Origin of the sequence: Psychromonas ossibalaenae ATCC BAA-1528, from assembly GCF_000381745.1 — a bacterium.
Lineage (GTDB): Bacteria > Pseudomonadota > Gammaproteobacteria > Enterobacterales > Psychromonadaceae > Psychromonas > Psychromonas ossibalaenae.
This window is the reverse complement of sequence record NZ_KB906973.1, coordinates 1-56,616: the sequence shown is the minus strand read 5'-3', so window position 1 is coordinate 56,616 and position 56,616 is coordinate 1. Positions and strand designations below refer to the sequence as shown.

Below are 56,616 nucleotides of genomic sequence, written 5' to 3'. Positions count from 1 at the left end.
CGGTCAGTGCGACTTTCATTAAATTAGCTGAATAGTACTCCGCAAAAAACTGTTCCAGCTCCTGCTGTAGTTTACTGCCCGGTTTATCGATCAGCGTGGTTAAATCTCCGGTACTGAAGCGTGCCGCTGGATAATCAGGATTCAAGGTATAACGCTGCAGAGCGTAAAGTTTACGCATATCGTTATCAAAATAGGTTTTATGTTCTGCATTTACCGTATGTCTTTCTTTTTCAGCATATTTTTCATCGAGCAATGGCGCACGCATAACATCACCAAGACGATCTAAAGCTTCATCAAAGGAGCTGTCATTAACTTCAAAACCGTAAACAGTGCTCTCCTGAGATGTATAAGCATTAGTATAACCGCCATGTTGACTCATAAACTTACTGTATTCATTGATAACAGGGTAACGCTCTGAGCCCAGAAACAACATGTGCTCTAAATAATGTGCAAGACCAAGCTGACTGTCCGGATTATGCATGCTGCCTACCGGTACCGATAACGACGCAGAGCTATTTTCTAAATCAGGATCGGATACCAGCAGCACTTCAAGATCGTTACTCAAACGAATCTTCTGATAACGGCGATTATCATTTGGACTCTGCATAATCGACTCATTGATAATTTCAAAAGATTTCATAGTAGACTCAGTTTTATTTTTGTCGGCGGCAGATAACAGCGAAGAAAAGCACAAAGTAAAACCGCAGAATATCAGGGTAAAGTAGTTAACACGTAACATGTATAAATCTCATATTAAGAAATGAACCGTATAGACAGCGTACTATGCGATAAGTTTAACAAAAAATAAACAAAGCTGTGCTCATACCTGCAGCCAGAATGTTACCGGTCCGTCATTAGTTGATGAAACCTGCATATCAGCGGCAAACTCGCCGCTCTCTACCTTGATGCCCGTATCTGCACAATTTTTATTAAACAACTCATAAAGGCGCTCTGCTTCCTGCGGCTCGGCACCATAAGAAAACCCCGGACGGTTTCCTTTTTTTGTATCGGCCGCCAGCGTAAACTGCGAGATAACTAATAAACTGCCTTCGGCCTGGCGCACATTAAGATTCATTTTATCTTCACTGTCGGCAAATATCCGATAAGCCAATACGCGCTCAGCCAGACGTTTACATTTTTTTTCATCGTCATCTTTTTCAACACCTAACAAAATTAATAAACCGCCGTCAATTTTTCCAACTGTTTTACCGGCGACATCCACATTTGCATGGCTGACACGCTGAATAAGGGCAATCATATTTCCGCTCCAGGATCTGTTTGTATTGCTTTTCTATTTGAAAATTCATCTAATGTCGCTGTTACTTCCGCTCCGACTAAAACAATTAACCAGCTGAAATAAATCCACACAAAGAGAATAGGAATCACAGCGAGTGCACCGTATATTATCTGCTGTGATGGGAAGTTAGTGATATATAAGGTGAACAGGTCGGTGGCTAAAGAGAATAAAACAGCAGCCGCAAAACCGCCTGTTAAAGCATAACGGAAACTAACCCGCTGATGAGGCACTAAATTATACACACCGGCAAAAGCTAACCAGGAAAAAATAAAAGGCATAAAACTAAGCAGCCTTTGCCCGATCGAAAGAAAACCATCATCCTGAACAATCGCAAAAAGATAAGAACTTAAAGCAATACTGCCGCCGATAATAATCGGCCCAAGACTAAGAATCGTCCAGTAGATAGTGAAAGCCTGTATCCGAGGACGCTTATTGGTACAGCGCCAGATACGGTTAATAGTCTGGTCAATAGTAGAAATAAGCAGCAGAGCAATCACAATCAGTGATGCAATCCCCATCATGCTCATCTTTTTGGTATTTTCTATAAATCCGCTCATATGTACTTTGATGGCATCACCGGATGTCGGCACAAAGTTATTATAAATAAGATCTTCAATAATCTTATTTAGCTCAGAGAACATCGGGAAAGCTGAAAGCATATAAAAAACAACAGCTAAACAAGGCACAATTGATAATAGAGTGACATAGGCAAGGTGCCCTGCCGGTACCTTAATATTATCCTGCTGACAGCGCTGTAGTAGAAATATTAAGTACGAATATACCATCTTAGCTTTATCGAAAATAAACTGCTTATCCATCTGCTTTGTCCTTACTCGTTGGCATGATCTCACTATACCTTTAAATTATAGATAAAAAAAAGGCCTTACCGAAGTAAGACCTTATTAATCAGTTATTTCTAACTAATTAAGATTTAGCTGGACGTGCCGCACGTTTACGTTCGTTTTCAGTAAGTAGTTTCTTACGAATACGAATGCTTTCCGGTGTCACTTCTACCAGCTCATCAACATCAATAAACTCAAGCGCCTGCTCAAGTGTTAATTTGATTGCAGGAGAAAGTACTTGCGCTTCATCGGTACCAGATGCACGTACGTTAGTTAACTGTTTACCACGTACACAGTTAACTGTTAAATCGTTAGCACGGTTATGAATACCGATAATCTGACCTTCATATACTTCAACACCATGACCAAGGAACAGACGGCCGCGATCTTGTAAGAAGAATAAAGAGTAAGTAACCGCTTTGCCAGTCGCGTTAGAAACTAATACACCATTTTGACGCTGACCAATTGTACCGCCTTTATGCGGACCGTAATGATCAAAGCTATGGTATAGAAGACCAGAACCAGACGTTAATGTCATGAATTCAGTCTGGAAACCGATTAAACCACGACTTGGAATCATAAAGTCTAAACGTACACGGCCTTTGCCATCTGGCGTCATATTAGTTAGTTCCGCTTTACGGATACCTAACTGCTCCATTACAGAACCCTGGTGTTGATCTTCACAGTCAATGGTCAATGTTTCCATCGGCTCATGCAGTTGACCGTCAATCATACGCTCGATAACTTCAGGACGAGATACAGCCAGCTCGTAACCTTCACGACGCATGTTCTCGATTAAGATACCTAAGTGTAATTCTCCACGACCAGATACTTTGAATTTGTCCGGATCAGAAGTTTCTTCAACTTTAAGTGCAACATTATGTACCAGCTCTTTCTGTAAACGGTCAAGGATATTACGTGATGTAACGTATTTACCTTCTTTACCACAGAATGGTGAAGTGTTTACCTGGAAAGTCATGGTTACCGTTGGTTCATCAACGCTTAAAGGAGGCATTGCTTCAACATTATTCTGCGCACAGATAGTATCAGAGATTTTAAGTTCGCCTAAACCACTGATTGCAATAATGTCACCCGCTTGTGCAAGCTCAACATCATGACGCTCAAGACCTAAGTAACCTAATACCTGACCCACTTTTCCTTTACGCTCTTTACCATCAGAACCAACAATAGTTACCTGCTGGTTAACTTTAACGCTACCGCGAGTAACACGTCCAACACCGATAACACCTACGTATGAGTTGTAATCAAGCTGCGAAATCTGCATCTGGAAATCACCGTCACGATCAGCTTCTGGTGCAGCAACACCGTCTACGATAGCCTGGAATAGTGATTCCATGTTTTCTGTCGGCTCTTCAGACTCAGCATTTGCCCAGCCGTTTAACGCAGACGCGTAAACCACTTTAAAGTCTAACTGTTCATCAGTTGCACCAAGATTATCAAACAGATCAAATACCTGATCCATAACCCATTCAGGGCGAGCACCTGGTTTGTCGATTTTGTTAATTACAACAATCGGCTTAAGTCCGTATGCGAATGCTTTTTGTGTTACAAAACGCGTTTGCGGCATTGGGCCGTCAACTGCATCAACGATAAGACAAACACTGTCTACCATAGACATGATACGCTCTACTTCACCACCGAAATCGGCGTGTCCAGGAGTATCTACGATATTGATATGGTAATCATTCCACTCAATAGCAGTGTTTTTAGCCAGGATTGTAATACCACGTTCTTTCTCTAAATCGTTAGAGTCCATTACGCGCTCTTCAGAGCCGCCGCGTGAATCTAATGTTCCAGACTGCTCTAACAGTTTATCAACAAGGGTAGTTTTACCATGGTCAACGTGAGCAATAATGGCAATATTTCTTAATTTATCTAACGACATGATGCGCCTCAAAAGTAACTATTAATAAAAATACCAATTAGATGAATCTAGCGGCAGAAGTAATTTCCAGCGCTGAACTTATCTAATTGGTATAAACGCGCACATTGTAACCATAATTTCAAAAATAGAAAGTTTTAACTCGGTCACAATTAGGATATCTGCTTCATTTAGGTGTTTTTCTCTTGCTAAAGGGAGCAGAACAACACAAAGCACCAACCAGGGGCACTGGCGCACCAACATGGTGCGCCATTTGGCGGGTAATTAGCTAATAATCACAATAAATACCGATAAAATAAGAGTTTCCCAAGTTGGCACGATTTTAGCTTACTTGTGTCATAGATTATTTTTGTTATGGTTATTCATCATTTTGATGTCAATTGAGGTTCTAAACATGTCAGTACAAACAGCACAAGATGTTCTTGATTTAATTAAAGAGCAAGACGTAAAATTCGTTGATTTACGCTTTACTGATACACACGGTAAAGAGCAACACGTATCTGTTCCATTCCATCAGATTACTGAAGACTTCTTCGACGAAGGTAAAATGTTCGATGGTTCTTCAATCGCCGGCTGGAAAGGCATTCAAGATTCAGACATGGTATTAATGCCGGTTCCTGCAACAGCTGTTATCGACCCGTTCACGGATGATTTAACGCTTAACTTACGTTGTGACATTTTAGAACCAAAAACAATGCAGGGTTACGATCGTGATCCGCGTTCAGTTGCTAAACGTGCTGAAGCGTACATGCGTTCAACCGGTATTGCAGACACAGTTTTATTTGGTCCTGAACCAGAATTCTTCCTATTTGATGATGTTAAATACGGTAACTCAATGCAGGGTTCATTCTTCTCAATTGATGCTAAAGAAGCAGCATGGAACTCAGGCACTGCATACGAAGATGGTAATACAGGTCACCGTCCTGGTGTTAAAGGCGGTTACTTCCCGGTAGCACCTGTTGACTCTGCTCAAAACATCCGCAGCGCTATGTGTTTAATCATGGAAGAGATGGGTCTTGTTGTTGAAGCGCATCACCATGAGGTAGCAACAGCCGGCCAGAATGAGATCGCTTGTCGTTTCAACACTATGGTTGAAAAAGCCGATGAAATCCAAATTTACAAATATGTAGTACATAATGTGGCGCACGCATTCGGTCAGACAGCTACATTTATGCCTAAACCAATTATTGGTGATAACGGCTCAGGTAATCACTGTCACCAGTCTCTTGGTAAAGACGGCGTTAACCTGTTCTCTGGTGATTCGTACGGCGGCCTTTCTGAAATGGCGCTTTACTACGTCGGCGGTATCATTAAACATGCTAAAGCACTTAATGCTTACACAAATGCGTCAACTAACTCGTACAAACGTCTAGTGCCGCATTTTGAAGCACCTGTAATGCTGGCTTACTCTGCCGGTAACCGTTCTGCTTCAATCCGAATTCCTGTAGTACCATCACCAAAAGCGGCACGTATTGAAGTACGTTTCCCAGATCCGACAATGAACCCTTACCTAGGTTTCGCTGCAATGTTAATGGCAGGTCTTGACGGTATCAAAAACAAGATTCACCCTGGTGACTCACTAGATAAAGATCTTTACGATCTTCCGAAAGAAGAAGCTGATGCAATCCCGCAGGTAGCTGTTTCTTTTGAAGAAGCTCTTGCAGCTCTTGATGCAGACCGTGAATTCTTAACGGCAGGCGGTGTCTTCTCTGATGACTCAATCGATGCATACATTGCGCTTAAAACTGCTGAATGTGAAGCCGTTTCTCGTGCAACACATCCAAAAGAATTCGACCTGTACTACAGCGTATAATCAATTCGGCTGCAGTGTCTGCTTGATATTCACCTCAAGCAGACGGTAAATGCACCACAACTTGATTACAGCTGAGCTGTATAGTTAGACTTTTTAAGTTAATTCAAAGTGTTTGATAGACAAATTCGGCGCTTCGAGTGATAAAACCCGCAGCAAAGCGGGTTTTTTATTGCCTAAAATACAATGATGGCTCACAATTAAATCAATTGTATTTGGGGTTTTTATTATGAAATATTCAATTTTTTGCACGGCAGTTTTAATTTTTCTTTGTTCTAGTTTTGCTACAGTGGCAGAGACTAAAATTTATCACTGGATTGATGAAGACGGTAACAGCCATTTTTCAGATACGGCGGTCCCCGGTACTGAAGAAGTTAAAGTTAAAAATGAAAATTTATTCTCCAGTGATCCGGCGCTCAAAACGGATACTGAAAATGAATTATCACTGGATGATGAGTTTGAAGACAGTGAGCCGGCTATTGAGTATCAGGCAACCATAACATCACCGCAGGATGATATGGCTTTACGCAGTAACGACGGCACAATCAACGTGCACGTGAAAACAACGCCGGAAAAAGAAAATACGCAGAAACTGCAGCTGTACCTAGACGGAAAAGCCTTAGGTGGTCCGCAGATATCTCCGACAATGAGTGCTAGAAACATTGACCGGGGAACACATCAAGTGCAGGTTCAACTGCTTGATGAAAAAGGTAATGTGCTGGCTAAAACGCAGATAGTCACAGTTCATCTTCAACGCGCAACTGTTGGAGCCATTAAAGCCAATATTAATTAATGACAGGTAATAATGTTAAGCAGCCAGGCAGTAGGTTTTCCTTTAGCAATACTCGAAGAAGCAAATACTGCTTTTGTTGTTATCAGCTCAGATCTGAAGCTGATTTATGCCAATCCGGCCAGTGAACTATTATTATCACAAAGTACTCAGCGCCTCTACCAGCAGAGCCTGCAGCAGCTGGCAGCACATTATCATTTTAATCCGGCTTCAATTGAAAAGCTCTTTATCAGCAAAAGCGCCTTTACTGAAAATGAAGTCACTTTAGTCATTGACGGTTTACCTACTTTAACTGCTTTAAGCGCAACCCATCTGAACTTTGACAATAATCAGTATGCCATTATTGAAATACGCTGTATTGAACAGCAGCGAAAATTCAGTCAGGTCTATTATCAGGAACACCAGCAGAAAGCGGCTCAGGAGCTGGTACGCGGACTTGCCCATGAAATAAAAAACCCGTTAGGCGGATTACGCGGCGCAGCACAGCTATTAGAGACTGAATTAGCGGATCCTGAACTTAAAGAATTTACTCAGATTATTATTGAGCAGGCAGACCGTTTAAGTGCGCTGGTAAACCGTCTGTTAGGTCCGCAGAAAATGGGCCTGCGCGCAGCAGATAATATTCATTCGGTACTCGAAAAAGTACGAAAATTAGTGCAGCTGGATCTGCCGGAGCATATTACAATCCATCTGGATTACGATCCAAGCATTCCCGACTTTGAAATACAGTCCGATCAGCTGCAGCAGGCATTTTTGAATATTATTCAGAACGCTGTACAGGCGCTGATACCGGATAACAAACACGGAGCTGAAATAACCCTGCGAACGCGCACTGCACATCAGATCACCATCAACGGGTTACCGCAGCGCCTGGCGACAGAAATCAAAATTATCGACAACGGACCGGGGATTCCCAATCACTTAAAAGACACACTTTTTTACCCTATGGTAACTGGAAGAAGTGACGGCACAGGACTTGGCCTGTCTATTGCGCAGGAGCTGATTAAGCAGCATAACGGACGTATTGAATGCCAGAGTACACCAGGGCATACCGAATTCCTTATCTATTTACCCATGACACTTTAAAAGAGAACTAACAGATGGCAACAGCCTGGATAGTAGATGATGACCATGCAATTCGCTGGGTTTTAGAACGCACATTAAAGAGTGAAAATATTGAACACGCCAGTTTTCCTGACGGTGAATGTTTATGGCGCCAGCTGCAGATAGAGCAGCCGGAAGTGATCATCTCTGATGTACGCATGCCGGGTATTGACGGCTTAGCGTTAATGGAGCGTATTCACGAACGCTTTCCGTTAATCCCGATTATTATCATGACCGCCCATAGTGATTTAGACAGTGCAGTCAATGCCTACCAAAGCGGTGCATTTGAGTATCTTCCTAAACCCTTTGATATTCACGAAGCAACGGCTCTTATTCAGCGTGCAATCAGTCACAGCATTGAATTAAAGCAGAAGAAGAAACCTGAAGTAATGGTTTCAACACCGGAAATTATCGGTGAAGCACCGGCTATGCAGGAAGTTTTTCGCATAATCGGACGTTTATCCCGATCCAGCATGAGTGTATTAATTAACGGCCAGTCCGGTACCGGCAAAGAGCTGGTTGCACATGCTCTACATAAACACAGCCCGCGTAAAGAAAATACTTTTATCGCTCTGAATATGGCGGCCATTCCCAAGGAGCTGATTGAAGCAGAACTGTTCGGCCATGAAAAAGGCGCTTTTACCGGCGCAGCTGCTAATCGACAAGGCCGTTTTGAACAGGCTGACGGCGGCACGCTTTTCTTAGATGAAATCGGTGATATGCCCTTAGATGTGCAGACCCGTTTATTACGCGTACTAGCAGACGGTCAGTTCTACCGAGTCGGCGGCCACCATGCCATTAAAGTGGATGTGCGGATTATTGCAGCCACCCATCAGAATTTAGAGAAAAAAGTACAAAGTGGTGATTTCCGTGAAGATCTTTTCCACCGTCTTAATGTGATTCGTCTGCAGCTGCCTTCACTGAAAGAGCGTAGAGAAGATATCAGTCTGCTCGCATTACATTTTTTAAATAATATCGCCACAGAATTAAATGTTAAAAGCAAACAGCTTACACCGGAAACAAAAGAATATTTGAGTCAGCTTCCGTGGCCGGGCAACGTGCGTCAGCTGGAGAATATCTGCCGCTGGTTAACCGTAATGGCAAGCAGCCAGGAGGTACATATTTCCGATTTACCGCCGGAATTAAATGAGCAGGAGAGCGAAGACTCAGATCAGGAAAGCCCTGTCTGGCAGAAAAATTTACAGCAATGGACATTAACAGAATTAAAACAAGGTAAAGAAAATGTATTGGCGAATGCTTTACCGGAATTTGAGCAGATCATGTTAAAAACGGCACTGAGTTTTACTCAGGGGAAAAAACAGGAAGCAGCCAAACTGCTTGGCTGGGGAAGAAACACCTTAACCCGTAAGCTGAAAGAGTTTAATATTTCATAATATCAGACTCTTTCATTATGCCTCATTCCTATAACCTGCATAGGAGTGAGGCAAATGTCATGCACAGCATGGCGGCAGTTCTAATCAAACTCTACTAAGTTCTTTTCAAACAGTTCAAATTGATCGGTTACTGATTTTTCAGGAGCTGCCGTTGCTAAACTGGTTATTACAATAGCCGCGCCGGCAAAGATAATGCCCGGTACAATTTCATAGAGATCAAAAATACCACCGGTTAACTGCTTCCAGACAACAATAGTAATACCGCCGACAATAATTCCCGCTAATGCACCATTTCGGTTCATACGCTTCCAGTACAGGCTTAATACTAATACCGGCCCAAATGCAGCACCGAAACCGGCCCATGCATAAGAGACCAGACCAAGTACTGAACTATCCGGATCCATGGCTAAGAGCAATGCTAGAAGTGATAATCCAATCACTCCCAGACGTCCAACCATCATCACTTCAGATGACGAAGCATCGGGACGGATAAGCTGCTTGTAGAAATCCTCAGCTAAAGCTGATGATGAAACTAACAGCTGTGAATCTGCCGTACTCATAATCGCAGCCAGGATCGCGGCTAATAAAATACCAGCAATAACAGGATGGAAGATCGCGTTTACCAGCAGCATAAATATTTTTTCGCCGTCTGCTAACTGTCCCGCCATATTACCTTCAATATAAAGAAGACCGACAAGGCCTACTAAGACCGCACCAAACATAGAAAGTGCTGTCCAGAGCACTGCAATACGACGTGCTGTGGTTAAATCTTTATTGGTACGTGTTGCCTGAAAACGCGCAAGAATATGCGGCTGGCCGAAGTAACCTAACCCCCAGGCAAGCAGTGAAACAATGGCAATCCAAGATAACGGCTGACCGTCAATACCATTCCACAGCGTTAATAATTCCGGATTAATATTCGCTAAATCAGCACTTAGCTGGCCGAAACCACCCTGCATCGCGGCAATAGGTACAATTAATAGAGCCGCAGACATTAATAATCCCTGCACTAAATCAGTCCAGGAAACCGCTAAGAAACCGCCGAACAGAGTGTAGGAAACAACACAGGCGGCACCGATAACTACTGCATAGGTATAATCCAGACCAAATACCGTTTCAAATAATTTACCACCGGCAACCAGGCCTGAACTGGTGTAGAAAAGGAAGAACATTAAGATGAAAAAAGCGGCTATGGTCTGTACTAATTTAGATTTATCATTAAAACGACGCGAGATAAACTCCGGCAGTGTTAATGAATTATCGGTAGTAATACTGTAGGTACGCAGGCGTTTTGCCGACAAGAACCAGTTAGCCCAGGTGCCGATTAATAAACCTCCTGCCAGCCATAGCGATTCCATGCCCGCTGCATAAGCATAGCCCGGTAAGCCGAGTAATAACCAGCCGCTCATATCTGAAGCGCCTGCAGATAATGCAGCCGGCCATGGCCCTAATGTACGCCCGCCCAAAAAATAATCCGAAGAGTTACTGGTGCGTTTATATGCGTAATATCCGATAAATAACATTCCGGCTAAATACGTTATAAACGTCGCCGTTATGGCAAAGTTGTTTTCAATCATGGGGTCCCTATTTAGATTAAAGTTAAAAACTGGCGGGGATTATAACAAAATAGAGAATTTTATTCTGACAACTTACAAATCTGTTATTGTTCAACAAGTTACATCTTAACGCGAATGATATAATCGTTACTGAAGTCGTAAAAGCAGATACAGAGAAAGTTGATCACTTATTGACTACCTCTGCCTTTAATAACTGCTTGATCAGTAACACGGCCTGATCATTTTTAGACAGGCGGCCGGAAATTTCAAACTGCTCAATAACTGCCGTCATCCACTGCAGATAAGCAAACTGCACGGAAAATGAACCGGCATTACTCTCCTCTTCAGGTAACATCTTTACTTGATAATTATGCAGTAGAGTAAAATCAGAAACGCTGCCGCTGAAGTTTTTAACAACTAAGGGTATCTGCGGATTATTACTGCTGATATTTATATTTTTTAACAGCATCTGTTTCAGCAGCAGGTTTTCAAGCGGCAGCGGCCTGCTGTTTTGCGTACTTGACACTGTTTTTATCGGCTGCTCAGGTAAAGCAGGAATGGTCAAATCCATATCTGTTACCGCCAGATTATGCACGTTTAGTGTTTTAACAGCTAAAGCAGGCTTGGTTAATATGTTTATCGACAATAGTATATCGGCCTGCAGCTGCAGTTTTCCAGAAAACACTTCTGTGCTCAGCTCTTTTATACTGAGCTTGTCCCTGTTAAAAGCCAGCGCAAGCTGAGTATTATAGGCAGCGGCAGCCTGCTGCCCGTTCATGCTGATATCCAGCTCATCCGCCTTAATATCCAAGCCCGCCTGCATGCTCTGCAGTGCAAAAAACGCATCCAGCTCAAGATCAGAAACGCTAAGCTTTTCAGCCTTTGAAGACTGCAGAGAAAGGGCTTTTAAGGTCAGTTTTAAGTTACCTTCAAAAAAACCAGGGGCAAGCCGGCGGTTCTCAATAATCAGCAGATTTTTTGTACTTAAAGCACCACTATCAACAACCAGTCTCTGCCCGGCCTGAGTAATATCGACATTGAGATCCTCAACAGATAATTTTTCTATTGCAAACAGCTCCCAGGGTATCAGCTGCGGTTGAACCTCAGCCTCTGTCTGATGTTCATCTTTACTTTCAGAGTCAGGCTTAGCAAAAACAGCAGTATCTCCTTCAACCTTAATACCGCTGAACCGCAGCAGACCGAGCTCTAACTGACGATTCCACAAGCTTAACTTGTTTATATTAATTTCCACTGTATCAATATATACAAGTTCCCGGTTATCCCGCACTAGCGACAGCCCTGAAAAAGTGATTCGGGAATCAGAGAGTAAACGGCTGTCAACTGCAGCAAAGCTTATCTGATAACCTGCTGCCCTGCTTATCTGTTTACTGATCAGCCCGCGGTAATCGTTAAGATCAAAAAAGTAAATAAAAGCCCCTAAAGAGAAGCTCAATAAACCCACTACTAAAGTACAGCTCAGCAGGCGACGATAAGCCCTATGACTTATAAAGCGCATACTAGGCATGAGCATACTGTCCTTTATCACCTAACCAGCGTTTAGTCAGCGGTGTTATCAGCTCGGGAAAAGAGTGCACTACCGTCTGCGCCAGCTGCTGCGTCTGCGGCAGTAAACTCTGGTCGCGGAGCAGATCTGCAATTTTAAATTCCGCAACACCAGTCTGCCTTGTTCCTAAAACCTCTCCCGGGCCGCGGATAGCCAGATCCTGCTCGGCAATATAAAAACCGTCATTACTTTCGCGTAAAATCTGCAGACGTTTCTGCGCAGTTTTAGACAATGGATTTTTATAAAGTAAAACACAATGACTAGCAGTACTGCCGCGCCCGACACGTCCGCGCAGCTGATGCAGCTGCGCTAAACCCAGCCTTTCCGGGTTTTCAATAATCATCAGACTTGAATTAGGCACATCTACCCCGACTTCAATAACCGTGGTGGCCACTAACAAATCTAACTCTCCAGCTTTAAAGTGGTCCATTACATACTGTTTTTCAATGGCTTTCATACGCCCATGCACCAAACCAATGCGTAAATCAGGTAGAGACAGCTGCAGTCCATTTGCAGTTTCCTCTGCGGCCTGACACTCTAACACTTCCGACTCTTCAATCAGGGTACATACCCAGTAAGCCTGACGCCCTTCATTTTTACAGGACTGATAAACACGCTGAATAATCTCGTCCCGTCTTGAATCTGCAAGCGCAACAGTTTTAACTGCCGTTCTGCCCGGCGGTAATTCATCGATTACCGACACATTCAGATCTGCATAGGCAGTCATAGCTAATGTTCTTGGGATAGGTGTTGCAGTCATGGTTAGCTGGTGTGGAGAAAAATCTCCAAACTGCCCTTTCTCACGCAGCGCTAAACGCTGGTGCACTCCGAACCTGTGCTGCTCATCAACGATAATTAATGCCAGCTTACTAAACTGTACATTTTCAGAAAACAGCGCATGAGTTCCCACCACCATTTTCGATAAACCCAGAGTGATATTTTCTAACTGATCACGCTTTTCTTTGGCTTTCAATTTTCCAGAAAGAAAACCAACACGAATATTAAGCGGCTCGAACCACTTCTTAAAATTTAATAAATGCTGCTCAGCTAACAGCTCAGTAGGTGCCATTAAAGCAACCTGATAACCCGCTTCAATCACACTTAGGGCGGCCAGCGCAGCAACTAAGGTTTTTCCTGAACCTACATCGCCCTGTACTAAACGCATCATAGGCACAGCCTGCTGCAAGTCCTTCTGAATCTCAGCGCTGACTCTGTTTTGTGCATTCGTTGCCGAAAAAGGCAGGCTGTTTAATAACTGTTGTTGTAATAATCCTGTTTTCTGAATCGCGGCAGCTTGATGCTGCTGGGCATTCACACGCATGGTCAGCATGCTCAACTGCTGGGCTAATAATTCTTCAACAATCAGCCGCTGCTGCGCAGGATGAGTTTTTGCTTCCAGCTGCTCAATACAGGCATCCGGCGGCGGACGATGAATATACTTAAGTGCATCGGCAAGATTCATCGGATGAGGCAGCAGGTGCGTTGGTACTAATTCCGCAATTTTATTCTGCTGTAAATGGATCAAAGCCTGCTCAGTTAAATTACGCAGGCTGTTCTGCTTTAACCCTTCGGTGGTCGGATAAATCGGTGTAAGTGTTTCTTCGACATGAGTTTCCAGCTTGGCATCAAGACTCGAATAATCGGGGTGAGTTACTTCAAAGCCCTGATAACCACGACGAAACTCGCCAAAACATTTAATTAAGGTGCCCTGCTCTAAACTATTTTTTTGTGAAGCATTAAAATTAAAAAAATTCAGCGTTACACTACCGCTTCCGTCGCTTATTTTACACTTTAATATACGCCGTTTGCCAAACTGAACATTACAGCTTAACACCCGCCCCTGCACACTGACCTGCATACCGTCTTTCAGATCAGAAATTGGATAGATACGGGTGCGGTCCTGATAATGTAAGGGCAGGTGAAAAAGCAGATCAGATACATCATTCAAACCGATTTTAGCCAGCCTCTCAGCAGCTTTTATACCCACGCCTTTTAGGGCTGTTAAGGGAATTTTTTCTAATTTCATTTTGTCCCTCAAGCGGTTAGACTGTAAACAAGCTCTGGCAGTCTACTATTATAGCGTTTGCTTATCTTGTGCAGCCAAATCTACTGGTTATACGCAGGTAAATAAATTTACATTATTATTAAGGCGATGGATATGCGTTTTATTTTTTCACTATTTATTCTTTTGTACAGTTTCCCCACTCTAGCTAAGCAGTCAGCCGTTGATCAACGTCTGCAGCAGGAAAAAAACCTTGAGCAAGTTAACTTTTCAATCACGCCGCATAAGCCTACTTATATTTTACCCTTTAACTATAACGATAAAATAGACAGTTATGATGTTTACCGAAATGCCGGAGACGATCACCAGGCACAAAATATGGAGATGAAATTTCAAATCAGCTTCAAAATGCCGATAGCCCAAAATATAGCAGATCTGCCGCTCTCGGTATATTTTGCTTACACACAGCTTTCCTTCTGGCAGGCCTACAACACAGAGCAGTCATCACCGTTCAGGGAGACCAACTATGAGCCGGAGGTTTTTGCTTTATGGCAGCAGGATCAAGAACTGGGTGCCGGCTGGAAATTTAAATTAGCGACCTTAAGTTTTACCCATCAATCCAACGGACGCAGCGAACCTATCTCACGAAGCTGGAACCGTTTTGATGCAAAATTTTTATTCGAAAAAAATGATTTTATCTTTGTAGTAAACCCCTGGCATCGAATTTCTGAATCTGCAGAAGAAGATAATAACCCCGACCTGCTTGATTATTACGGACATGGAAAAATGAGCGTTATCTACAAACGCAGCAGCAGTACTTTTACCTTAACCAGTAGAAATAATCTCGAGAGTGGTTTCAGTAAAGGTTCAACCGAATTTTCCTGGAGTTTCCCGATTCACGGCAATCTGCGCGGCTATCTGCAGGTATTCAGCGGATATGGCAACAGCATGATTGAATACAATGAATATACCAATACCATTGGTTTAGGCATTTCATTAACCGACTGGTTATAAATTACAGAGTTTAAAAAGCCTGGTTACAGACAAAAAACCCTAGTTTATAGCTAGGGTTTTAATTTAAGCCGTAATATTAATTTATAACTATTTGTACGACAGACCAAAGCCAAACTCGAACTGAGTGATCTTAGCTTTTTCAGGCTCATCAAAAGACGGCACATCTTCTAAGCCGAATTCTTCAACAACATTCGTTGAGAATGGTAAACCAAACGGTAATTTACCTTCAGGCTGTGCACCATTTTTATTGGTGATTACATCTAAAAATGCTTGATCAGAGGTACCGTAGTTAGCGGTAATAACAGCAATATCATCTGCAATATTACCCAATGCGGTAGGACGAATCATAAACACATCCAGAATAACGCGTTTACCCGAATCAATAGCAGCCGAGATTAAGTCATATGCTGCGCCGCCAGTGTACTCACATCGGCCGACAGCTTTTCCTGCAAGCGGGTGTGGGTTTCCTTCGCCGTCTAATGCAGGGTATTTCTCAGAATCAGGATAACAAAGCTGTGCATCATTCTTCGAATCTTTCGCTAGTTCATAATCACGAAGTGCAAAATCATCATCAGAGATAAAGCCAAGTTCACCCATCGGCATTATAATTGCGAATGGGTTCCACGCAAATGCCTGCAGTCCCGGGGTTTGTGTGCGGATAATAATGGTATCAGCATCAGCCATCTTATCTACAACAGTCAGACCATAAGCGGCAGCGAAATCAGCACCGATGCCGCTTACAAACACCTTGCCTAACTCGGCTGTTTTTAGCGGTAAAACATCGCCTTCATTTTTCAACAGAGTTACAGAGCGGCGTTGCGAATCATCAGCAGCCGTCTGGAATTCAGCTTTACCGACAATCGTTTTGGCGGCAGCCGGATCAACCATCGGAGACTCAAATAAGCCTTGTTTAAACTTATTCACCATAATACGTTTCACAGACAGGTTAATACGCTCTATCGGTAAACGCCCGGACTCAATGCTTGCAAGCAGTGCAGACGGATCATCAATACCACCAAATGAATCAACACCGGCCTCAACAAACTGCGCGGCTCTTTCTGCTGCGTCTACGTCTTCCTTACCCCAGGGCATAGCAAGGTAAGCAAATGGATTCATCTCGCTGTCCGTCAGCGTCTGTTGACCATTTTGGCATGGCCCGTCAGCCAGACAGTCACCAGCAACCAGCCAGTCGGAGAGAACCACTCCTTCAAATTTCTCTTCACCACGTAACACATCGGTCAACAGGTACTTATTGTAGTTAAATCCAACTTCTTCAATCTTTGTTCCACTCTTATCAACAGCATCAATCGGCAGACCATAATAGGGCATAACGCCCGCTACGCCGGCTTCAAAAGCACCTTTAAAGGGAATACGGTGGTAATCGAAGTTATTACCCGGATAAACCTGCTTTCTGCCGACAAAGTAATGGGCATCAAGGCCATTTTCCTGCGGACCACCTCCGGCAAAATGTTTTACTACGCCCCAGACACCGTCTTTAACCAGATCCGTATCTGAATTCTGCAGTCCCTGTACATAGGCTCTGGTCATGCGGCGCGATACCAGTGCATCTTCACCAAAGGTACTGTTGACTCGGCCCCATCTTGGTTCAGTGGCTACATCCGCAGTTGGATGCAGTGCCTGGTTAATACCGACTGCCAGGTATTCCTGGCGGATAATATCAGCAAAGTTTTTAACCATCTCCACGTCATCGAGTGCCGCCATACCCAGTGTTTCAGTCCATTTTGAAAACTCACCAGAGCCAACTGATGCGCCGCCAGCTTCATTAAAGTGGTTACGCGGATCACTTGAGATGGAAAGCGGGATACCCAGACGGGATTGCTCCGCAATTTCCTGCGCCTTGTTATTATCCTCGGCAATCACTTCTACCGCTGCCGATTGGCGGGTGATAAAGGTATTAAGCAGGCGTTCTTTAATTAATACAGTATTGTTAGGAAACATAGGGGAGCCGCCATCAAAGACCAGCCTAGAGTCGCTTGTGCCTAGTATGCCTGCAGAGATAGAGAATGTGCCGTGCATCATGGCACCGGCTTTTTCTGCATCGGTCATTCGAGCAACAAGATCATCCGCACGCTCAGAAGCGCTTAAACGCCAGTCCTCAAATGGATTAACTTCACCGTCCTTGTTATGATCTTTAAACTGATAACCGTCTTTTTCAATGATATTAAGGCTTTTTGTACTCAGAACCGGCTGTTCAAATTTACTGCTGTTATCATTGTCGGAATCATTACACCCGCTTAAAATAACGGCGGCGATCAATGCGCTTAATTTAGTGACTTTCATCTTCATGGGTCCTCCTGGACATCCGTAGTAAATACTCGGATTATCATTACATGAAGTGTCATTTTTCTTTTATCTTCTAAAGGCAAGATCTTACCTTTATTATTCATTACTCAACTATGCAGGCTGGATCACAAATCTGTTTGAACAGGATCCGTTTAAAATGGGGGCACTCTCAACACCTGTTTAACATCAACAAGTTACAGAACCAAATCACAGGTAAAGAGATCCATTGAGAGCTACAGACAGAGGAATTTAGCGCAGGCTCTCGCCTTTGACTAACTCCTGACACAGTTCTTTCATAAATAACAAACGGTTATTTTCTGCTAAATCTGTCGATTGAGAATTCAAAGAGGACCAGTTAGGGTGGCTGCGCGCTTTACGCAGCCATTTAGACCAGTTTTGCGGTAGTTCATTTTCGCCGCTCTGAGCGGTTATCTGATAATCTATTTTAGCAAAACTTGCATGGCCTCTTTTCTGTAAGGCCTGCAGCAGTTTCACCTGTCTTAACCACAAAACCTGCAGCGTAACATCATTCAAACAGATATAACGAGAGCCTTTTATCTTTGCCTGTATCTCATCAAAATAACGCTGTTTAACTCCCCATAACGCCCCGGCAATGCCGCCGGTCACAGCGGCCGCACCTAGGGTCATACCGGCAGTGACTAGATCAATCGCCACACCAAGCCCCGCCCCTTTAGCAATATTACCAGTCAGTTTAATACCGAATTCCTGCAGATTATCTGCTGAAAACAGATCCAGCTCCCAGCCCCCCTGTTCAACAGGTAAATGGCTGTTTTCTAAATCTCCTTTACGGAACTGATAAAGCTTTAATAATCTGCGTACACATTTTTTTTCCGCTTCACGCACGGCCTGCTGCAGCTTTGCAGTTGCCTGCTCGATTTCCTGCTCGCCGTTAAGCGTTTTATAACGCAGAGAGGCACATTCGATAAATAAACTGCCTACCAGCTCACCGGCGGCAGTAAACAACTCAGACCACTGCTGGCGGCGCTGATTAATCAATTCCTGGAGCAGAACTTCTTTCTCAGCTAGAAGGGTCTGCATTTTCTGATATATTTTCAGCTCATCGGCAAACTTAAAATGCACATTATCGAAGCTCACAAAAGCGTGGAAATTCAAACGTGCCAGCTGTGTTTTCCATTGTTCTAGATTAGCAGCTCCCTCTATGGTGAAATTTAAAACCGGAATAACCGGTTTAGCCGCATAACTGAGAATATGCAGCTCATCACGATATTTACCTAAAACCGGCTCTCGTAAATCAATCACATAAAAAATAATATCGTTATTTAATAATGCTCTTAATACTTTTGCTTCCTGCTCAAGTTCAGGATAGTCAGATAAATGTGCTAAAAAATAGTTAAGACGTTCAATACCATCAACAGACTGCCCGTCAAAAAAAGTACTTAACAGATAAAAGAGGCGCATCGAGTCTTCTAAACCCGGTGTATCAAACAGGGCTAAATTCTTAGTTTCATCAATGGCTAATGCACCGCCTTCCACATGACGTGTGGTGCCGGCCTGATCAGCGACTTCACCAAAATCAGTATCACGTAATAAAGTGCGAATCAGTGATGTTTTACCTGCATTCGCATGGCCGACCACTGCGACTGACAGTCCGCTGTTACTCATAAGCTTCCCCGTTACTTTTACTGCAGTCTAACTGAATGACGTTATCGAGAGAAACATCAGCCTGCTGCGCAAGTCCGTACCAGTCACTACGGCGCTTATTCAGCTTTTCTGCTGACAGCAGACCGTCGTTAATTAACAGCAGATAACAGGGCTTATTATTCCGCGCAGTTAATGCCTTGATAAAGCCAAGTAATCCACGATCTGGAGCGCGCTGCAGTGAAAGGTACAAAAGCACTGAATCGCTGTTGATATTGACGATATCAGCCAGCAGTTTCTGCTGACTTGGGTAATCTGAGATATGTCTGAATGAATCACAATAGTCAGGAGCATAATCTTTAATATGCTCTTTGACCTGTATTAACTGCTTTTCCGAGAGCTCAACAGCAACTGGATAAAACTGTTCCGGTAATCCATGGGTATGTTTTTCCATGGAACCTTGATAAGCAGGTTGAGTTACACAAACGTCGGGGTCACTGATCCCCAGAGAAGTAACATTAGGTTTTAACAGCTGCCGTAACTGCACATAATAGGGGTTAGTTAATGGCAGGCTAAACTTATTCTGCCCGGCTGTTAATAAAAAGCGCATCAGGAGCATCAGTAATAAACGCGGCAGCAGGCCGTAAAGTACCAGGCTGCTGATTAATAAGCTTGACCAGACAAAACGTGTATTTTCAGCATCACCCAGTAAATTAACAGCGCCTAAATGACTCTGCTGTATCTGCTCAATAGTCGGTACAGGAAAGCCTAGCAGGTTGGGCAGATAAGCCAATGATTCCGTTAACCACTGAAAACTCTGCACGGATAAAATACTGGTCTGCCAGACAAAATCCACCTGATGTGTTGCCAGCATAACAACCAGCATCAGTGTCGCACCGCAAAAATAAGAAAACCATAACAGATGAGTTAATGCTGACAGCTGATAACGCCCAAGGCTTCTGGAAAATGTAACCTGAAAATAGCACCTGAAAAGTGACCAGTAATGGGGGTTTTGCGAGGACTGCTGATTAAACCTTTTTTCAAAAGATTTTAAAGAAAACAAACTGAATCTCTGTAACCAGCCAGTATTTAATGCAGTTCCCTGAAAATAAAACAGCCCCCATAATAGAAGCGTTAACAAATTAGGAATGAAGAACAGCGCAAACGCCCAGAAAAAGTTAACCTCAGTTCCCTGCGCACTAAAAAACAGCTTCTGTACGCTGCCTGCGCCTAAGATAAATAAAACAAAAAACAGAAAAAAAGACAGATTCACAAATAGACGTTTAAAATGCACAAACAAAGGCGAGATCTGCAGGCGCAGATCTAACTGACCGGCACGGTATAATACAAGCTGTTCAAAGCTTAACGCACTCTTATCTTCAGCATGCTCAGCTAAAGAGGGAGAATCACCTTCAACGGCGCGAACCCCTTCGGCTAATAAAATCTGCTGAAATCGATTCACTGTTAAATTCTCCCCAGGCTGATTATTTCTTTGCACTGCGGATAGCTAACCACCAGTCTGGATCGGCATCAATCTGCCCTTCTTCATCCAGCGGCGGATAAGGCAGATTCTTCTCTTTACACAATTTAGTGAAAATGGGATGACCGCCTTCAAACAGTATACGGTGAGCTTCTTCATCTGATAAACGGCATTCACCATCATACATACCGGCTAATTCACGCTGACGCTGTGCTTCATAAAGAATAAGTGCAGAAGCAACGGATACATTTAATGACTGACACATGCCGACCATAGGAATAATCACATCTTGATCTGCAAGCGCTAACGCTTCTTTACTGATCCCGTGCTTTTCCTGACCCATTAGAATGGCTGTCGGCTTGGTATAATCAACTTCACGAAAATCTACCGCGGTATCTGAAAGGTTCGTTGCGATAATCTGCATTCCCTGTGCACGTAACTCCGTTACTGCATCATCTAGATTGTCGTATGAATGCACATTTACCCAGTTCTGACTACCAGTAGCTGTGCTGCCGGAAAGGCGTTTTGAGTTATTTTCCCAAGTCGCATGTACGTCACTCACACCAACCGCATCAGCAGTACGTACAATCGCAGCTAAATTATGCGGTTTATGGACTTGCTCCAAAAAGACCGTCAATTCAGGTTGGCGATGATTCAGCATTTGCGTAATTCGAGCAAGACGTTCAGGTGACATAATAATTCTCATAATGGATAAAGTTTAAGAGGCGTATTATATACCCATTCTACTTCAAGATGCGAGTCAGTGAAGCGCCATCGGTAGAGTAGAAAAATATTAAGCAGGTATTTAACAGATGAGGTGAACTAAGCATTCACCTCTGAATAGTGACAGAATTAATCTCTGAGCGGGATGTAATTAGTACGCGCGTAATCAGGACGAGCAGCTTTCAGCACAGCAGCTTCTTCTTCTGTCAATTTTCCGACAGGCAGGCCTAACACTCGGTGCGTTAGATGTTCCCGCGCATCAATCGCAATAGACAATTTAATAATACGCCCGCTGCCTTTGATTTCCTGCGTTTCAAATGCCGGTACAAGTACACCTGAACGGAGCAGGTTGCTGACAGCCGGCTCATTCATCGGCAGCGGCAGCACATTTTTGCGCTGAATGATGAACTCCCGCAGTACCGCTTTTTCTTCAAAGTCTAACTGACGGATCATTTTATTACGCGAAGCAAGAATAGTGCGCTTTTGATACTTGCCGCTTAAGCAGTCGAATAAAGATATCACCAGGCGTGTCACTAAATATGAACCGGTTAATAACGCTAGAATCCAGGCATAAGGTGCATATATATCAGCCCACTTATCAGCTCCGGGGATTCGCAGTATCGATACAGGTGCGACTAATAATACCGCACTAACAATGCACATCCATGCCATAGCCAGCGTGATGCCCTGCTGGTCTTTTACACGTTCAATAAACTGCATCATAATTAAGCTCCTTGCCAAAAATTTGTTACACAGTCTCTTTAAAGCAAAAAATATGCCATAGCAATCAATAATTAACAATTATTCCTATATGAGCCCGACATTAGTTCCTGTATCCTTATTTTCACTATTTCAACTTCAAAGGAACAGTATGAATTTTAGAGATTTAGAGTATTTAATCGCACTGGAGGAGTTGAAGCATTTTCGAAAAGCAGCTGAAAAATGTTATGTCAGCCAGCCGACATTAAGCGGTCAGATTAGAAAACTGGAAGATGAATTAAATGTTCAGTTGATGGAACGTTCATCCCGCAAGGTCATATTTACTCAGGCAGGACTGGATATAGTTGCTAAGGCCAAAACAATATTATTGGAAGCACGAGCCTTAAAGGAGATTGCTAAAAGCCATAATGAACCGATGCAGGGCACGCTGCATATCGGATTAATCCCAACCGTAGCTCCCTATCTGCTGCCTTTGATTATTCCAACAATAAAACAGCATTTTCCTGAATTAGAGCTATATCTGCATGAAAATCAGACCCATGTTTTATTAAAGCAGCTTGAACAAGGCGAGCTTGACTGCCTGATGCTCGCAGTCTTGCCGGAGATGCAGTCATTTCAGCAGTATAAGCTTTACGATGAACCGCTTGAGCTGGCTCTTGCAGAAACCCATCGCTGGGCCAAAAAATCTTCAATAGAGTTAAGTAAACTCAGCGGAGAGCACCTACTGATGCTGGAAGACGGACATTGTTTACGGGATCAGGCGATGGGCTTTTGTTTTGCCGCCGGTGCAATCGAAGATAACAGTTTCAAGGCAACCAGTTTAGAAACACTTCGCCATATGATCAGTGCTGAAAACGGCCTGACTTTATTACCTCAACTGGCGATCCCGACTAACCGTCTTCAAGCCGGCATTAAATATATCCCGTTTAAACAACCTGTACCGTCGCGAGAAATTGGACTGGTCTGCCGAAACAACAGTGTACGGAAAGTCTGTTTTGAGCAGTTATCTGAGCTGATTAGCAAAACCGTACAGGCAAAGCTGGACAGTTATTAACAGCTTATTTATTAAAAATAAGATACAAAAAAGCCGAACATATGTTCGGCTTTTTAATGCAGCATTAAAAGAGGCTTACGCTTCTTCGTCAGCTACTACTGGGCGGTCTACTAAAGTGATGTAAGCCATAGGAGCTTTATCACCAGTACGGAAACCACATTTAATGATACTAGTGTAACCACCAGGACGAGTCGCGTAGCGAGGACCTAGTTCATTAAATAATTTTGCTACCGCTGCATCATCACGAAGACGAGCAAACGCTAAACGACGGTTAGCAACGCTATCCGTTTTAGCTAGTGTAATTAACGGCTCAATTACACGACGCAATTCTTTTGCTTTAGGCACAGTAGTTTTAATAACTTCATGCGTAGCAATAGAGATTGCCATATTACGAAACATAGCCTGACGATGACTGCTGTTTCGGTTAAGTTGACGTCCACTTTGACGATGGCGCATAACCTAATCCTTATTATTCGTTATTCGGATGGCTGGACTAATCTTCGATAAGACTTGCAGGCGGCCAGTTTTCTAAGCGCATGCCTAGAGAAAGTCCGCGAGATGCAAGAACATCTTTGATTTCAGTTAGAGACTTCTTACCTAAGTTAGGCGTTTTAAGAAGTTCAACTTCAGTTCTTTGTACCAGATCACCGATATAGTGAATCGATTCTGCTTTCAAACAGTTAGCAGAACGAACAGTTAATTCTAAGTCATCTACTGGGCGTAAGAGAATAGGATCAAACTCAGGTTTTTCTTCCTTCTCAACCGGCTCACTAACATCACGTAAATCAACAAACGCGTCTAACTGCTCAGCTAAAATTGTAGCTGCACGACGAATTGCTTCTTCAGGATCAAGTGTTCCGTCCGTTTCCATATCAATGACAAGTTTGTCTAAATCGGTACGCTGTTCAACACGAGCAGATTCAACATTGTAAGCGATACGCTCTACAGGGCTGAAAGTCGCGTCTACTAATAGACGACCAATTGGACGCTCATCTTCTTCAGTATGAATACGTGATGAAGCTGGAACATAACCGCGACCTGATTCAATTTTAATACGCATGCTGATTTCAGCATTGCCTGTTAAATTACAGATCACATGTTCTGGGTTGACTATCTCTACATCACCATCATGAATGATGTCGCCTGCAGTAACAGGACCAGCGCCAGATTTAGTTAAACTAACTAGAACTTCGTTTTTACCTTCAAGCTTAACAGCCAGGCCTTTAAGGTTAAGAAGAATCTCAAGGATATCTTCCTGTACGCCTTCTTTGGTGCTGTACTCATGTTGTACACCATCAATTTCGACTTCTGTTACCGCTGTGCCGGGCATAGACGATAATAGGATACGACGAAGTGCGTTACCTAGTGTGTGACCAAAACCACGTTCAAGCGGCTCTAAAGTCACTTTAGCTCTAGTTGCATTGACTTGTTCGATATCAACTAATCTTGGTTTTAGAAAATCAATTACAGAACCCTGCATTTGTGTCCTCTCTTAGCAGTTAACTTTACTTAGAGTAAAGCTCGATGATTAACTGTTCGTTAATCTCAGCAGATAAATCTGAACGTTCAGGTTGACGTTTAAATTCGCCTTCCATCTTCGTTGTATCAACTTCAACCCAACCTAAAGTTTCACGTTGACCAGCGATTTCAAGTGCAGCGCCAATACGTGATTGCTTTTTAGCTTTTTCACGAATTGCGATCACGTCGCCAGTTTTAACGTTGAAAGAAGGGATGTTTACAACTTTACCGTTTACTAGGATAGCTTTGTGGCTAACTAGTTGACGAGATTCAGCACGAGTAGCACCGAAACCCATACGGTATACAACATTGTCTAAACGGCCTTCAAGAAGTTGAAGTAAGTTTTCACCAGTGTTGCCCTGTAAACGAGCTGCTTCTTTGTAATAGTTACGGAATTGCTTTTCTAGTACACCGTACATACGACGAACTTTTTGCTTTTCACGTAGTTGTAAACCATAGTCAGATAGACGAGGTTTACGAGCACCATGAACACCAGGTGCGTTATCAATCTTACACTTAGATTCAATCGCGCGGACACCAGACTTTAAGAAAAGATCTGTTCCTTCACGACGGCTAAGCTTAAGCTTAGGACCTAAATATCTTGCCATTGTTCTTTCTCCAGTTACCTTGGAAGGTCGCTATTAAACGCGACGTTTCTTCGGTGGACGACAACCATTATGTGGGATCGGTGTAACGTCAGTAATATTAGTCACACGGAAACCCGCCGCGTTTAGTGCGCGAATCGAAGATTCACGACCAGGTCCAGGTCCGTTTACAAAAACTTCTACGTTTTTAAGACCGTACTCTTTAGCTGCTTCAGCAGCACGTTCAGCAGCAACCTGTGCAGCGAACGGAGTAGATTTACGAGAACCACGGAAACCAGAACCACCGGCAGTTGCCCAAGAAAGCGCATTACCTTGACGGTCTGTAATAGTTACGATTGTGTTGTTGAAAGAAGCATGGATATGAGCCATACCATCAGCAACTTGCTTTTTAACGCGCTTGCGAGCACGAGTTGGAGTCTTAGCCATTATCTCTTACCCTATTTCTTGATTGCTTTGCGCGGACCTTTACGAGTACGAGCATTCGTTTTAGAACGCTGTCCACGTACAGGCAAGCTGCGACGATGACGAAGTCCACGGTAACAGCCAAGGTCCATAAGACGCTTGATGTTCATAGAAACTTCACGACGTAAATCACCTTCAACGGTGAACGTAGCTACTTCTGTACGAAGAGCTTCGATTTGTGTTTCATCCAGATCATTCAGTTTAGCTGATTCTGCGATGCCGGCCGCTGCACAGATTTTCTGTGAACGAGTTTTACCGATACCGAAGATTGCAGTTAATGCAATTACAGCGTGCTTATGATCAGGAACGTTAATGCCAGCGATACGGGCCACTATGCACTCCTTAAAAGTTAACGATTCATTTGCGAAAAGCCCGGTAGGATACTCTACAAATGATAAATTATCAAACAAAATACAGCTTAGATAACAAAGTTACCTAAGCTGCTGATATCCAAAATCTAAATTAGCCTTGGCGCTGTTTGTGCTTTGGCTCTACACAGATAACACGCACAACACCGTTGCGCTTGATAACTTTGCAGTTACGACAGATTTTTTTAACGGATGCACGAACTTTCATTGCAACACTCCGTAGTTAGTATAACTATCAGATTCGGTTATTTACCGTAATCTTTCAAGTTAGCTTTTTTCAAGACAGAATCATACTGATTAGACATCAAATGAGTCTGTACCTGTGCCATAAAGTCCATGATAACAACAACGATAATTAATAGCGAAGTACCACCGAAGTAGAACTGCGTATTCATTGCAACCATCATAAACTCGGGAATCAAACAGATAAAGGTAATATATAACGCACCTGCTAATGTCAGGCGAGTCATCACTTTATCAATGTAACGTGATGTTTGTTCTCCGGGACGAATTCCTGGAATAAAGGCACCGCTTTTCTTCAAATTATCTGCAGTTTCACGTGGATTAAACGTAAGTGCAGTATAAAAGAAGCAAAAGAAGATAATAGCGGCAGCATATAACATCATATGCAGCGGTTGTCCCGGCTGTAGCGCCAAAGAAACATCCGATAACCAGCTTAAACCTTCAGTCTGACCAAACCAGGCAGCGATTGTACCAGGGAATAAGATAACACTCGAGGCAAAGATTGCAGGGATTACACCAGCCATATTTAATTTCAATGGAAGGTGCGTACTTTGAGCAGCAAAAACTTTACGCCCTTGTTGACGTTTAGCGTAGTTAACAACGATACGTCGCTGACCACGTTCAACAAATACAACAAATGCGGTTGTCGCAAAAACGATAACGATTAATGCCAGCAGCACTAGAAGATGAAGTTCACCTTGTCGCGCCTGCTCTGCAGTTTGCCCAATTGCTTGAGGCAGACCCGCAATAATACCTACAAAGATAATGATAGAAATACCATTACCGATACCGCGTTCAGTTATCTGCTCACCCAGCCACATAAGGAACATTGTTCCTGTTACTAAGCTCACAACTGCCGTCACATAGAAGCTCAGACCTGCATTTTCAACAAGTCCAGGCATCATAGTCGGCAAACCGGTTGCAATACCAATTGCTTGGAATGTACCTAATACCAAGGTACCGTAACGTGTATACTGGTTAATCTTACGACGACCAGACTCACCCTCTTTCTTTAGCTCAGCTAAAGGAGGATGAACTACCGTTAACAGCTGGATAATAATCGATGCCGAAATATACGGCATGATACCCAGTGCAAAGATAGATGCACGCTCGAGCGCACCACCAGAGAACATGTTAAACATCTCTATGATGGTACCCTTCTGCTGCTGAAATAAATCAGCTAGGACAGCGGCGTCAATACCAGGAATTGGAACAAAAGAGCCCATACGGAACACTAATATAGCTCCTAAAACAAACAAAAGTCGTGTTTTAAGTTCGCTTAAATTACTGCCTTGTACTGCCTTTGGATCTAATCCTGGTTTCTTAGCCATTACCTATTATTCCTCGATTTTTCCGCCCGCAGCTTCAATCGCAGCACGTGCACCCTTCGTTACACGAAGACCTTGTACTGTAACTGAGCGAGAGATTTCACCAGATAGAACTACTTTTGAGAACTTAACAGTGTTCGCAAGTAGACCTGCCTGTTTCAGCGTTTCAATAGTTACTACATCACCTTCAACTTTAGCGATTTCGTTCAGACGAACTTCACAGCTAACAAGAGATTTACGTGATGTAAAACCAAATTTTGGTAAACGCTGTTTTAAAGGCATTTGACCGCCTTCAAAACCAGGACGTACAGAACCGCCTGAACGAGACTTTTGACCTTTATGACCGCGGCCACAAGTTTTGCCAAGTCCAGAGCCGATACCACGACCTACACGTTTAGCAGCGTGCTTAGCGCCAGCTGCCGGAGATAGAGTATTTAGTTTCATAATTACCCCTCAACCTTAACCATATAGTAAACTTTATTAACCATACCACGTACTGCTGGAGTATCTTCCAACTCAACAGTATGACCGATGCGACGCAGGCCTAGACCTGTGATTGTTGCACGGTGCTTTGGTAAACGGCCAATTGCACTTTTGGTTTGAGTTACTTTAATCGTTTTAGTAGCCATGCTTAATTATCCCTGAATTTCAGTAACGCTTAAGCCACGCTTAGCTGCAATCTGCTCTGGAGAATTCATATTCTCTAAAGCGTCAAGCGTAGCGCGAACAACGTTAATAGGGTTAGTTGAGCCGTAAGCTTTTGATAATACGTTCTGTACACCAACAACTTCTAACACGGCACGCATTGCACCACCTGCGATGATACCAGTACCTTCCGATGCTGGCTGCATGTATACCTTAGAACCAGAATGACGGCCCTTGATAGGATGCTGCAGAGTGTTACCTTTTAATTGAATTTCGCTGATATTGCGACGTGCTTTTTCCATAGCTTTTTGAATAGCTGCAGGAACTTCACGTGCTTTACCGTAACCGAAACCAACACGACCATTACCATCACCAACTACAGTTAGTGCGGTGAAGCTAAAGATACGACCACCTTTAACTACTTTTGAAACACGGTTCACTGCGATTAGCTTTTCGTTCAGATCACCGGCTTGAGTTTGTTCTTTTGACATCATCAGTACCCTTAGAACTGTAGACCAGCTTCACGAGCTGCGTCAGCTAGTGCTGCAACGCGACCGTGGTATTGGAAACCACTACGGTCAAAAGAAATTTTAGTAATTCCTTTCTCTACCGCGCGTTCTGCAACCAATTTACCAATTAGCTGAGCTGCTTCAGTGTTGCCACCGTTGCTGATTTGTGCACGCACTTCTTTTTCTAATGTAGAAGCGCTTGCTACGACTTGTGCGTCCGCTGTAATTACCTGCGCGTAAGTATGGCGAGGTGTACGGTTGATCACAAGACGAGTTGCACCAAGCTCTTGCAATTTCTTACGTGTGCGGGTAGCACGACGAAGACGAGATGCTTTCTTATCCATAGTCTTACCTTACTTTTTCTTCGCTTCTTTACGACGCACATTTTCATCAGCGTAACGAACACCTTTACCTTTATAAGGCTCTGGCGGACGGAATGCACGAATCTCTGCAGCTACTTGACCAACTTGCTGTTTATCAGAACCTTCAATGATAATTTCTGTCTGGCTTGGCGCCGTCGCAGAAATACCTTTAGGTAATGTGTAAACAACAGGATGAGAAAAACCTAATGTTAGGTTAATTTCTTGGCCTTTAACTTGTGTACGGTAACCAACACCTTGAAGAAGAAGAGTCTTCTTAAAGCCTTCAGCTACACCTACAACCATATTGTTAACGTTAGCACGAGCAGTACCTGCTTGTGCCCAGGCATCTTTAACGCCTTCAGCCGGTGCAAATGTAACTACACCTTCTTCAAGTTTAACAACAACAGCATCATTAAGAGTACGAACTAATTCGCCTTTACCACCTTTTACAGTGATCTCTTGACCGTTTACTTTAACTTCTACGCCAGCAGGAACAGTAATCGGTGCCTTAGCTATACGAGACATAGATTACTCCTTAAGATACGTAACAGATGATCTCACCGCCGATGCTTGCTTTACGCGCAGCTCGGTCAGTCATTACACCTTGAGAAGTTGAAACAATCGCGATACCTAAACCAGCCATAACCTTAGGAAGATCTGATGCACCTTTGTAGATACGTAGACCTGGGCGGCTAACTCGTTTTAAAGTATCGATAACTTTTTTGCCTTCAAAGTACTTTAAAGTAACTTCTAATTCAGGCTTTGTGTCACCAGCAACAACGAAATCAGTAACATAACCTTCTGCTTTAAGCACAGCTGCAATTGCAACTTTTTGCTTAGAAGAAGGCATCTTTACAGACACTTTGCTTGCTGCTTGACCGTTACGAATACGCGTAAGCATATCCGAAATAGGATCTTGCATGCTCATAACTATTTACTCCGTGATTTAATTGATTACCAGCTGGCTTTCTTAAGGCCAGGGATTTCTCCGCGCATCATATGCTCACGAACCTTAATACGGCTCATGCCAAATTTACGAAGAAAACCATGTGGACGTCCAGTTACGTTACAACGATTACGTTTACGTACTGGGCTTGAATCACGAGGTAGCGTTTGAAGCTGTAACACTGCATCCCAACGAGCTTCGTCAGTTGCATTGATATCATTAATAGTTGCTTTTAAAGCCGCACGTTTTTCTGCGAATTTAACAACTAGCTTCGCACGTTTTACTTCACGCGCTTTCATTGATTGTTTAGCCATAACTTACACCTTACTTACGGAATGGGAAGTTAAAGGCAGTAAGCAATGCACGCCCTTCTTCGTCAGTCTTAGCTGAAGTAGTAATTGTGATATCTAAACCACGTACTTTATCAACTTTATCGTAATCGATTTCAGGGAAAATGATTTGCTCACGTACACCCATAGAGTAGTTACCACGACCATCGAATGACTTAGCATTCAGGCCGCGGAAATCACGTACACGTGGAATAGCGATTGTTACCAAACGCTCAAAAAATTCCCACATACGCGAACCACGTAGTGTTACTTTACAACCAATCGGGTAGCCTTCACGAATTTTGAAGCCAGCCACTGAGCGACGTGCTTTAGTGATTACCGGCTTTTGACCTGAGATTGCTGCCATATCTGACGCTGCGTTCTCAAGGACTTTTTTATCAGCCAGTGCTTCACCAACACCCATGTTAAGGGTGATTTTCTCTATTCGAGGGACTTGCATGACAGACGTATAGCCGAATTGCGTTTGCAAATCAGACACCACGTTGTCTTTATAGAAATCATGCAGTTTCGCCATCGTAAACTCCAGTTACTTCACAAGTTCATTATTAGATTTGAAAAAACGTACTTTTTTGCCGTCTTCAAGTCTAAATCCAACACGATCTGCTTTACCCGTTTCCGAGTTGTAGATCGCAACATTTGATATTTGTATCGGTGCTTCCTGTTCGATAATACCACCAGTTACGCCCGCTTGCGGGTTTGGCTTTTGGTGTTTCTTAACAGTGTTTACACCTTCAATAATTACTTTACCGTTAGATAAAACTTTAGAAATTTTTCCAGTTTTACCTTTATCTTTACCGGTAATAACAATTACTTCGTCATCACATTTAATTTTTACTGCCATTTTCGGTTCCTTACAGTACTTCTGGCGCAAGTGAAACGATCTTCATAAAATTATCATTACGAAGTTCACGAGTTACAGGGCCAAAGATACGTGTTCCGATTGGCTGGTTTTGTGCATTCAACATAACCGCAGCGTTGCGGTCAAAACGAATTACAGAACCATCGGGACGACGTACACCTTTTCTGGTACGCACAACCACAGCTGTGTGAACATCACCTTTCTTCACTTTACCGCGAGGAATTGCTTCTTTTACAGAAACTTTGATGATGTCACCGATTGCTGCATAACGGCGATGCGAGCCACCAAGGACCTTAATACACATTACGCGTCGAGCGCCTGAATTATCGGCGACATCCAGCACACTTTGCATTTGGATCATTACAGTGCTCCGCTATATTTAGCTAAATTACTTTCTAAGAGTTGTGTTCCCTTTCTTGAAGGGAGCGGCATCATACCACCAACTTTTATAGAAAGATAGTCTAAAAAAACGGCACTCTAAATGAGCGCCGTTTTCAAATATGCAAATAAGGCTTAATTTGAATTAAGCTTTACTTACCACTTCTACCAATGTCCAAGACTTAGTCTTAGAAAGTGGACGGCATTCGCTGATTAATACAACGTCGCCTTCACTACACTGGTTAGTTTCATCATGCGCATGTAACTTAGTCGTACGCTTCATGAATTTACCGTATAACGGGTGCTTCACTTTACGTTCGATAGCAACAACGATAGATTTATCCATCTTTGCACTGATTACTTTTGCTTGAAGAGTACGAGTTTTAGATTCGCTCATTACGCACCTGCCTTCTGATTTAATACTGTCTTAACACGGGCGATGTCACGGCGTACTTGTTTTACCAAGTGTGCCTGTGCTAACTGACCTGTGTTTAACTGCATACGTAAGTTAAACTGCTCACGTAATAGGTTTAGAAGTTCAGCATTAAGCTCTTCAACGCTTTTTTCTTTAAGTTCGTTAGCTTTCATTACATCACCTTACGAGTTACGAAAGTTGTTGCCAATGGCAGTTTAGCAGCTGCTAGAGCAAATGCTTCACGAGCCAATTCTTCTGGAACACCTTCCATTTCATAAAGAACTTTACCTGGTTGGGTTTGAGCAACCCAATATTCCACGTTACCTTTACCTTTACCTTGACGAACTTCTAACGGTTTGCCGGTAATAGGTTTATCAGGGAACACGCGGATCCAGATTTTACCTTGACGTTTTACATGACGAGTCATTGCACGACGTGCTGCTTCGATTTGACGAGCAGTAATTCGACCACGACCGACAGCTTTTAGTCCAAATTCGCCAAAGCTTACTTCCGTACCTTTCGAAAGACCACGGTTGCGGCCTTTGAACATTTTACGGAACTTCATACGTTTTGGTTGCATCATTAGCGTATCTCCTACTTACCGCGGCTTTTGCGCTTTGGTTTAGATGGCTGTTGTTCTTGTTGTAGTGGTAAACCACCTAGAACTTCACCTTTAAAGATCCAAACCTTAACACCGATAATACCGTAAACAGTAAGCGCTTCTGAAGTTGAGTAATCGATATCAGCACGAAGAGTATGTAGAGGTACACGACCTTCACGATACCATTCAGCACGTGCGATTTCTGCACCACCTAAACGACCACTTACTTGAACTTTAATACCTTTAGCGCCTAGACGCATAGCATTTTGTACCGCACGCTTCATAGCACGACGGAACATTACACGACGCTCTAACTGAGAAGAGATAGAATCTGCTACTAGTTTTGCGTCAAGTTCAGGTTTACGAACTTCTGAAATGTTGATTTGAGCTGGAACACCTGCCATTTTAGCAATAGCTGTGCGTAGCTTCTCAACATCTTCGCCTTTTTTACCAATTACAACACCTGGACGTGCAGTGTGAATAGTCACACGAACACTTTTAGCCGGACGCTCAATTGTAATCTTAGACAAAGAAGCATTTTTCAGTTTCTCTGTTAAGAATTTACGGATTTCGTGATCGCTGAATAAGTTATCTGCGAAATCTTTCTTGCCTGCATACCAAGTAGAGCTAAATGCTTTAGTGATACCTAGGCGAATACCGTTAGGATGAACTTTCTGTCCCATTGTTTAACCCCTGTCTGATACCACAACTGTGATATGGCAAGAACGCTTCATGATGCGATCGGCACGGCCTTTCGCACGCGGCATGATGCGTTTCATCGTTGGACCTTCATCAACACAAATTTTGCTGATTACTAGCTCATCAATATCCGCGCCTTCATTATGCTCAGCGTTTGCAATTGCAGAATCTACAACTTTTTTAACTAGTACTGCCGCTTTTTTAGGGCTGTAAGATAAAAGTTCTAGTGCTTTTTCTACTGGAAGACCACGTACTTGATCTGCTACCAGACGCGCTTTCTGTGCCGAAGAACGAGCGAATAAATGTTTAGCTAAAGCTTCCATAATTTCCCTTATTTCTTCGATTTCTTATCCGCGACATGGCCACGGTAAGTACGAGTTGGTGCAAATTCACCCAGTTTTTGACCAACCATTTCATCGGTTACAAATACTGGCACGTGTTGACGCCCGTTATGGACAGCGATGGTTAGACCAATCATATCTGGAATGATCATTGAGCGACGAGACCAAGTCTTAATTGGCTTTTTCTCACCGCTTTCCATCGCTTTCTCTACCTTCTTCAGCAAGTGTAGGTCAATGAAAGGACCCTTCTTGAGAGAACGTGGCATGGCGATACCTCTGCTTATTTCTTATTACGACGACGAACAATGTACTGATCAGTACGTTTGTTCTTACGAGTTTTGTAGCCTTTAGTTGGCATACCCCAAGGAGAAACAGGATGACGACCACCACTTGTTTTACCTTCACCACCACCATGTGGGTGATCTACCGGGTTCATTACAACACCACGAACGGTAGGGCGAACACCACGCCAACGCGTAGCACCAGCTTTACCTAGTTGACGCAGCATGTGTTCTGCATTACCAACTTCACCGATTGTTGCACGACACTCAGCAGGGATCTTACGCATTTCACCACTACGTAAACGTAGAGTAACGTAAGCACCATCACGAGCTACAATTTGGCTGTATGCACCAGCTGAACGTGCAATTTGTGCACCTTTAGCAGGTTTCATTTCTACAGCATGTACTGTTGTACCCACTGGGATATTACGCATCGGTAAGCAGTTACCCACTTTGATTGATGCATCTTCACCAGACTGGATTGAATCACCAGCAACCAGGCCTTTAGGAGCCAGGATGTAGCGACGCTCACCATCAGCGTAAAGTACTAGTGCAATGTTTGCACTACGGTTTGGATCATATTCCAAACGCTCTACTTTTGCTGGGATACCGTCTTTATTACGTTTAAAGTCAACAATACGGTAGTGATGCTTGTGACCACCACCGATGTGACGAACCGTAATACGACCGCCATTATTACGACCACCAGATTTAGATTTAGACTCTAAAAGCGGTGCGTATGGCTTGCCTTTGTGCAGATCGTTATTTACCACTTTAACTAAGTGGCGACGACCTGGAGACGTAGGCTTACATTTTACAATAGCCATCTATAATTCCTCTATTCAGCGCCAGCGAAATCGATGTCAGCACCTTCAGCCAGGCTAACGTATGCTTTTTTCCAGTCGCTGCGGCGACCCATACGTTGACCTGTACGCTTGGTTTTACCCTTCACGTTCAGTGTGCGAACACCAGTAACTTCGACTTCAAACAGTTTCTGAACTGCCGCTTTGATTTCTGCTTTAGTCGCAGTACCTGCAACTTTGAATACCATAGTGTTATGGTTTTCAGCAGATAAAGTTCCCTTTTCAGAGATATGCGGGGCTAGGATAACTTGCAGTAAACGTGCTTCACTGATCATGCTAGGCTCTCCTCAATCTTTTTCACTGCATCTGCAGTTACTAAAACTTTATCAAATGCGATTAGGCTAACTGGATCAATACCTTGAACATCACGAACGTCTACTTTGTAGAGGTTACGTGCTGCTAAGAATAGATTTTCATCTAATTCTTCAGTAATGATTAGAACATCTTTAAGATCCAGTTCTTTTAATTTAGCTTTTAGTTCCTGAGTTTTAGGAGCTTCAACACTAAATTGTTCAACAACGATTAGACGATCCTGACGAACTAATTCAGACAGAATGCTTTTCACTGCGCCGCGATACATTTTTTTGTTTACTTTCTGGCTGTGGTCCTGTGGACGCGCAGCAAAAGTAACACCACCACCAACCCAGATAGGGCTGCGGATTGTACCTGAACGAGCTCGGCCAGTACCTTTTTGACGCCATGGCTTCTTACCGCCACCACGAACATCACTACGGTTTTTCTGAGCACGAGTACCTTGACGAGCACCAGCTGCATATGCAACGACTACCTGATGAACTAGGGCCTCGTTGAATTCACGTCCAAAGGTAGCGTCAGAAACTTCAAGTGCACTTTGTGCATCTTTCAATACCAATTCCATTACTAAATCCTTGGTTATGCTTTAACAGCAGGTTTAATGAACACATCGCCGTTTTTCGCACCTGGTACTGCACCTTTAATGAGCAGTAAGTTGCGTTCAACGTCTACGCGAACAACTTCAAGGTTTTGAGTCGTAACACGCTCAGCACCCATGTGGCCAGACATTTTTTTGCCTTTGAAAACACGACCCGGAGTTTGACACATACCAATCGAACCATTTGAACGATGTGATAATGAGTTACCGTGAGTTGCGTCTTGCATAGAAAAGTTCCAGCGCTTAACGCCGCCTTGGAAACCTTTACCTTTAGACTGACCTGTGACATCTACTTTCGTATTTTCGTTGAAAAGCTCAACACTTAGCTCAGCGCCAACTTTGATATCTGCACCTTCGTTGTCAGCAAGAGTAAACTCCCACAGACCACGGCCAGCTTCTACACCTGCTTTCGCAAAGTGACCAGCTTCCGGCTTGTTTACACGGCTAGCTTTTTTTGAGCCAGCTGTTACTTGAATAGCTTGGTAGCCATCAGTATCAAGTGTTTTAACTTGAGTAACACGGTTTGGTGAACATTCAAGAACTGTAACTGGGATAGAAACACCATCTTCAGTGAAGATGCGAGTCATGCCAACTTTACGACCTACTAGACCGATTGTCATTGTTATAACTCCTTCTAACCCAAGCTGATTTGAACATCAACGCCGGCAGCTAAATCTAGCTTCATCAGTGCGTCAACAGTCTTTTCAGTTGGTTCTACGATATCAATCAAGCGCTTGTGAGTGCGAATCTCATACTGGTCACGTGCATCTTTATTTACATGCGGTGATACCAGAATAGTGAATCGCTCTTTACGAGTTGGTAGTGGGATAGGACCACGTACCTGAGCACCTGTGCGCTTTGCAGTTTCAACGATCTCCGCCGTTGATTGATCGATCAATTTATGATCAAAAGCTTTAAGGCGGATACGGATTCTTTGGTTCTGCATGGACCAAAACTCCAATAGTTAAAAATACAACATACAAACAAACACCTGACAACCTATACAAGATAGATCTCAAGTGCTTATTCAAACTAGTCGCTCCCCAATCGGGAGTCATTTTGATAACCTAATAACATGGTTATGGGCTTATTGCCCGCTTACCATATCGGTAAGAGCGGTGCATATTATAGTATTTGTGCACCAATGCAAGTTTTTATTACAGTTTTGTTTAAAATATACACATAAGGATCTCCTGTATGGTATTTTCAGTCGAGCTTATCTTTCTCTGCCTGCTGGGCGCACCTCTAAAGTTTGTTTTACGGTGGTATACTGCCCTTATTGATGCTTCATTGAACAGGATCTGCTGTGCTCTCACTTCTTTCATTTGCAAATAAACTCCAGCACCTTGCGGCGGCTGATAACCACCGACGCTTAGTGCGCTTACAGGGTGAGCCCGACTGGTGTTTATCACAAGCACAGCTGTTAGTTAAGCAGCTGTCACAGCCCTACTTCTGGTGCGGCACTGCTCCAGATACAATCTGCAGCACCTCTTTTAAGCAGATACTTGGACGAGAGACATCATTACTGATCATTAATGCCCTTGACCACTTTGATGCCAACGCTTTTGCTGCTTGCGAAGGGACACTGCGCGGCGGTGGTTTATTAATTCTACTTTGTCCGACTACAATAGGATCTGATGATCTTTTCTATCAGTACATAAACTCGCAGCTGTCTGAACATAATTTTATAACAATCCGACAGGATCACCCCTTTCCCGCTCTCGGCAGTGATATCTCTGATCGCAAAATAAACAACCCGCTTAATCTGGTACAGCAGCGGACGGCAGTCAAAGCCGCCATTAAAACAGTAACCGGCCATCGGCGACGCCCTCTTGTATTAACTGCAAACAGGGGGCGTGGTAAGTCAGCTTCACTCGGTATAGCAGCAGCAGAATTATTAAAAAGCGGCAGTAAACGTATTTTAGTCTGCGCACCAAACAAACAGGCAACCGCCACGCTTTTTAAACACGCAGGTATAATATTAACCAGCAGCGAGAATAACTTCTTCGCCATAATTGAGGATGATAAATCTATCGAATTTATCGCTCCCGACAGCCTGCTGGCGGATAGACCCAAATGTGATCTGCTGATAATTGATGAAGCGGCGGCTTTACCGGTACCGACACTCGAGACACTAGTAAAGCATTATTCACGGGTAGTTTTCGCCACAACTCAACATGGCTATGAAGGATCCGGACGGGGTTTTGCGCTGCGCTTTCAGAAGCGGTTAAATGAAATTGCACCGCAGTGGCGTCAGCTTCACTTAGACCAGCCTATACGCTGGGCAGACAACGATCCTGTGGAAAACTTCACCCTGAACAGCTTATGTTTAACAAAAAGCCCCTGCGAAAAACCGCTATATAACTATAAACATAGTATCCAATTTAATAAATTAAGCGCTTTGCAGCTGGCTGCAGATAAAATGCTTCTACGCGAAGTTTTTTCTTTATTAGTACTGGCGCATTACCAGACTAAACCTTCAGATTTAGAAAAACTGCTTAATGATCCCTCATTGCATATATTTATTATTAAACAGAATGAGCAGCTCCTCGCGGTAACGCTTATCAATGAAGAAGGTGGTTTTGATAAACAGATTTCAGCTAAAATATGGCAGGGAACTCGTCGTGTACAAGGTAATCTAATCGCTCAATCCCTGACTTTTCACTGCGCATTTAAAGAAGCAGCCTGCGAGTCTTACGCACGTATCCAGCGAATTGCAGTTCATCCTGACTGTCAGCACCAGGGGTTAGGTAAACGGTTCATAAGTAGCTTAATTAACTGGGCAGAAAACAGTCACTATGATCACATCTGTGCCAGTTTTGGGGCAACAGCTGATTTACTGACATTCTGGCAGCGTCAGTCATTTACCGTTTTACGTATAGGCTCTACCCGGGACAGCAGCAGCGGCACGCATTCAGTGATTGTTAACCTGCCTCTGTCCGCAAAGGGAAAAACATTACATAGGGCTGTGCAGAAACAGTTTCAATTACAGTTTCCAGTCCAGTTGAGTCGACACCTGCAGCATATAGAAGCCGAACTTGTTTTAGGTCTATTAGATGAATTTTCAAAAACAACTTCATCATACAGGCAGCTACTTAGTTACATTGAGGGTAACCGTCCTTACGAATATGTTGAGCAGGCGCTTATAGAACTGCTTTTTAATACCCCACTGCATAACTTGAGTAAAGAGCAGCAGTCTCTTGCGGTACAAAAAATATTACAAAACAACAGCTGGTCAGAAGTATGTAAAAAACACAACTACAGCGGTAAAAAACAGGCACAGGTTCAGTTAAAAGAAACGATTAAACAGTTACAGTTAAGGGCAATTCCATGACACTTAAAAATATATTATGCATATCCCTGTTAACTCTTTTTCTCAGCGCATGCAGTGATACGCAAAACCGCGCCTATAACAATAGCGACTGGTGGTATGATGATTATTACTATTACTGGTCTCACCATCATCACGACTGCTGTTATTCTGACCAACAATGGGACCTGGTGCTAAAAGAGTGGTGGAGCTCTCTTGACGGAGATAAACAGAAAAAGATTGCCGAACATATCAAAAACAACATACCGGGTGATAAGCAGCCAGACTCAGCTCTTGCACTTTCAGCTTTAAAGCACAGTTTAAATAATCACTGGCAGAATTTGCCGGAAGAAAAACGTGAATCAATTACTGCTGAACGTGAAACCTACATGCAGACAATCCAGAAACAACAAGCTCCAGAAGCAGTCAAGCAGCCTAAATCTATTTCACCGCCGAATATGAATATTGATAGAGAGTGGCCCGAAAGAAAACGTCCGGTTATTAATCGAAAGCGTCGTTGAACAGCTGGTCTAATTAAGCTTATATATAATAAACTGCTCGACAGTTAGTTAAATACGCAATCGGCTATTTAGTGTTAAACTCTATTTCAACCGGCATATAGAGCCTGCCAGTCGAACTTGAAAATGATCACCATACAATTAACTTTTGCCAGTTAATCTCAAATAAGAAGAAATTAATGCGATTAGATAAATACATTTGCCAGTCAACCGCTTTAACTAGAAGCCAGGCTAAAAAAGCGATTTCCCAAGGCCGCGTCAGCAGTTTAGAAGATACGATCCGCAGCACTGCTTATAAAGTATCTAAAAATGAACAGATCAGTTTTGATGGAAAAGTAATTAATGTACGCGGCATACGTTACATCATGCTTAATAAGCCAGCTGACTTTATCTGTTCAACGGTCGATGAACAGCTTCCAAGTATCTTAAATCTAATTGATGTAGAAAAACGCGAACAGTTGTTTATTGCCGGCAGACTAGATGCAGACACGACAGGATTAACACTGATTACAGATGACGGTCAATGGTCACATAAAGTAACCAGCCCGAGAAATAAATGCCCTAAACGCTATCGTGTCGGTCTTGATGCGCCAATTAGTGAAGATGCAGTCGCTTTATTTAAACAAGGCATCCAGCTGAAAAGCGAAAGCAAACCTTGCTTACCTGCTGAACTGCAGATCATCTCTGAAACAGAAGTACTACTGACTATCAGTGAAGGTAAATACCATCAGGTGAAGCGCATGTTTGCTGCAATCGGTAACCATGTAGTGGAGTTACATCGTGAGAAAATCGGCGGGATAGAGCTTGACAGTTCACTTGACTTGGGTGAATGGCGCTACCTGACCGATGCCGAAGCACAGAGCATTGCTTAAAATGAAAACTTTTAATGAGTTATGTTATGACTTATTAAAGCAGATCCCCGAAGGTAAAGTTGTTACCTACGGGGATATTGCCCATGCGCTTAACTGCAAGGCTTATCAGGCGGTAGGCAATGCGATGGCTAATAATCCAAATCTGATAATTGTTCCCTGTCACCGGGTGGTGAAAAGCACAGGTGAAATAGGCCAGTATGCTTTGGGTGTAACCAGAAAAGTAGAATTATTAAAATCGGAGGGGATTGAAATCGATCAGCGAAAAGTTAAGAACCTGGATAAATACCGTTTTCAATTTTTAAACAGTTTCTAAAAATTTCTTAATAAGCTTAAATACTTCCAGGCTTGCCTTGCCCCGTACAATGACATGTCGTTTAAAAACAATCTCCTCAAGCTTTTTACGAGGCGATCTCACCTTATCCAGAATTTCCACTGCACCGGACGGATCCACAACAGGATCTTCACTTCCCTGCACTATCAGCAGAGGAGCACAAACCTCAGGCAGTTTCTCCCGGCAAAGATCCTGCAGCTCCAGCAGACGGCGCAGACCGCCGATATATATCTGCTGATAGTTGCAGTCTGGGCTTTCAGAATCATTATCAACAAACTTCAAGGTCCCGTCAGCAAAGGAAACACTTTCCATCATCTTATTCCAGCTGTGTAAAAGAGGAGAGAACTGTGCGGACTTCTGACGTAAATTTAACGCCGGGTTAATAGCCACAACTCCCGCCACTTTTTTCGCATCTCCGCAGCTTTTTAGAATAGCAAGCAGAGCCCCGGCCGAAAAACCGCCAAGCACCACTTTAATGTGGTAATGAGAGAGAACGGCATATCCCCGTTTAAATGATTCTAACCAGGATTTAACTGTCGCAGTATCTAGTTCCTTCGGATGAGTGCCATGACCAGCTAAGCGTACCAGATAAACCCCGTAACCTAACCGGTTCAGATAGCCACCTAGCTCAAGCATCTCACCAGGAGAAGCAAGAAAACCATGTGCCAATACAATTCCTGGTTTAGCTGCGTCACCTTTAAGATGCAGTGGCTTACCCACTTCTCTGCTTTTTGTGCAGTTTTGTTCAAAAGAACGCATTCTTTCCGCTTCATAAATAGAGCGGTCTCTTTCTGCAGCCGTTTCCGCCACCTGTTTAGAAAGCTTGAGCCCTGAACTTCTGGTCAGCTTTTTAATAGCGCTGACATACTTCCTCATCACCTCAAATTCATTAGCTAATACACTGGTGGTATTCTCAATGCGCATGCGGTGAAAATGGGAAGGTTTGGCTATTTTATTCTGTTCAACAAACAAACTGCCGTTCTCCCTTACCGCGGCGCCTTCTGCCTCCACCAGTTTCATCATTTTGTCATAGGGCAGGTAAGGCTCATCACAGACAAGACTGACAATGCCCTCGCGAAGGCTTAGATGAACCCGACGGTTATTCCTGTTTTTGATCAGAATAATCGCCAGATATATCACTTTCTTAAAATCTTCTTCCGCCATGCCGTTATCCGGCACATAACGTAAAGCGGTGGCGATCAGGTGATCCATATTAATGGCCAGACGGTTATAAACTCGATACATAAAAATGCGGGTAAGGCGATGACGCATAATCACCATCAGCCAGTCCATCGTTTTGGATGCAGATAAAAACGGCAGACAATACCTGAAAAAACGCCGATAAGGCCGGGTAAAACTGCGGACATCAATAGGATGACCAAAAGAGATTGAGATATCACACTCTTCTAATATTATTCTTCCTTCAACCAGCAGCTCTTCTTCAACCTCCGGCGGAATATCTTTAAGCAGCAGCTGCACCCCGGTTGACAACAAATTTTTACCCGGACGAAGCGGGTAATAACTGATATTAACCGGAACAATACATAAATCCTGCGGAGCAAGATCTCCCGGTCCATAAAGATTATAGGTTTCCTGATAATAGTTAATCAGCTCTTCATTATTATCTGCAATCGCTCTTTTGTACTCCTGCTTCATCAAAAATGTTTTCAGCGCTAAAATAGCGGCGCCGGTATGAGGAGCACGTACAGAATTCGGCAGACGCAGCTGCAGACGACGACCTTCGACGACTTTCTTATTTTTTATCATCGAACCTTCCGGATAAATAACCCAGTTATAGGTACCACTCATCAGTTCCGATATTATTTTCTCATCCCGCCCTTCTAGATTTAATGGATGCGCTCCCACAGACTCAAGGAAACGACCAAAGGGGCCGACAAAAAGTGAGCTGTCCGCCAAAGAATGCACCATCTGGCCGTTAAATTTATACAAGGCCTGAGGCATTAATGCCGTTTCCATACGGGTGAAATGATTAACCACAAACAAGGTAGGGTTAGTACGCAGGTTTTCCAGTCCTTCAGCCGAAATCGTTGAGCCTGTAAATTTTTCAATAATTCTAATTAACAGGCTCGATAAGCGAAATGAGCGGTTCGGTTTTGCCAGGGTCGGCTTATGCGGCATCGCGGCTACTCCTCAGGAGCTACAGGGTAGATCCCTTCTTCAAGCCAGGAAAAGTCTTTTCTTAGTACAGCGGTACTAATCTGCTTCGCGGTTTTCCGCTGACTGGAGAAAACTGCCTTAAACTCCGCTTTAATACGCACTCGAGCTTGTCGACAGTGGTGATCAGCCAACGTTAACGCATTGTTATGACCTTTTAAAACCTGACTTTCTGCATAGGAACAGACAGCAGCCATAGCAAACAATTCTGATCCTATCGTCATTAGGTGCCCAAGAATTTCCTGACGCAGCTCTAACTTCTCACGGTGCAGCCCCATTTGTAAAAAAAGTGTTCTTGCCAGTCTGTGAGCCGTTCGCTGACAATAATTAACATGTCCGGCTAATTTCCCTTTATGGGAAAAACGAGTGAACAGAGTTAGATTAATAAACTGCTTTGGATACCAGACAGCATATTCTTTTAACAATTTAATAACTGCAGATTTTTTACAGGCAAAGTCTGCCCCGGGTTTAATCAGATCGGCGGCTAATTTAAGATGAGTGTCTAAAGCCTCGCGGCTTAAAAACAGCTCCATAATATCAGTGGTCCCTTCAATGATACGGTTAATTCGACAATCACGAAGCATACGCTCTACAGGAAATGGTAACTCGCCGCGCGCTTTTAAAGAAGATGCTTTTTCATAACCCCGCCCGCCGAACATCTGTACCGTTTCATCCATTACCTGCCAGGCCATTTCACTGCAGAACATCTTGGCCATAGCGGCTTCCATACGAATATCTACATTACCCTTATCAGCCAGATGACTGGTCAGCCAGGTCACCGCTTCCATTGCAAAAGCCGTGGAAGCAATAAAAGCTAAACGGTTAGATCCTTTCTCATGTTCTGCAACTGCAGATCCCCACTGTACACGCGTTCCACCCCATCGCCGTGCCATATTGACACACTGCTTAGCCATACCGGCACTTGCCGCCGGCAGAGTGAGGCGCCCGGTATTAAGTGTCGCTAAGGCTATTTTTAAACCACGACCCTCTTCTAAAAGCAGGTTTTCAAGCGGCACCAGCACATCGGTAAAACGCATCAGTCCGTTTTGAATACCACGTATGCCCATAAAATCACAACGGTGAACCAACTCAATGCCCGGACTATTTCCCTCAACAATAAAGGCCGAGATCTGTTTAACCTCTTTACCGCGGACCATTTTCGGTGCTGTACAAGCCATCACTACCAGATAATCAGCAATCAGGCCGTTGGTACACCATAATTTTTCACCATTAATAAGGTAATGCGTACCCTGCTCATTAAGAGTGGCAGTGGTTTTCATATGCGCAGGATCTGAACCAACACTCGGCTCAGTTAAAGCAAAAGCAGAAATAGCTCCCTCTCTAAAACGAGGAAGGAAACGTTGTTTCTGCTCTTCGCTGCCGAATAACTTAAGCGGCTGCGGCACACCGATACTCTGGTGGGCCGATATCAGTACCGCGGTTGAACCGCAGTGACTTGCTATCGCCATCATGACGCGATTGTAATTCACCTGCGTTAAACCAAGACCGCCGTATTCTTTAGGCACCTTCATGGCAAATATACCGATTTCAGCCAGTGCCCGGATCGCCTGCTCAGGAATGGTGCGGCTTTCATCAACTAAATCAGCATCAAGCAGTTCGCTAAGAATCAAGCCGACCTGCTTAACTAACTGATCACCGATTTTTTTATCATCATCACTCTGCACAGGAAAGGGGAAAAGTATCTCTTTTTTAAACTCTCCCATAAATAACGACTTACCAAAGCTAGGATGCTGCCAGACCGATTCCCGAGCGCTCTCGGTAATATGTAATGACGAGGCTTTGGCATCACTCATCTTCGAAGTATCAATGACTACTTCATTCTCTTCCTTATCTGGTAAGCTCATAACAACTCCTTTTACTACGAATAAAATCCCCGTCCGGCATCTGCTAATTCACGCAGGTATGGACTCACTTGGTAACGCGGATCGGCCTGCGCATTGAAAACTTCACATTTCTTCACAATTATGTCTAATCCGACAGAATCTGCCCAGCGGCATAACCCTCCTCTCCAGGGAGGAAACCCGGTTCCCATTACCATCGCTAGATCTAACTGCCCGGCATCAGCAACTACACCTTCCTGCAGACAATAAGCGGCTTCATTGACCATAATAATCATCAGACGGTCTATCATTTCCTGATGATCGTGCTCTTTAGGGGCGGTCCTTGAGGGAGCCTGATATATCAATGAATTTACTTCAGTGCTTTTCTTCTGATAATGATAAAAACCCGTCCCGCCTTTTTTACCAAGCAGCTTATAATCTTCATAAACTGTTTTTAATAAGCGGCAGACAGCCATGCGCGGTCCAAATCCCTGCTCAAGAATCTGCGCCACTTTATAACCGACATCAATACCCACCTCATCGGCAAGCTGAAACGGTCCCATCGGCATACCAAAATCTGTAACGGCCTGGTCAATGCCGTCAATCGATCCGCCCTCTTCAAGCAGATAAGCGGCCTCGTTCATATAAGGCAGTAAAATCCGATTGACCAGAAAGCCCGGACAGTTGCCGACCACGACAGGTACTTTTCCCCAGCCTTTAACCGCAGCCGTCGCCCTGGCGATAGTTTCTTCGCTGCTTTTCTCCCCGCGAATAATCTCAACTAGCGGCATACGGTTAACAGGATTAAAGAAATGCATACCGCAGAAATTTTCCGGCCTTTTTAATACCTCGGCCATTTCAGAAACCGACAGTGCCGATGTATTAGTACACAGTAAAGCAGATTCACAAAGGTGCTCTTCAGCCTCTGCAAGCACCTGTTTTTTGACTTCCATGTTTTCAACAACGGCTTCCACCACTACATCAGCCTTGGAAAACCCCTGATAATCGATATCGGCACCAATACGATTCATCGCTCTGTCAATTTCGCTTTGTTTAATACGACGGCGTTTTTTTAACTGTGCAAAATATCTAGCGGCCTCTGTATAGCCCAGAGAAATAGCTTCCCAGCTGATATCCTTCATCCTGACCGATAAACCACGATGACTCATCAGCCAGGCGATCCCGCCTCCCATTACACCTGAGCCTAAAACAACACCCGATAACGGCGCAGTGATATCTCCAGTAAAGTCTGAACCTGACTCTTTTTTCACCCGTTCATTTAAAAAATACAAACTAATAAGGTTTTTACTGATGTCTCCAACGGCAAGTTTTGCAAAAGCCTCTAATTCACGCTCGATACCTTGTTCAAAACTGCAGGACTCAGACAATACATCCAGAGCCGCCAACGGTGCCGGGTACATACCTTTGGTTGTTTTTAAAACATTTTTAGTTGCCTGCTTAATAACAAAGGAGCGCCCGATGGATGTCTTCAGCAGACGGCGGGTCAGGGACTGCATCTTTCTTTGCGGTTTTCTATTTTTCTTAAGTGAAGTGCAGAAAGCGCTGTCGCGTAACTGCTGAAAGAAGTTCTGCTGTTCCACTTCTAAAAGCGAGGCCGTTACCACCTTATCCACCAGTTTAATTTTACTCGCCTTTCTTGCATCAACCGTTTTTCCCGGCAGTATAATTTTCAGTGCTTCGGGTAAGCCGATTAAGCGAGGCAGCCTTTGTGTGCCTCCCCACCCGGGAATAATGCCGAGCTGCACTTCAGGAAGACCGATTTTAGTTTTTGGGTTATCGGTTGCCAGGCGGAAATCACAGGCAAGCGCTAATTCACAACCGCCTCCGACACATGCACCGTTGATAACAGCAACCGTCGTCTGCGGCAGATCAGCAATACGTGAAAACATCAGCTGTCCCGCCTGCGCTTTGTCTCGTGCGATAGTGACCGTCCGGATCGTCTGCAGTTCTTCGATATCCGCACCGGCAATAAATATATTCTTTTTCGCGCTCTCAAAACTCACCACTTGATAAGAAGACTCCTGTGCAACATCTGCCAGCACCTGATCTAACTCAGCCATCACGCTGCTTGAAAGTTTATTAACCTTCTCTCCGGGAAGATCAAAAATAACTCTTATCAGCCAGTCGTCTTTTTCAACTCGAATAGTTTCCATTATTCAACCTCCAGCGCCAGTGCAGCACCCTGCCCGCCGCCTATACAAAGAGTGGCAAGCCCGCGTTGTAAACCTCTACGCCGCAGTTCATGGAGCAGAGTTAAAATCAGCCGCCCGCCTGTTGCACCAACCGGATGACCAAGTGCAATTGCACCTCCGTTAACATTTAATTTTTCTCGATCAATGGCGCCAAGCGCCTTTTCTCTGCCCAGATACTGCTTAGCAAACAAATCACTGGCAAAGGCGCGTTCGTTAGCAATAACCTGTACCGCAAAAGCCTCATTCAGCTCAATCAGGTCAAAGTCACTCATCTGCAGGCTACTCTTGCGCATCAGGTTAGATGTCGCATAAACCGGTCCTAATCCCATGCGCGCCCCTTCAAGTCCGGCATAACTATAGTCTCTAAGATAACCTAAGGGTTTCAGTCCGCGCTCCTTCGCTTCAGATTCCGCCATCACGGTAAAAGCAACTGCCCCGTCGGTTATCGGACAGGCATTACCCACGGTAATACTACCGGCAACTCTATCAAAATAGGGGCGCAGCTTAGCCAGTGCTTCAATCGTCTGCTCCTCGCGGGGGCCGTTATCTTCATGCTGCACGGTTTTATAATGCGGCATCACTGGAACAGCAATAATCTCATCTGCAAGGCGGCCCGCAGACAATGCGGCAGATGCACGCTGATGACTGAGAAGCGCAAAGGCATCCTGCTCCTGCCGGCTGATAGCAAACTCTCGGGCAAGCACCTCCGCAGTTTCCCCCATATTCAGTCCGCAGACGGGATCTGTTAATCCCAGCTCAATACCAATAACTGGTTTTAAAAACCCGGGACGGAAAGTGGAAAGTACCCGCAGCATGGCTAAGGGAGTTCTTGCCCCCATCAATTTAATAAACAGTCCGGTCATCTTCGGGCCGAAAAGCAGCGGGATCTGCGACATAGACTCAGCCCCGCCCACCACAGCAGTCTTTATTTCGCCGGCAAAAATCTTATTGGCAGCCGTAGTCATCGCCTCCATCCCGGAAGCACAATTACGGTTAACGGTAAAAGCCACCGTTTCGGCAGGAAAACCGCCCTGCATAGCGATAACTCTGGCGATATTAGCCGCGTGTCCGGGCTGGGCAACGTTTCCCATTATCACTTCATCTATATCGCTATAATTCAGTACCGAACGAGCCATCAGCTCGCGCACAATCACTCCTCCAAGCAGGTCTGCCTTGCTGTCTTTAAAGACAGTTCCGGCCTTACAAAAAGGGGTTCGATAGCCTTCAATTATTGCCAGCCGCTCTTTCATAGCTCCTCCTCCGTCTCCAAACTGTCATTAACCTGCGTATTGACTGCATACATAGATTCAATCAGATCTCCATAAAGCTCGGCGGCTTTACCGCGGCAAAGTTTCATAGTAGGGGTAAGCAGCCCCGACTCAATTGTCGCTTCCTCGGTAATAAACCTGAAAGCTCTAATTTTTTCCCACTCATTAAGCGGTTCATTTACCTTATCGATATGCTCCTGCAGTGACTTCATGATGCAGCAGTTAGCATCCAGCGGATCGGTACAGCCGCGCAGTTTCTTACTGCAGTTCATACAGGACTTTAATGCCTGTGCTTCTGCAAAAAGCAGCACTCCAACAAATGATTTACCTTCTGCAATAACCGCAGCCGCGTCAATCAAGGGATGTTTAATCAAGGCCTGCTCTAAAGGAATGGGGCAGACAAATTTGCCCGTTGAGCTTTTAAACATTTCCGTCAGGCGTCCGGTTATCTGCAGATTGCCCTGACCGTCAAACTCCCCACGGTCTCCAGTATGAAACCAGCCCTGCTCATCAAAGCGCTCCGCAGACTTATCAGGAAGTTTGTGATAACCCGCCATAACATTAGGGCCTTTACAGCAGATCTCTTTTTCGGCGCCGCGAATGTCCACCTCGACTCCGGGAAAGGCCGGCCCGACGGTTCCTGGAACATTATGTCCGGGATAATTTGCCGTTAATACCGGAGAGGTTTCCGTCAGGCCATATCCCTGGTAAACCGGAATACCGGCATTAATAAAAAAACGACAGAGCTGCTCATCAAGCGGCGCCCCTCCCACTATCACTGAAGTCAACTCCCCCCCAAGGCCTGCACGAATTTTTTTAAAAAACAGCGCATCAGCGAGCACCTTGCTGACACCATGCGGGCAGTCCTCATGCGCGACCCGCCATCCCCATTCGCCGATCATTTTTGTCAGTGCATTTGAGGTACCAATTTTCTCCTGCAGTCTCGCAAACAGCTTTTCCAGAATACGCGGCACCATAGTCATCACAGTCGGTTTAACCTGCGGTAGATACTCTCTGAGTTTTTGTACATCATCAGCAAAATAAACGGGAATGCCCTGACAGAAGTAGGTATATACCACAATGCGTTCAAAACAGTGAGCAAGAGGAAGTGCGCTTAAAGCGCGATCTTTACCGGGATCCAGTGGATAGCGTTCGACTGCTCCTATGATCTGACTGCAGATATTACGATGAGTAAGAATAACGCCTTTCGGATCTCCGGTACTGCCGGAGGTATAGATAATCGTAGCTGCATCACCGCAGTTAACTTCATCACGCAGACGAGTGTATAACTCAGGATCGGCAAGGGAGAGCTGATCACCTTTTTTAAGCGCTTCATTAAAGGTAATACTGTTTTTGTAGTTTTGTTCTACATCACGCAGAATGACCGCCTTTAAAGAGCGGCAGCCTTCCTTAGCGGCTTCCCACAATAACGGGTCATCAATATAAGCAAAACGGGCATCGCTGTCTTTAAGCTGGTATAACAGGTTTTTTTTGCTTATTTTCGGGAACACTGCCGTACTGATCCCGCCTGCGGCCATAATGGCAATATCAACCATCAGCCACCAGGGACTTGACGGAGCGATCACCGCAACCACATCTCCACGTTTTAAACCAAGCGCACGAAAACCCAAAGCCAGGCGTCGCACTGTTTCTAAAAAATGCTCTGACGAAACGGGCTCAAACCCGTCTGCCCTCCTATAGAAAAATGCGCCGCTGCTGCGAAAAGTGCTTAAACACTGTTGTACTGCCGAGGGTAAGTCTGAATCTTCGCTGATCATAAAGTACTCTCCACAAAAATTTACTACACATAAGAGTATAGGGCTGCTTTGCTATTGGGCAAACTTGAAAGAGCTTATAAGTATTTAAAAGTAATAAATAAATAGCGCTTCAGAAAACAGAAGGAGCAGAGTCAGGCAGATAGGAATAACTGGAATTAGAGGAGGTTTAACGGCTAATACAACAAAGTCCCGTTATTAAAGCAATAACAGGACTTGGTCGCACTTTGCAGTGCAGCTGTTATTTACAGCACCATGCTCGCAAATAGAAAACCATATGCAATACTAAACACCATGCTTAGCAGGCCGGGAGCCATAAAACTGTGATTGAAAATATACTTGCCTATTTTAGTCGTCCCGGTCTGATCAAAATCGATCGACGCAATAATAGGCCCGTAATTAGGAATAAAGAAATAACCATTAACCGCAACAAAAGTTGCGATGATAACCAGCGGCGGTAAACCCAGGGCAATAGAAACAGGCACCAGCACAGCAGTTGTTGCACCTTGACTGTTAACCATAACTGACAGTGCGAACATAGCAAATGCAATCGTCCACGGCGCAACTTCCACTAAACCAGATACTACCTCTTTAACCATTTCCCCATGACCGGCAATTAGCGTATCTCCCAGCCAGGCAATACCAAAAATTGCCACCACTGCACGTGTTCCTGCATGGAAAACAGATCCCTGAGTAACAGCATTACCATCCGGTTTGCAAACCAGGATAATCACAGCAGCTACAGATAACATAACTATCTCAATAGTGTGTGCCATACCCATGGCAACACCGTCAAACTGCGGACGAAGCGACGGAAATGCGCCCATAATAACCACAGCAAACGCACCAAATAAAAACAGCCCAACCGCTTTCCCTGCACCTGCTTTAATTGTTATCTCCTTATGGTCCACGTCCATTTCCATTTCTCTACGGAATTCAGGATCCTGCAGGCGGCGCTGGTATTCCGGATCATCCTTAAGCTCTTTACCTAATTTATTAACAATAATACAGGCACAGGCTAAGCCGAGAAAAGTAGAAGGAATGGTGACTAATAAGACATCTGCCAGAGTAATACCCTGCGGCTCTAAAAATGCAACTAAAGCAACAACAGCGGCGGCAATAGGACTGGCAACAATCGCAAACTGTGAGGCAATTACCGCCATACCCAGCGGACGCTCCGGGCGCACGCCGCTGCGTCGGCTCACTTCTGCAATAACCGGAAGTACCGAATAAGCTACATGTCCGGTTCCCGCCAGCATAGTAAAGATGTAAGTAACCAGAGGAGCAATAAAAGTAATCTGTTTCGGGTTTTTCCGTAGAATACTAGAAGCTATTTTAATTAACAGCTCAAGCCCGCCGGCGGCCTGCATGGATGCAGCGGCTGCAACTACGGATAAAATCATTAACATCACATCAATCGGCGGACTGGTCGGGTGCATGCCAAACACAAAACTTAGTATCGCAAGACCGACGCCCCCCATGACACCAAGACCAATCCCTCCTATTCGTGCGCCTACCAAAATACAAACCAAAACAACCGACAGCTCAATAATGAACATACTAACCCCTTTTTTACTGCATATGACTATAAAATAAATACTCGAGTACAGGTCTGCAGTTCCACAGACCCAAATGGTTAACATTTACTCAAATAGAGGCACAGCTAGATTGTTCAGCTAAAATCAATCTCAATTCAAATAATGGCAACTGGTGGATTGTATCGGATAGTTTGAGAAAAAATTCAGCTTTAGATCAAAGAAAATAATGCGCAGACACTCAAACTTTGGTAAATGATAAGCTAATGATTTTAAAGGGAGCAATATAATGGATTGGTCTTTGTTATGTACCCATTAACGGCTCATCCTGAGCAGTCGGACTAACCTGAAAAAACGGTTTAAAATACAGCAGACAAAAAACGATAAGCAGGCACTGCTTGAAACAAAAAAGCCTGCAACAGCAGGCCTTTAGGGATATATAAAAACAATGACGAACAGGTTAAAACACTACTCGATGTTCTGAACCTAAATACAGATAATGACACATAAGCCCAATATAGCAAAGGAAAAAACAACAACCAAAATGCAACACCCACCACAACACCCACCACAATATAAATAATCTAATTTAAAGCATGTTGGCAGCTCATAAACAAGGAAATCAGATCAAATCACTAGTAATTCATTATCTGCTTCTTAAATATTATTGAATTCTTGGTTAATAATTTGTTCAAGATACTCATTTTTCTTTAATCCATTGGCTTTAGCCAGTTTATCTAACTTTTCTTTAACCTCATTCTTAAGAACAAAATTATAAGCTTTTTTTCCTTCCATGCTGTCACGGTGTTTTTTCTGGCTCCACGCTTTTTTCATTTTAATCATGAACATTTTTTTCGTATCTATATGGGCGGAGAAAGTATCAAAAGCAGTTATCGTCGCATCATACATCTGCTGGGCAGTAGTGGGGACAGGAATGAACCAATGCGGAATATTCAAGTCTTTATTCTTACTCAGATAATCCCAAGCCCATTCACATTGCTTTGCATTTTTGTTATCTAACCAAATAAACCTTTCTGTTCCATAAATACTTCCCCATGTCTCTTTCCAATATTTCAATAAGCTCCTCTTTTGGCTTATTTCTAATCCACATAGATCAAGAAATTTAATTATCAGACCATAACGTTCGCTTGCACTTAACGGTGTTTTATTTAGTTGTAAACTCTCGTAGATATTGTCTTGAAAAGATAGATTTTGATCTAAATTAATATCAATCTCTCCCTCCCAACGGCGAGGCTTATTCATATCAGCTAAACGACAATAACTCCAAATCCAATAACATAATCTTTCTTGATGTTTTCCTATCCACTTGAGTTCATCATCACCAAGGAGAGAGTAAGCTGCAGTTTGTTTCATTATGTTTATGTTGTTTTCAATATCTTCTGATACAGCCAGGCGACTACTTATAAACACATTAATTTGTTCACGATATCCAGCTGCTGTAGTGGGTTCCTCTGAATGGTTTGGATTGTCCTTTTTTATGTACCACCAATAGAAACGGCACTCTCGGAGTTTGTTAGTTTCTATGTGAAGTTTATTAGTCTTTATATGAAGTTTGTTAGTTTGCGTATCTTGAGTATCAATTATCATTAAATCACTGCCATCCATTGGTTACTGCGTAGCATTTTAACTGACATTTAAAGTGTTTTATGTGACGCTTTTATCGTTATTTATTCAAGGTTTCATCGTTCCACAATATAAAAAACATTCAGCCTAAGATATTGTTTTTTATAGAACCTTACTTACTTCAACGTGCGATCTTATTTGTCACATATACTTATGAGTTGCAATTTATTTATTATCAGAGTGATTCGTAATGTTTTATTTACGCCTATGCTTGTCATTTTTGGTTATACGGATAGATATGCTGGATTACTTTATAATAAGAATTCGTCGGTTATGTTATTACTCTAAACTCTAAGCTTTAGCCATTCAAATATATTAACTAATTAGACAGTTTCAAACTGTTTATGATTAACCCTACCTAAGTTAAAAAATACGTAAGTGATTCCACCTATAGACACACTACCTATGGAACTGAATCATGAAATCTTTTATTCAAAACAGAAACCTTACTATTTTTAATCAATCTCAATTTAATGGTTGGGACTTATTGCCCAACCTCCGTATGATCACCCAATATTTACAGTCAATTGAATCAGTTTTAGACAAAGCGTTGACAGAGCACCCGAGAACGTTGGTAGTTAGGTTTGATTTACATTTACCTTCTGTGGTGGATTGTCCTGATTACCCTAGGGAATTTGATACAACAGTTATAACCCGTTTTATTGAATCCTTTAAAGCTCAAGTAAATGCGGATTTAATAAAAAAAAGAAGAGAGGGTAACCGGGTTCATTCTTGCACTGTTAGGTATGCCTGGTGTAAGGAAACGGCCAATGCAGCTCAGCACCATTATCATGTTGCTTTATTACTTAACAAAGACACTTATTATGGTTTCGGGGATTACAGAGCAGTTAACAATAATTTGGCTGGGAAGATTTATCGAGCTTGGGCAAGTGCATTGATGTTTTCACCAGAAGATATTTTGACGCTAATTCACTTCCCTAAAGATACCCCTTGTTATCACTTGAATGTTAATTCAAGTGAATATAATACAGAATGCAATAAAGTGTTTCGTCGTTTGAGCTACTTAGCTAAAGCTGAGACTAAAGAGTATGGCAATCGTAGTAATAATTTTGGCTGTAGTCGCAAGTGAGGATAGACAACTATAACACCTCAAGTTAGTTTAATGCTTTGTTGATACTAGGCTTACTGACCTAAAGACAAGCCCGTTAGAGATGAGGAGCATTTAGCTCCTCAATGATGTGATAGAAATCAACGCCTCCTCGCTACAGGGCTATCCCTTTCTAGCAATGCATTGGCCCCCCAGCCAATGGCTTCTGTAATAGCAAAAGCAGTTGAAGCGTTAATAACATTACCTAAGCCAGGTATCCAGCCCACAAGCACTTGAGATACTGCACGGCCAACATAACCCGCTGATACAGCCGATAGTGTTGATGTAGCAGCTGTGAAGCTGAGCTCTTGCTGATGTACTTTACCGATAGATACAATCATCGCTATTTGAATCGGTGTAATCAGCGCACTGTCAGAACCTGGTGCCTGGGCAAGTCCTGCGCCAGCTGTAGCGGCCGCTGTTGCTGAACTGTGAATAATAGTTTTAATTCTTTGGTGTTTAGTTACATTCATAATTACTCCTTTCTGTAACCATTGAATTCCGCCTCAATAGGTTGAGAAATACAACGCTATTTGGTTTAGTTAAGTAGACAGCAGTATTTATATCTCCAGCTCAACAAAGTCTTTATCAACATCATCTTGAGTAATACCGATATATCGTAGGGTGACAGCTTCACTACCATGCCTAAGCATCTTCATTACTCGCGCAATGTCTTTGGTGTTTTGATAAAGATGATAACCACGCGTTTTACGCATCGAGTGAGTACCTAAATCAATATTGACCTCTTCACCTATCATCGAGAACGCTTTGGTCACTGCTCTACGTGATAATGGTTTAGGCGGAGAGTTTTTAGCTTGTTGGTTACGGTAAGACTGAAACAAATAAATATGCTCAGGGTGCTCAGATTGAATTACCTTAATGGTGTCTATCGTTTTCTTATTTAACTTTATATTAGCCAGCTTGCCAGTTTTGGATTCTTTCACCACTAGCCGATCACCATTAATATCTTCAAATTTAATGGATAGTAAATCGGATATGCGTAGAGCAAGGTTTAACCCTATATTCCACACATCAGACATTTGCTTGCTACAGGTTCTTTCTAATAGGTGACTAATTAGCTTAACCGTATCAAGACTTTTCACTGCTTGGACTTCAGGCATAGTCAGCTTCCTTTTTTGCTGTGAGACGAGTTTTTGGGAACTTCAGGGGGAATTGGAAAGACAAAGCCCAATTTCATAGGCTTTACTGGTTCCCAAAATGCTAAATTGAGAACTTGAAATAACCCTTACCATGAACTCACCTTTATTTGGTCAAAAGCACCATATTCCAGATAGCTTAAAAAGTTGTGTTGCCACAATGTGAAAATATCTTTGACGCTTGCATGTGTTATTGCCCTTGGTTGTGAATAGGTCGTAGAGAACGTTGCTAAACTAAAATCAAAATCGAGCTCTTTAGTTAGCTCAGCGTATGGATGCCCGTAATAACAGAAGTCTGTTATATACAGCACACTCCATCGGCCATCCGTTACATCTTTTTGCAGGGATATTTCCACTGGGTGATAACCGCCCTGCTCACTTGAATAACTGCTATCACGATAATTAAAGGTAATTTGCGAAACATCACCTTTAATACCTTGTTGTTTAATCGATTGCTTTAAAGCCACAAACAACTTGCTAGAGATCTTAATAACGCTTTGATTGAATTTAATATCCATTAGATTAACCCTCGTTCAGCAAATGACACAGGCTCACGACCAACCACGATATGATCCAACATGCGCACATCAATCAATGCTAATGCCTCAGTTAGGCGTTTAGTGATATTAATATCCGCTTGTGATGGCTCTGCAATGCCAGATGGGTGGTTATGCGCTAATATCACCGCATTACCGTTTACCTCTAATACCTGACCTGGTCAACTTAATTCAGTCACCCTAGTTAAGTTCTTTAAGCTACTTCTTTTAATGGTTTAGCCATACGCTCAAATTCATTGGGACTTTGATAATTCAGGTATGAATGCATCCGTTGGCTGTTGTACCACATTGTGATGTAATTCAGTACATCTTGCTGAGCTGCATAGCGCGTTCGATAATTGCGCCAGTGAACTCTTTCCTGTTTCAAGCTGCCGAAAAAGCTTTCTGCTACTGCATTATCCCAGCAACATCCTTTTTTGCTCATACTACCTACAAACTTATGCAACCTCAGT

The 56,616-nt window shown here is 43.4% G+C and carries 62 protein-coding genes and 1 pseudogene (1 of these 63 only partly in view); 11 read left to right on the top strand and 52 right to left on the bottom strand.

Features of this window, described 5'->3' with window-relative positions:
• The 4 genes from G327_RS0105290 to typA form a co-directional block, all read right to left on the bottom strand.
• Positions 1 to 640: the 5' portion of an insulinase family protein gene (locus G327_RS0105290; protein WP_245542675.1), read on the bottom strand. 2,147 nt of this gene lie to the left of the window's left edge; the window shows 640 of its 2,787 coding nt (coding positions 1-640); the start codon lies at positions 638 to 640; the stop codon falls past the left edge of the window.
• 180 nt (positions 641 to 820) lie between these two features.
• Positions 821 to 1,258 carry a D-aminoacyl-tRNA deacylase gene (dtd, locus tag G327_RS0105285; protein ID WP_019613717.1) on the bottom strand — a complete coding sequence of 146 codons (438 nt, stop codon included), beginning with the start codon at positions 1,256 to 1,258 and terminating at the stop codon, positions 821 to 823.
• A complete protein-coding gene (locus G327_RS0105280; RefSeq protein WP_019613716.1) occupies positions 1,255 to 2,115 on the bottom strand; it encodes a virulence factor BrkB family protein in 861 nt (286 codons plus the stop codon). The genes dtd and G327_RS0105280 overlap by 4 nt, the downstream gene beginning before the upstream one ends.
• Positions 2,116 to 2,221: 106 nt before the next feature.
• On the bottom strand, positions 2,222 to 4,045 hold the full coding sequence (typA, locus tag G327_RS0105275) for a translational GTPase TypA (protein WP_019613715.1): 1,824 nt from the start codon (positions 4,043 to 4,045) through the stop codon (positions 2,222 to 2,224).
• Between the two features lie 391 nt (positions 4,046 to 4,436).
• Between typA and glnA the strand changes: the two genes are divergently transcribed.
• The 4 genes from glnA (at position 4,437) to glnG (ending at position 9,140) form a co-directional block, all read left to right on the top strand.
• Positions 4,437 to 5,855 (top strand): glutamate--ammonia ligase, encoded by a 1,419-nt coding sequence (gene glnA / locus G327_RS0105270; RefSeq protein ID WP_019613714.1) that lies wholly within the window; start codon positions 4,437 to 4,439, stop codon positions 5,853 to 5,855.
• 226 nt (positions 5,856 to 6,081) lie between these two features.
• Positions 6,082 to 6,645 carry a DUF4124 domain-containing protein gene (locus tag G327_RS0105265; protein WP_019613713.1) on the top strand — a complete coding sequence of 188 codons (564 nt, stop codon included), beginning with the start codon at positions 6,082 to 6,084 and terminating at the stop codon, positions 6,643 to 6,645.
• Between the two features lie 12 nt (positions 6,646 to 6,657).
• On the top strand, positions 6,658 to 7,728 hold the full coding sequence (gene glnL, locus G327_RS0105260) for a nitrogen regulation protein NR(II) (RefSeq protein ID WP_019613712.1): 1,071 nt from the start codon (positions 6,658 to 6,660) through the stop codon (positions 7,726 to 7,728).
• A 14-nt stretch (positions 7,729 to 7,742) separates the two neighbouring features.
• Complete coding sequence (gene glnG, locus G327_RS0105255; RefSeq protein ID WP_019613711.1) at positions 7,743 to 9,140, top strand: nitrogen regulation protein NR(I); 1,398 nt, start codon at positions 7,743 to 7,745, stop codon at positions 9,138 to 9,140.
• Between the two features lie 80 nt (positions 9,141 to 9,220).
• Here glnG and putP read toward each other — a convergent pair whose 3' ends face one another.
• The 3 genes from putP to recG all read right to left on the bottom strand — a co-directional run bounded on the left by putP (position 9,221) and on the right by recG (position 14,286).
• Complete coding sequence (gene putP, locus G327_RS0105250) at positions 9,221 to 10,717, bottom strand: sodium/proline symporter PutP (protein ID WP_019613710.1); 1,497 nt, start codon at positions 10,715 to 10,717, stop codon at positions 9,221 to 9,223.
• A 163-nt stretch (positions 10,718 to 10,880) separates the two neighbouring features.
• A complete protein-coding gene (locus tag G327_RS0105245) occupies positions 10,881 to 12,221 on the bottom strand; it encodes an AsmA family protein (protein ID WP_019613709.1) in 1,341 nt (446 codons plus the stop codon).
• The gene (recG, locus tag G327_RS0105240) at positions 12,214 to 14,286 is read right to left on the bottom strand and encodes an ATP-dependent DNA helicase RecG (RefSeq protein WP_019613708.1); all 2,073 of its coding nucleotides are present in this window, start codon (positions 14,284 to 14,286) and stop codon (positions 12,214 to 12,216) included. The genes G327_RS0105245 and recG overlap by 8 nt, the downstream gene beginning before the upstream one ends.
• A gap of 132 nt (positions 14,287 to 14,418) precedes the next feature.
• On the opposite strand from recG, the gene G327_RS0105235 reads away from it, so the two are divergent.
• On the top strand, positions 14,419 to 15,276 hold the full coding sequence (locus G327_RS0105235) for a phospholipase A (RefSeq protein WP_019613707.1): 858 nt from the start codon (positions 14,419 to 14,421) through the stop codon (positions 15,274 to 15,276).
• An 87-nt stretch (positions 15,277 to 15,363) separates the two neighbouring features.
• Here G327_RS0105235 and G327_RS0105230 read toward each other — a convergent pair whose 3' ends face one another.
• The 5 genes from G327_RS0105230 to G327_RS0105210 all read right to left on the bottom strand — a co-directional run bounded on the left by G327_RS0105230 (position 15,364) and on the right by G327_RS0105210 (position 22,126).
• Positions 15,364 to 17,583: a glycoside hydrolase family 3 protein gene (locus G327_RS0105230; protein ID WP_019613706.1), complete on the bottom strand. Its 2,220-nt coding sequence runs from the start codon at positions 17,581 to 17,583 to the stop codon at positions 15,364 to 15,366.
• A gap of 246 nt (positions 17,584 to 17,829) precedes the next feature.
• Positions 17,830 to 19,224 (bottom strand): GTPase/DUF3482 domain-containing protein, encoded by a 1,395-nt coding sequence (locus G327_RS0105225; RefSeq protein ID WP_019613705.1) that lies wholly within the window; start codon positions 19,222 to 19,224, stop codon positions 17,830 to 17,832.
• On the bottom strand, positions 19,217 to 20,662 hold the full coding sequence (locus G327_RS0105220; protein ID WP_157600995.1) for a DUF2868 domain-containing protein: 1,446 nt from the start codon (positions 20,660 to 20,662) through the stop codon (positions 19,217 to 19,219). The genes G327_RS0105225 and G327_RS0105220 overlap by 8 nt, the downstream gene beginning before the upstream one ends.
• A 22-nt stretch (positions 20,663 to 20,684) precedes the next feature.
• On the bottom strand, positions 20,685 to 21,374 hold the full coding sequence (gene trmH, locus G327_RS0105215) for a tRNA (guanosine(18)-2'-O)-methyltransferase TrmH (protein ID WP_019613703.1): 690 nt from the start codon (positions 21,372 to 21,374) through the stop codon (positions 20,685 to 20,687).
• A gap of 158 nt (positions 21,375 to 21,532) precedes the next feature.
• Entirely contained in the window at positions 21,533 to 22,126 is a 594-nt protein-coding gene (locus G327_RS0105210; protein WP_019613702.1) for a superinfection exclusion B family protein, read from the bottom strand.
• A gap of 148 nt (positions 22,127 to 22,274) precedes the next feature.
• Here G327_RS0105210 and oxyR point away from each other — a divergent pair, with 148 nt between their 5' ends.
• Entirely contained in the window at positions 22,275 to 23,177 is a 903-nt protein-coding gene (oxyR, locus tag G327_RS0105205) for a DNA-binding transcriptional regulator OxyR (protein WP_019613701.1), read from the top strand.
• 75 nt (positions 23,178 to 23,252) lie between these two features.
• Here oxyR and rplQ read toward each other — a convergent pair whose 3' ends face one another.
• From rplQ to rpsJ, 28 genes are all read right to left on the bottom strand, one after another.
• Positions 23,253 to 23,633 carry a 50S ribosomal protein L17 gene (rplQ, locus tag G327_RS0105200; RefSeq protein WP_019613700.1) on the bottom strand — a complete coding sequence of 127 codons (381 nt, stop codon included), beginning with the start codon at positions 23,631 to 23,633 and terminating at the stop codon, positions 23,253 to 23,255.
• Between the two features lie 37 nt (positions 23,634 to 23,670).
• Positions 23,671 to 24,657: a DNA-directed RNA polymerase subunit alpha gene (locus G327_RS0105195; protein WP_019613699.1), complete on the bottom strand. Its 987-nt coding sequence runs from the start codon at positions 24,655 to 24,657 to the stop codon at positions 23,671 to 23,673.
• A 25-nt stretch (positions 24,658 to 24,682) separates the two neighbouring features.
• Positions 24,683 to 25,303 (bottom strand): 30S ribosomal protein S4, encoded by a 621-nt coding sequence (gene rpsD / locus G327_RS0105190; RefSeq protein WP_019613698.1) that lies wholly within the window; start codon positions 25,301 to 25,303, stop codon positions 24,683 to 24,685.
• 33 nt (positions 25,304 to 25,336) lie between these two features.
• Complete coding sequence (gene rpsK / locus G327_RS0105185; protein ID WP_019613697.1) at positions 25,337 to 25,726, bottom strand: 30S ribosomal protein S11; 390 nt, start codon at positions 25,724 to 25,726, stop codon at positions 25,337 to 25,339.
• 11 nt (positions 25,727 to 25,737) lie between these two features.
• The gene (gene rpsM / locus G327_RS0105180; protein WP_019613696.1) at positions 25,738 to 26,094 is read right to left on the bottom strand and encodes a 30S ribosomal protein S13; all 357 of its coding nucleotides are present in this window, start codon (positions 26,092 to 26,094) and stop codon (positions 25,738 to 25,740) included.
• Positions 26,095 to 26,224: 130 nt separating this feature from the next.
• Positions 26,225 to 26,338 carry a 50S ribosomal protein L36 gene (gene rpmJ, locus G327_RS0105175; protein ID WP_005417265.1) on the bottom strand — a complete coding sequence of 38 codons (114 nt, stop codon included), beginning with the start codon at positions 26,336 to 26,338 and terminating at the stop codon, positions 26,225 to 26,227.
• Between the two features lie 37 nt (positions 26,339 to 26,375).
• Positions 26,376 to 27,704: a preprotein translocase subunit SecY gene (gene secY, locus G327_RS0105170; RefSeq protein WP_019613695.1), complete on the bottom strand. Its 1,329-nt coding sequence runs from the start codon at positions 27,702 to 27,704 to the stop codon at positions 26,376 to 26,378.
• Between the two features lie 6 nt (positions 27,705 to 27,710).
• A complete protein-coding gene (rplO, locus tag G327_RS0105165) occupies positions 27,711 to 28,145 on the bottom strand; it encodes a 50S ribosomal protein L15 (RefSeq protein WP_019613694.1) in 435 nt (144 codons plus the stop codon).
• 2 nt (positions 28,146 to 28,147) lie between these two features.
• Entirely contained in the window at positions 28,148 to 28,330 is a 183-nt protein-coding gene (gene rpmD, locus G327_RS0105160; protein ID WP_019613693.1) for a 50S ribosomal protein L30, read from the bottom strand.
• Positions 28,331 to 28,336: 6 nt separating this feature from the next.
• The gene (gene rpsE / locus G327_RS0105155; protein WP_020722867.1) at positions 28,337 to 28,837 is read right to left on the bottom strand and encodes a 30S ribosomal protein S5; all 501 of its coding nucleotides are present in this window, start codon (positions 28,835 to 28,837) and stop codon (positions 28,337 to 28,339) included.
• Positions 28,838 to 28,848: 11 nt separating this feature from the next.
• Entirely contained in the window at positions 28,849 to 29,199 is a 351-nt protein-coding gene (gene rplR, locus G327_RS0105150) for a 50S ribosomal protein L18 (RefSeq protein WP_019613691.1), read from the bottom strand.
• Positions 29,200 to 29,208: 9 nt separating this feature from the next.
• Positions 29,209 to 29,742, bottom strand: a complete 534-nt coding sequence (rplF, locus tag G327_RS0105145) for a 50S ribosomal protein L6 (RefSeq protein WP_019613690.1) — start codon at positions 29,740 to 29,742, stop codon at positions 29,209 to 29,211.
• A 10-nt stretch (positions 29,743 to 29,752) separates the two neighbouring features.
• A complete protein-coding gene (rpsH, locus tag G327_RS0105140) occupies positions 29,753 to 30,145 on the bottom strand; it encodes a 30S ribosomal protein S8 (protein WP_019613689.1) in 393 nt (130 codons plus the stop codon).
• A gap of 26 nt (positions 30,146 to 30,171) precedes the next feature.
• Positions 30,172 to 30,477: a 30S ribosomal protein S14 gene (gene rpsN / locus G327_RS0105135; RefSeq protein WP_019613688.1), complete on the bottom strand. Its 306-nt coding sequence runs from the start codon at positions 30,475 to 30,477 to the stop codon at positions 30,172 to 30,174.
• Between the two features lie 10 nt (positions 30,478 to 30,487).
• On the bottom strand, positions 30,488 to 31,027 hold the full coding sequence (gene rplE / locus G327_RS0105130; protein WP_019613687.1) for a 50S ribosomal protein L5: 540 nt from the start codon (positions 31,025 to 31,027) through the stop codon (positions 30,488 to 30,490).
• 12 nt (positions 31,028 to 31,039) lie between these two features.
• On the bottom strand, positions 31,040 to 31,354 hold the full coding sequence (gene rplX / locus G327_RS0105125) for a 50S ribosomal protein L24 (RefSeq protein WP_019613686.1): 315 nt from the start codon (positions 31,352 to 31,354) through the stop codon (positions 31,040 to 31,042).
• A 10-nt stretch (positions 31,355 to 31,364) separates the two neighbouring features.
• The gene (rplN, locus tag G327_RS0105120) at positions 31,365 to 31,733 is read right to left on the bottom strand and encodes a 50S ribosomal protein L14 (RefSeq protein WP_019613685.1); all 369 of its coding nucleotides are present in this window, start codon (positions 31,731 to 31,733) and stop codon (positions 31,365 to 31,367) included.
• Between the two features lie 162 nt (positions 31,734 to 31,895).
• Complete coding sequence (gene rpsQ / locus G327_RS0105115; protein ID WP_019613684.1) at positions 31,896 to 32,147, bottom strand: 30S ribosomal protein S17; 252 nt, start codon at positions 32,145 to 32,147, stop codon at positions 31,896 to 31,898.
• Entirely contained in the window at positions 32,147 to 32,338 is a 192-nt protein-coding gene (gene rpmC, locus G327_RS0105110; protein WP_019613683.1) for a 50S ribosomal protein L29, read from the bottom strand. Before rpmC ends, rpsQ begins: the two co-directional genes overlap by 1 nt.
• The gene (gene rplP, locus G327_RS0105105) at positions 32,338 to 32,748 is read right to left on the bottom strand and encodes a 50S ribosomal protein L16 (protein ID WP_019613682.1); all 411 of its coding nucleotides are present in this window, start codon (positions 32,746 to 32,748) and stop codon (positions 32,338 to 32,340) included. Before rplP ends, rpmC begins: the two co-directional genes overlap by 1 nt.
• Before the next feature lie 11 nt (positions 32,749 to 32,759).
• A complete protein-coding gene (gene rpsC / locus G327_RS0105100; RefSeq protein ID WP_019613681.1) occupies positions 32,760 to 33,449 on the bottom strand; it encodes a 30S ribosomal protein S3 in 690 nt (229 codons plus the stop codon).
• A gap of 3 nt (positions 33,450 to 33,452) precedes the next feature.
• Positions 33,453 to 33,788, bottom strand: a complete 336-nt coding sequence (gene rplV / locus G327_RS0105095) for a 50S ribosomal protein L22 (protein ID WP_019613680.1) — start codon at positions 33,786 to 33,788, stop codon at positions 33,453 to 33,455.
• A gap of 8 nt (positions 33,789 to 33,796) precedes the next feature.
• The gene (gene rpsS / locus G327_RS0105090) at positions 33,797 to 34,072 is read right to left on the bottom strand and encodes a 30S ribosomal protein S19 (protein WP_019613679.1); all 276 of its coding nucleotides are present in this window, start codon (positions 34,070 to 34,072) and stop codon (positions 33,797 to 33,799) included.
• 14 nt (positions 34,073 to 34,086) lie between these two features.
• Entirely contained in the window at positions 34,087 to 34,914 is an 828-nt protein-coding gene (gene rplB / locus G327_RS0105085; protein WP_019613678.1) for a 50S ribosomal protein L2, read from the bottom strand.
• 11 nt (positions 34,915 to 34,925) lie between these two features.
• Positions 34,926 to 35,225, bottom strand: coding sequence for a 50S ribosomal protein L23 (gene rplW / locus G327_RS0105080; protein ID WP_019613677.1), 300 nt, complete (start codon positions 35,223 to 35,225; stop codon positions 34,926 to 34,928).
• The gene (gene rplD / locus G327_RS0105075; protein WP_019613676.1) at positions 35,222 to 35,827 is read right to left on the bottom strand and encodes a 50S ribosomal protein L4; all 606 of its coding nucleotides are present in this window, start codon (positions 35,825 to 35,827) and stop codon (positions 35,222 to 35,224) included. Before rplD ends, rplW begins: the two co-directional genes overlap by 4 nt.
• A 14-nt stretch (positions 35,828 to 35,841) precedes the next feature.
• A complete protein-coding gene (gene rplC / locus G327_RS0105070) occupies positions 35,842 to 36,480 on the bottom strand; it encodes a 50S ribosomal protein L3 (protein WP_019613675.1) in 639 nt (212 codons plus the stop codon).
• Between the two features lie 14 nt (positions 36,481 to 36,494).
• The gene (gene rpsJ, locus G327_RS0105065) at positions 36,495 to 36,806 is read right to left on the bottom strand and encodes a 30S ribosomal protein S10 (RefSeq protein WP_011771756.1); all 312 of its coding nucleotides are present in this window, start codon (positions 36,804 to 36,806) and stop codon (positions 36,495 to 36,497) included.
• A gap of 360 nt (positions 36,807 to 37,166) precedes the next feature.
• Between rpsJ and G327_RS0105060 the strand changes: the two genes are divergently transcribed.
• The 4 genes from G327_RS0105060 to G327_RS0105045 all read left to right on the top strand — a co-directional run bounded on the left by G327_RS0105060 (position 37,167) and on the right by G327_RS0105045 (position 40,873).
• Complete coding sequence (locus G327_RS0105060) at positions 37,167 to 39,194, top strand: tRNA(Met) cytidine acetyltransferase TmcA (protein WP_019613674.1); 2,028 nt, start codon at positions 37,167 to 37,169, stop codon at positions 39,192 to 39,194.
• Positions 39,191 to 39,691 (top strand): hypothetical protein, encoded by a 501-nt coding sequence (locus G327_RS0105055; RefSeq protein ID WP_019613673.1) that lies wholly within the window; start codon positions 39,191 to 39,193, stop codon positions 39,689 to 39,691. The genes G327_RS0105060 and G327_RS0105055 overlap by 4 nt, the downstream gene beginning before the upstream one ends.
• A 176-nt stretch (positions 39,692 to 39,867) precedes the next feature.
• Positions 39,868 to 40,560 (top strand): 16S rRNA pseudouridine(516) synthase RsuA, encoded by a 693-nt coding sequence (gene rsuA / locus G327_RS0105050; RefSeq protein ID WP_019613672.1) that lies wholly within the window; start codon positions 39,868 to 39,870, stop codon positions 40,558 to 40,560.
• A gap of 1 nt (position 40,561) precedes the next feature.
• On the top strand, positions 40,562 to 40,873 hold the full coding sequence (locus G327_RS0105045) for an MGMT family protein (protein WP_019613671.1): 312 nt from the start codon (positions 40,562 to 40,564) through the stop codon (positions 40,871 to 40,873).
• Here G327_RS0105045 and G327_RS0105040 read toward each other — a convergent pair.
• From G327_RS0105040 to G327_RS0105010, 7 genes are all read right to left on the bottom strand, one after another.
• Entirely contained in the window at positions 40,859 to 43,030 is a 2,172-nt protein-coding gene (locus G327_RS0105040) for an alpha/beta fold hydrolase (protein WP_019613670.1), read from the bottom strand. The genes G327_RS0105045 and G327_RS0105040 overlap by 15 nt on opposite strands.
• Positions 43,031 to 43,035: 5 nt before the next feature.
• Entirely contained in the window at positions 43,036 to 44,931 is a 1,896-nt protein-coding gene (locus tag G327_RS0105035) for an acyl-CoA dehydrogenase family protein (protein WP_019613669.1), read from the bottom strand.
• A gap of 14 nt (positions 44,932 to 44,945) precedes the next feature.
• A complete protein-coding gene (locus tag G327_RS0105030) occupies positions 44,946 to 47,081 on the bottom strand; it encodes a 3-hydroxyacyl-CoA dehydrogenase NAD-binding domain-containing protein (protein WP_019613668.1) in 2,136 nt (711 codons plus the stop codon).
• Positions 47,081 to 48,370 (bottom strand): thiolase family protein, encoded by a 1,290-nt coding sequence (locus tag G327_RS0105025; protein WP_019613667.1) that lies wholly within the window; start codon positions 48,368 to 48,370, stop codon positions 47,081 to 47,083. The genes G327_RS0105030 and G327_RS0105025 overlap by 1 nt, the downstream gene beginning before the upstream one ends.
• Positions 48,367 to 50,166 (bottom strand): AMP-dependent synthetase/ligase, encoded by a 1,800-nt coding sequence (locus G327_RS24000; RefSeq protein WP_019613666.1) that lies wholly within the window; start codon positions 50,164 to 50,166, stop codon positions 48,367 to 48,369. Before G327_RS24000 ends, G327_RS0105025 begins: the two co-directional genes overlap by 4 nt.
• Before the next feature lie 242 nt (positions 50,167 to 50,408).
• Entirely contained in the window at positions 50,409 to 51,722 is a 1,314-nt protein-coding gene (locus tag G327_RS0105015) for an anaerobic C4-dicarboxylate transporter family protein (protein WP_019613665.1), read from the bottom strand.
• Positions 51,723 to 52,355: 633 nt separating this feature from the next.
• On the bottom strand, positions 52,356 to 53,324 hold the full coding sequence (locus G327_RS0105010; protein WP_019613664.1) for a hypothetical protein: 969 nt from the start codon (positions 53,322 to 53,324) through the stop codon (positions 52,356 to 52,358).
• A 436-nt stretch (positions 53,325 to 53,760) separates the two neighbouring features.
• Between G327_RS0105010 and G327_RS0105005 the strand changes: the two genes are divergently transcribed.
• A complete protein-coding gene (locus tag G327_RS0105005; RefSeq protein WP_019613663.1) occupies positions 53,761 to 54,432 on the top strand; it encodes an inovirus Gp2 family protein in 672 nt (223 codons plus the stop codon).
• A 119-nt stretch (positions 54,433 to 54,551) separates the two neighbouring features.
• Here the strand turns inward: G327_RS0105005 and G327_RS0105000 are convergent, their stop codons facing one another.
• The 5 genes and pseudogenes from G327_RS0105000 to G327_RS23990 form a co-directional block, all read right to left on the bottom strand.
• Positions 54,552 to 54,923, bottom strand: a complete 372-nt coding sequence (locus G327_RS0105000) for a hypothetical protein (RefSeq protein WP_019613662.1) — start codon at positions 54,921 to 54,923, stop codon at positions 54,552 to 54,554.
• Positions 54,924 to 55,010: 87 nt separating this feature from the next.
• Complete coding sequence (locus tag G327_RS0104995; RefSeq protein WP_019613661.1) at positions 55,011 to 55,571, bottom strand: tyrosine-type recombinase/integrase; 561 nt, start codon at positions 55,569 to 55,571, stop codon at positions 55,011 to 55,013.
• Positions 55,572 to 55,696: 125 nt separating this feature from the next.
• A complete protein-coding gene (locus G327_RS0104990) occupies positions 55,697 to 56,125 on the bottom strand; it encodes a DUF2787 domain-containing protein (RefSeq protein ID WP_019613660.1) in 429 nt (142 codons plus the stop codon).
• A pseudogene (locus G327_RS23995) lies at positions 56,125 to 56,304 on the bottom strand (JAB domain-containing protein); the annotation flags it as partial. The pseudogene G327_RS23995 and the gene G327_RS0104990, both read right to left, overlap by 1 nt.
• A 53-nt stretch (positions 56,305 to 56,357) precedes the next feature.
• Positions 56,358 to 56,616 (bottom strand): IS3 family transposase (locus tag G327_RS23990; RefSeq protein ID WP_019613658.1); only part of this gene is annotated, 259 nt, incomplete at its 5' end.

What these genes read in the sequence shown, in the direction of transcription:
- dtd (WP_019613717.1), bottom strand. Translation starts at nt 1,258, where the DNA reads ATGATTGCCCTTATTCAGCGTGTCAGCCATGCAAATGTGGATGTCGCC.
- G327_RS0105280 (WP_019613716.1), bottom strand. Translation starts at nt 2,115, where the DNA reads ATGGATAAGCAGTTTATTTTCGATAAAGCTAAGATGGTATATTCGTAC.
- typA (WP_019613715.1), bottom strand. Translation starts at nt 4,045, where the DNA reads ATGTCGTTAGATAAATTAAGAAATATTGCCATTATTGCTCACGTTGAC.
- glnA (WP_019613714.1), top strand. Translation starts at nt 4,437, where the DNA reads ATGTCAGTACAAACAGCACAAGATGTTCTTGATTTAATTAAAGAGCAA.
- G327_RS0105265 (WP_019613713.1), top strand. Translation starts at nt 6,082, where the DNA reads ATGAAATATTCAATTTTTTGCACGGCAGTTTTAATTTTTCTTTGTTCT.
- glnL (WP_019613712.1), top strand. Translation starts at nt 6,658, where the DNA reads ATGTTAAGCAGCCAGGCAGTAGGTTTTCCTTTAGCAATACTCGAAGAA.
- glnG (WP_019613711.1), top strand. Translation starts at nt 7,743, where the DNA reads ATGGCAACAGCCTGGATAGTAGATGATGACCATGCAATTCGCTGGGTT.
- putP (WP_019613710.1), bottom strand. Translation starts at nt 10,717, where the DNA reads ATGATTGAAAACAACTTTGCCATAACGGCGACGTTTATAACGTATTTA.
- G327_RS0105245 (WP_019613709.1), bottom strand. Translation starts at nt 12,221, where the DNA reads ATGCCTAGTATGCGCTTTATAAGTCATAGGGCTTATCGTCGCCTGCTG.
- recG (WP_019613708.1), bottom strand. Translation starts at nt 14,286, where the DNA reads ATGAAATTAGAAAAAATTCCCTTAACAGCCCTAAAAGGCGTGGGTATA.
- G327_RS0105235 (WP_019613707.1), top strand. Translation starts at nt 14,419, where the DNA reads ATGCGTTTTATTTTTTCACTATTTATTCTTTTGTACAGTTTCCCCACT.
- G327_RS0105230 (WP_019613706.1), bottom strand. Translation starts at nt 17,583, where the DNA reads ATGAAGATGAAAGTCACTAAATTAAGCGCATTGATCGCCGCCGTTATT.
- G327_RS0105225 (WP_019613705.1), bottom strand. Translation starts at nt 19,224, where the DNA reads ATGAGTAACAGCGGACTGTCAGTCGCAGTGGTCGGCCATGCGAATGCA.
- trmH (WP_019613703.1), bottom strand. Translation starts at nt 21,374, where the DNA reads ATGTCACCTGAACGTCTTGCTCGAATTACGCAAATGCTGAATCATCGC.
- G327_RS0105210 (WP_019613702.1), bottom strand. Translation starts at nt 22,126, where the DNA reads ATGATGCAGTTTATTGAACGTGTAAAAGACCAGCAGGGCATCACGCTG.
- oxyR (WP_019613701.1), top strand. Translation starts at nt 22,275, where the DNA reads ATGAATTTTAGAGATTTAGAGTATTTAATCGCACTGGAGGAGTTGAAG.
- rplQ (WP_019613700.1), bottom strand. Translation starts at nt 23,633, where the DNA reads ATGCGCCATCGTCAAAGTGGACGTCAACTTAACCGAAACAGCAGTCAT.
- G327_RS0105195 (WP_019613699.1), bottom strand. Translation starts at nt 24,657, where the DNA reads ATGCAGGGTTCTGTAATTGATTTTCTAAAACCAAGATTAGTTGATATC.
- rpsD (WP_019613698.1), bottom strand. Translation starts at nt 25,303, where the DNA reads ATGGCAAGATATTTAGGTCCTAAGCTTAAGCTTAGCCGTCGTGAAGGA.
- rpsK (WP_019613697.1), bottom strand. Translation starts at nt 25,726, where the DNA reads ATGGCTAAGACTCCAACTCGTGCTCGCAAGCGCGTTAAAAAGCAAGTT.
- rpmJ (WP_005417265.1), bottom strand. Translation starts at nt 26,338, where the DNA reads ATGAAAGTTCGTGCATCCGTTAAAAAAATCTGTCGTAACTGCAAAGTT.
- secY (WP_019613695.1), bottom strand. Translation starts at nt 27,704, where the DNA reads ATGGCTAAGAAACCAGGATTAGATCCAAAGGCAGTACAAGGCAGTAAT.
- rplO (WP_019613694.1), bottom strand. Translation starts at nt 28,145, where the DNA reads ATGAAACTAAATACTCTATCTCCGGCAGCTGGCGCTAAGCACGCTGCT.
- rpmD (WP_019613693.1), bottom strand. Translation starts at nt 28,330, where the DNA reads ATGGCTACTAAAACGATTAAAGTAACTCAAACCAAAAGTGCAATTGGC.
- rpsE (WP_020722867.1), bottom strand. Translation starts at nt 28,837, where the DNA reads ATGTCAAAAGAACAAACTCAAGCCGGTGATCTGAACGAAAAGCTAATC.
- rplR (WP_019613691.1), bottom strand. Translation starts at nt 29,199, where the DNA reads ATGGATAAGAAAGCATCTCGTCTTCGTCGTGCTACCCGCACACGTAAG.
- rplF (WP_019613690.1), bottom strand. Translation starts at nt 29,742, where the DNA reads ATGTCTCGTATAGCTAAGGCACCGATTACTGTTCCTGCTGGCGTAGAA.
- rpsH (WP_019613689.1), bottom strand. Translation starts at nt 30,145, where the DNA reads ATGAGCATGCAAGATCCTATTTCGGATATGCTTACGCGTATTCGTAAC.
- rpsN (WP_019613688.1), bottom strand. Translation starts at nt 30,477, where the DNA reads ATGGCTAAACAATCAATGAAAGCGCGTGAAGTAAAACGTGCGAAGCTA.
- rplE (WP_019613687.1), bottom strand. Translation starts at nt 31,027, where the DNA reads ATGGCGAAACTGCATGATTTCTATAAAGACAACGTGGTGTCTGATTTG.
- rplX (WP_019613686.1), bottom strand. Translation starts at nt 31,354, where the DNA reads ATGGCAGTAAAAATTAAATGTGATGACGAAGTAATTGTTATTACCGGT.
- rplN (WP_019613685.1), bottom strand. Translation starts at nt 31,733, where the DNA reads ATGATCCAAATGCAAAGTGTGCTGGATGTCGCCGATAATTCAGGCGCT.
- rpsQ (WP_019613684.1), bottom strand. Translation starts at nt 32,147, where the DNA reads ATGAGCGAATCTAAAACTCGTACTCTTCAAGCAAAAGTAATCAGTGCA.
- rpmC (WP_019613683.1), bottom strand. Translation starts at nt 32,338, where the DNA reads ATGAAAGCTAACGAACTTAAAGAAAAAAGCGTTGAAGAGCTTAATGCT.
- rplP (WP_019613682.1), bottom strand. Translation starts at nt 32,748, where the DNA reads ATGATGCAACCAAAACGTATGAAGTTCCGTAAAATGTTCAAAGGCCGC.
- rpsC (WP_019613681.1), bottom strand. Translation starts at nt 33,449, where the DNA reads ATGGGACAGAAAGTTCATCCTAACGGTATTCGCCTAGGTATCACTAAA.
- rplV (WP_019613680.1), bottom strand. Translation starts at nt 33,788, where the DNA reads ATGGAAGCTTTAGCTAAACATTTATTCGCTCGTTCTTCGGCACAGAAA.
- rpsS (WP_019613679.1), bottom strand. Translation starts at nt 34,072, where the DNA reads ATGCCACGTTCTCTCAAGAAGGGTCCTTTCATTGACCTACACTTGCTG.
- rplB (WP_019613678.1), bottom strand. Translation starts at nt 34,914, where the DNA reads ATGGCTATTGTAAAATGTAAGCCTACGTCTCCAGGTCGTCGCCACTTA.
- rplW (WP_019613677.1), bottom strand. Translation starts at nt 35,225, where the DNA reads ATGATCAGTGAAGCACGTTTACTGCAAGTTATCCTAGCCCCGCATATC.
- rplD (WP_019613676.1), bottom strand. Translation starts at nt 35,827, where the DNA reads ATGGAATTGGTATTGAAAGATGCACAAAGTGCACTTGAAGTTTCTGAC.
- rplC (WP_019613675.1), bottom strand. Translation starts at nt 36,480, where the DNA reads ATGACAATCGGTCTAGTAGGTCGTAAAGTTGGCATGACTCGCATCTTC.
- rpsJ (WP_011771756.1), bottom strand. Translation starts at nt 36,806, where the DNA reads ATGCAGAACCAAAGAATCCGTATCCGCCTTAAAGCTTTTGATCATAAA.
- G327_RS0105055 (WP_019613673.1), top strand. Translation starts at nt 39,191, where the DNA reads ATGACACTTAAAAATATATTATGCATATCCCTGTTAACTCTTTTTCTC.
- rsuA (WP_019613672.1), top strand. Translation starts at nt 39,868, where the DNA reads ATGCGATTAGATAAATACATTTGCCAGTCAACCGCTTTAACTAGAAGC.
- G327_RS0105045 (WP_019613671.1), top strand. Translation starts at nt 40,562, where the DNA reads ATGAAAACTTTTAATGAGTTATGTTATGACTTATTAAAGCAGATCCCC.
- G327_RS0105040 (WP_019613670.1), bottom strand. Translation starts at nt 43,030, where the DNA reads ATGCCGCATAAGCCGACCCTGGCAAAACCGAACCGCTCATTTCGCTTA.
- G327_RS0105035 (WP_019613669.1), bottom strand. Translation starts at nt 44,931, where the DNA reads ATGAGCTTACCAGATAAGGAAGAGAATGAAGTAGTCATTGATACTTCG.
- G327_RS0105030 (WP_019613668.1), bottom strand. Translation starts at nt 47,081, where the DNA reads ATGGAAACTATTCGAGTTGAAAAAGACGACTGGCTGATAAGAGTTATT.
- G327_RS0105025 (WP_019613667.1), bottom strand. Translation starts at nt 48,370, where the DNA reads ATGAAAGAGCGGCTGGCAATAATTGAAGGCTATCGAACCCCTTTTTGT.
- G327_RS24000 (WP_019613666.1), bottom strand. Translation starts at nt 50,166, where the DNA reads ATGATCAGCGAAGATTCAGACTTACCCTCGGCAGTACAACAGTGTTTA.
- G327_RS0105015 (WP_019613665.1), bottom strand. Translation starts at nt 51,722, where the DNA reads ATGTTCATTATTGAGCTGTCGGTTGTTTTGGTTTGTATTTTGGTAGGC.
- G327_RS0105010 (WP_019613664.1), bottom strand. Translation starts at nt 53,324, where the DNA reads ATGGATGGCAGTGATTTAATGATAATTGATACTCAAGATACGCAAACT.
- G327_RS0105005 (WP_019613663.1), top strand. Translation starts at nt 53,761, where the DNA reads ATGAAATCTTTTATTCAAAACAGAAACCTTACTATTTTTAATCAATCT.
- G327_RS0105000 (WP_019613662.1), bottom strand. Translation starts at nt 54,923, where the DNA reads ATGAATGTAACTAAACACCAAAGAATTAAAACTATTATTCACAGTTCA.
- G327_RS0104995 (WP_019613661.1), bottom strand. Translation starts at nt 55,571, where the DNA reads ATGCCTGAAGTCCAAGCAGTGAAAAGTCTTGATACGGTTAAGCTAATT.
- G327_RS0104990 (WP_019613660.1), bottom strand. Translation starts at nt 56,125, where the DNA reads ATGGATATTAAATTCAATCAAAGCGTTATTAAGATCTCTAGCAAGTTG.